This is a genomic window from Allopontixanthobacter sp. (genome assembly GCF_034376665.1).
Lineage (GTDB): Bacteria > Pseudomonadota > Alphaproteobacteria > Sphingomonadales > Sphingomonadaceae > Allopontixanthobacter.
Map to the genome: position 1 here is coordinate 1 of NZ_JAXMJI010000115.1, position 51,619 is coordinate 51,619.

Below are 51,619 nucleotides of genomic sequence, written 5' to 3' on the forward strand. Positions count from 1 at the left end.
ACATGCTTGATCGCAGGTTCGCCTTCGAAATACTTCAGTTCGATCCGAAGCGCCGGGTGCTTGCCCGTGGCGTCTTCGGAATAGCCACGGATGTAGCCTTCGCGCTGGAGAACTTCGAGTACGTTTGCACGCAGCTTGGAAGCGGGCGAAAGGACGGAATCCTTCTTCGCCTGCTGTCCGTTACGAATGCGGGTGAGCATATCACCCAGGGGATCGGTCATAGCCATCTGCTAATCCTTACCAGCTCGACTTGGTCACGCCGGGGATAAGCCCCTTGTTGGCGAGATTGCGCAGTTCAATGCGGTTGAGGCCGAACTTGCGGTAATAGCCGCGCGGGCGGCCGGTGGTGGTGCAACGGTTGCGCACACGCGTGGGATTCGCGTTGCGCGGGATTTCCGCCATCTGGAGACGGGCCATCAGACGCTCGCCCTCGTCGAGGGATTTGTCGTCGGCCACAGCCTTCAGCTTGGCGTATTTCGCCGCATACTTCTTGACGAGCTTCTTGCGACGCTCGTTCTTGTTGATGGAACTCAGTTTCGCCATTGGACTTAAGCTCTCTTCTTCTTACCGCTCATGCGGCCTGCTGTTCTTCGGCTTCTTCAGCCGGGTACGGGAAACCGAAAAGGCGGAGCAATTCCTTCGCCTCTTCGTCGGTTTTCGCCGTGGTGGTGACGATGATATCCATCCCGCGGACCTTTTCGATCTGATCGTAGGAGATCTCGGGAAAGATGATCTGCTCCTTCAGGCCCATGGCGTAATTGCCGCGGCCATCGAAGCTCTTCGGGTTCAGACCGCGAAAGTCGCGAATACGCGGCATCGCGATCGTCACCAGACGGTCGACGAATTCATACATGCGTTCGCGGCGCAGGGTTACCTTGCAGCCAATCGGCATGCCTTCGCGCAGTTTGAACTGGGCGATCGACTTCTTGGCCTTGGTGATGACCGGCTTCTGGCCGGCGATCAGCGCCATTTCTTCGGCAGCGGTCTGGACCTTCTTCTTGTCTTGGCTCGCTTCGCCCACGCCCATGTTGAGCGTGATCTTGTCGAGCCGCGGAACCTGAAGACGGTTCGTGTAACCGAATTTCTCGGTCATCGCCTTGACGATCACATCGTCATAGCGCTGCTTCATGCGGGGGGCAGTGGACTTAGCCATCGATTGTCTCTCCAGACTTGACCGCAACCCGGACCTTCTTCCCGTCACGCTCTTCAAAGCGGACGCGGGTCGGCTTGCCATCCTTGGGATCGGCCACGGCAACCTTGGACAGGTGCATCGGCGCTTCGAAACGATCGATGCCGCCCTGCGGGTTGGTCTGGCTCGGCTTGCGGTGACGCGCAGCGATGTTCACGCCCTGGACGACGACCTTGCCTTCTTTCGGCATGACCTTCTGGACGGTGCCGGTCTGGCCCTTGTCCTTGCCCGAGAGCACGACGACGCTGTCGCCCTTCTTGATCTTAGCGGCGGCCATTACAGCACCTCCGGCGCGAGACTGATGATCTTCATGAAACCGCGACCACGCAGTTCGCGGACCACGGGGCCGAAGATACGGGTGCCGATCGGCTCCTCGTTCTTGTTGACCAGAACCGCAGCGTTGCCGTCGAAACGGATCACGCTGACGTCGCTCCGGCGAACTTCCTTGCGGGTGCGAACGATCACCGCGCGGTGAACGTCGCCCTTTTTAACCTTGGCGCGCGGCTGCGCTTCCTTGATCGAAACGACGATCACGTCACCCACGCTGGCAGTCCGGCGCTTCGACCCGCCCAGCACCTTGATGCACTGGACGCGCTTCGCGCCGCTGTTGTCGGCGACCTCTAGATTTGATTGCATCTGAATCATCGATGCGGTTCCTTCTTACCCGGCTTACAGGATCTTGGGGGTAACCAGTCCTGCAGTTCCAAAAATCATTCAAAAATCAGGTCGTGCTGCCCGCGGCTGCCTCGACGTCGATATCGGCTTCGACGGCGACGCCCTTGCTGGCCTGCACCGTGTCGAGAACGCGCCATGTCTTGGTCTTGGAGATCGGCTTGGTCTCCTCGATCCGCACAGTTTCGCCCGTCTTGTGGACGTTGTTCTCGTCATGCGCGTGATACTTCTTCGAGCGCCGGATGATCTTCCCGTAAAGCGGGTGCTTCACCTTGCGTTCGACCAGAACGGTCACGGATTTGTCCATCTTGTCGGAGGTAATGGTTCCGACCAGGATACGTTTAGGCATCGCCCTGTCCTTACTTCGCTGTCGCTGAGGCCGACGCGCTCTGGCGTTCGGTTTGCAGCGTCTTGATCTGCGCGATCGCGCGGCGCACTTCCTTGATCCGGGCCGGCCGTTCGAGCTGGCTGGTAGCGGACTGGAAACGCAGGTTGAATTGTTCGCGCTTGAGTTCGGTCAGCTGGCTGTCCAACTGGTCGTCGCTCTTGGTGCGCAGGTCTTCGATCTTGCTCATCTTCAACCCTCCAGATGCGTGGTGTCACCCAGACGGGCAACAACCTTGGTCTTGATCGGCAGCTTCATGGCCGCGCGCTCGAAAGCGACGGCAGCCAATGGGCCGGGAACGCCGTCCAGCTCGAATATGATGCGGCCCGGCTTCACCCGTGCAGCCCAATATTCGACCGAACCCTTGCCCTTGCCCTGACGGACTTCAGCAGGCTTCTTCGACACCGGAACGTCCGGGAAGATGCGGATCCACAAACGTCCCTGACGCTTGATGTGACGGGTAATCGCGCGGCGGGCCGCTTCGATCTGGCGCGCGGTGATCCGCTCGGGCTCAAGCGCCTTCAGACCATAGGACCCGAAGTTCAGCGTGGTGCCGCCCTTCGCATCGCCCTTGATCCGACCCTTGAAGGTCTTGCGGAATTTCGGTTTCTTGGGTTGTAGCATTGCTCTTACCTAATCTCTACGCGCCGCCTTAGCGGGCGGGCCTTACGCCGGAGGTCTGGGCTTCCATCATCAACCGGTCCTGTGCCGTCGGATCATGCGCCAGGATTTCGCCTTTGAAGACCCAGACCTTGATGCCGATGATGCCATAGGCAGTCAGGGCTTCGGCTTCGGCGTAATCGACGTTGGCGCGCAGCGTGTGCAGCGGAACGCGGCCTTCGCGGTACTGTTCGACACGGGCGATTTCGGCGCCGCCGAGACGACCACCGCACTGGATCTTGATGCCTTCGGCACCCAGACGCATGGCGGACTGCATCGCGCGCTTCATCGCACGGCGGAACGCGATACGGCGGATCAGCTGATCGGCGATTCCCTGAGCGACGAGCTTGGCATCGACTTCCGGCTTGCGAATTTCGACGATGTTGAGCTTGACGTCGCTGTCCGTCATCGTCGCAAGCTTCGAGCGAAGCTTTTCGATGTCCGCGCCCTTCTTGCCGATGATGACACCGGGCCGCGCAGCATAAATCGATACGCGGCACAGCTTGGCCGGACGCTCGATCACCACCTTGGAAATCGCGGCCTGCGGCAACGTGTCCACGATGTACTTGCGGATTGCGATGTCTTCCTTGAGCAGCTGCGCATAGTTGCGCCCTTCGGCGTACCAGCGGCTGTCCCAGGTGCGGTTGATCTGCAGACGCAGGCCGATCGGATTGCTTTTATGACCCATGGCTTACGCTTCCTCTTCTTCGTGCTCGCGAACGACGATGCGCAGGCGGCTGAACGGTTTCAGGATCCGGGTCGACTTGCCGCGGCCACGGGTGTGGAACCGCTTCATCGTGATCGACTTGCCGACGCTTGCTTCCGCAACGACGAGCGAGTCCACATCGAGATCGTGGTTGTTTTCCGCATTGGCGATGGCGGAGGCCAGCACCTTGGATGCATCGCGCGCCATGGCCCGCTTGGAAAACGCCAGGATGTTCAGCGCTTCCTCGACCTTGCGGCCGCGGATCAGCGCAGCAACCAAATTGAGCTTCTGCGGCGAACCCTTGATCGTGTTGCCAACTGCCAGCGCCTCGTTATCGGCGACGCGGCGGGGGGATTTTGCCTTACCCATTAGCGTTTGCCCTTCTTGTCGGCAGCATGGCCCGGGAAGGTGCGCGTGGGCGCAAATTCACCAAGCTTGTGACCGACCATGTCCTCGTTGACGGACACCGGAATGAACTTGTGACCATTATAGACGCTGAACGTCAGGCCGACGAATTGCGGCAGGACGGTGGAGCGGCGTGACCAGGTCTTGATCGCGCCACGAGCACCGGAATCCTGCGCGGCTTCTGCTTTTTTCAGCAGGTGGAGGTCGACGAACGGACCTTTCCAGACGGAACGAGCCATCGGGGTTACCTCTTCTTCTTGGCGTGACGCGAACGGATGATCATCTTGTCCGTCTGCTTGTTGCTGCGGGTACGGGCACCCTTGGTCGGCTTGCCCCATGGAGTAACCGGATGACGGCCGCCCGAGGTCCGGCCTTCACCACCACCATGCGGGTGATCGACCGGGTTCTTGGCCACGCCGCGCGTAAGCGGGCGGCGACCCTTCCAGCGGGTGCGGCCAGCCTTGGCGAAATTCTGGTTCGAATTGTCAGGGTTCGAAACCGCGCCAACCGTACCCATGCAATCGCCCCGGACATACCGCTGTTCACCGGAGTTCAGACGGACGATCACCATACCGCGGTCACGGCCAACGAGCTGGACATAGGTCCCGGCGGAACGGGCGATCTGCCCGCCCTTGCCCGGCTTCATTTCCACATTGTGGCAGATCGTGCCGACCGGCATCTGCGCCAGCAACATCGCGTTGCCAGGCTTGGTATCGGTCTTCTCGCCGGCTACGATCACGTCGCCTTCGGCAAGCCGCTGCGGCGCGATGATGTAGTTCAGCTCGCCGTCCTCATACTTAACCAGCGCAATGAACGCGGTGCGGTTGGGATCGTATTCGATCCGCTCGACCGTAGCGGGCATATCCCACTTGCGGCGCTTGAAATCGATGAAGCGATACTTCTGCTTGTGACCACCGGCGATCCCGCGCGAGGTGACGTGACCCTTGTTGTTGCGGCCACCGGTCTTGCGCTTGCCTTCGGTAAGCGCCTTGACCGGCTTGCCCTTCCACAGGGCAGACTTGTCGACAAGGATCAGGCCGCGACGTGCGGGGCTGGTTGGTTTGTAATTTTTGAGTGCCATCAGTCCTGCCCTCAGATCGCGCCGGTGACGTCGATCGGGTCTTGCCCGTCAACCAGCGTCACAACCGCTTTTTTGAAATCGGAACGCTTGTAGGGACGACCCTTCCAGCGCTTCGTCTTGCCCTTCTGGACAACCGTGTTGACGCTTTTCACCTTTCGATCGAACAAAGCCTCTACGGCTTCCTTGATCTGCGGCTTGGTCGCGTCATTCGATACCTTGAAGACCACTGCGCCGAATTCGGAAAGCAGCGTCGACTTCTCGGTGATGTGGGGTGACAGGATGACGTCGTAATGACGTGCAGCCACTTCCTGCTTCTTAGCCATTGACGCGCGCCTCCAGCTTGGCGACAGCGTCCTTGGTCAGGATCAGCGTATCGTGTTTCAGGATGTCATAGACGTTGGCACCCATGGCCGGCATCACATTGACATTCGGGATGTTGCTCGCCGCCAGCCTGAACGTTTCGTTCACGCCTTCGCCGTCGATCACCAGCACTTTACCAGCATAACCGGCCTTGCCGAAGATTTCCGCGAGCAGCTTGGTCTTGTTGTCTTTTAGCTCGAGACTGTCGACAATAACCAGGCCGTCCCGGGCTTTGCTCGACAGGGCCATTTTCAGGCCGAGCGCGCGGATCTTCTTGTTCAGCGACGGGTTGAAATCGCGGACCCGCGGACCGTGAGCCTTGCCGCCACCGATGAAGATCGGGGCTGCGCGGTCACCGTGACGGGCAACGCCGCCACCCTTCTGCTTGCCGAATTTCTTGCCGGTACGCGCCACATCGGACCGCTCGCGCGCGCCGCGGGCAGTGCCGCGACGGTTCTCGAGCTGCCACGTGACCACGCGGTGGAGGATATCGGCGCGCGGCTCGACACCGAAGACGGTATCGTTGAGCTCGATGTCGCCGGATGCCCCGGTTACCTTGGCACCGTCGATTTTCTGGACCTTCACCTTCACGGATCAGCCCTCCTTGTTCGTGTCGGAATCCGGAGCCGCGGTTTCTGCGGTTTCGGTTTCGACTGCTACGGGAGTTTCCTGGGCGGCTTCGGCCTTGGGAGCCTTGGTGTCGATGATCGCGCCGGGGAACGGAACGCCCTCGGGCAGCTTCAGCTTCACCGAATCGCGAACGACCAGCCAGCCATTCTTCGAGCCAGGGACAGAACCCTTCACGAACAGCAGGCCGCGGTCGGCGTCGGTGCGCACGATTTCGAGGTTCTGCTGCGTGCGCTGGCGATCACCCATATGACCGGCCATCTTCTTGCCCTTGAACACGCGGCCCGGATCCTGGCGGTTACCCGTCGAACCGTGCGAGCGGTGGGACAGAGACACACCGTGAGTGGCCCGAAGACCCCCGAAGCCCCAACGCTTCATGGCGCCGGCAAAGCCTTTGCCCTGCGTGTGGCCGGTGATATCGACCTTCTGGCCGGCGATGAAGTGGTCTGCACTGATGGTCGAACCGATCGGCAGGAAACCTTCTTCACTTTCGAGCCGGAATTCGGCGACCTTGCGCTTCAGCCCGACTTCCGCCTTGGCGAAATGCTCACGCTGCGGCTTGGCGACGTTTTTTTGCTTGGCTTCGCCCGAACCGACCTGAAGCGCGAAATAGCCATCACGTTCGGCAGTGCGGTGCGATACGACCTGGCATTCCTCAAGCGCGAGGACGGTGACCGGCACATGGCGGCCATCCTCCTGGAAGAGGCGGGTCATCCCGACTTTTTTAGCGATCACGCCTGTGCGCATCACCAATCTCCTAAAACAGAGGCATCCGGACCATTCCGGATGCTTGCCAACCCAGATTGTAATGCGTCACCCCGTCCGGGCTGAGTGCCTTCCATTCGCCGCTGGGGCTCGGGAAGACGAGACGGGGGACGCTTGCCCGGCAATCGCCGGAGGTATCCCATTTGTCTTCATCCCGGCTTGCACCGGGATGTAAAAATCAAGCCAGCTTGATTTCCACGTTCACGCCAGCGGCGAGATCGAGCTTCATCAGCGCATCGACCGTCTGGGCGTTGGGCTGCACGATGTCGAGCAGCCGCTTGAAAGTCCGCACCTCGAACTGCTCGCGCGACTTCTTGTCGATGTGCGGGCCGCGGTTCACGGTGAACTTTTCAATATGCGTCGGCAGCGGAATGGGGCCACGAATGAGCGCGCCGGTGCGGCGTGCGGTATCCGCAATCTCGCCGGTTGCCTGGTCGAGCACGCGGTGATCGAACGCCTTCAGGCGAATGCGGATATTCTGAGCTTCCATTACCTACTACCGATGCGAAAGAGCCAAGAAACACCCCGTCAGGAGCACTTCATAAAACAAGAGACCGCCCCGCCTCGCCAAGCCTTCATGGAAGGTCATGGGAAGGGGCGGCCCCCAAAACTAATCAGCGAAAACTGACCAGCCGAATCGCCCGAATGAATCGGGTTCCCCGGCTGGTGCAGCGCCTATATTACTTCGTGATCTTGCTGACAACCCCTGAACCGACCGTACGGCCGCCTTCACGGATTGCGAAACGAAGACCTTCGTCCATCGCGATCGGAGCGATCAGCTTAACGCCGATCGTCACGTTGTCGCCCGGCATGACCATTTCGGTGCCCTCGGGGAGGATCACTTCACCGGTCACGTCGGTGGTGCGGAAGTAGAACTGCGGACGATAGTTCGCGAAGAACGGCGTGTGACGGCCGCCTTCGTCCTTCGACAGGACGTAAACTTCGGCGTTGAAGTCGGTGTGCGGGTTGACGGTACCGGGCTTCGCCAGAACCTGTCCACGCTCGACATCGTCACGGCCCACGCCGCGAACCAGGGCACCGATGTTGTCACCGGCTTCACCGCGATCGAGCAGCTTGCGGAACATTTCGACGCCGGTCACAACCGTCTTGCCGGTGTCCTTGATGCCGACGATTTCGACTTCGTCGCCAACATTGACGATACCGGTTTCGACACGGCCGGTCACAACCGTACCGCGACCCGAGATCGAGAACACGTCTTCGATCGGCATCAGGAACGGCTTGTCGATCGGACGATCGGGCTGCGGGATGGCTTGGTCGACGGCTTCCATCAGGGCAATGATCGAATCCTTGCCGATGGCGTCATCGCGGCCTTCGAGAGCGGCCAGAGCCGAACCCTTGACGATAGGAATGTTGTCGCCGTCGAAATCATACTTCGAAAGCAGTTCGCGAACTTCCATTTCGACGAGCTCGAGGATTTCCTCGTCATCGACCTGGTCGACCTTGTTCAGGTAAACGACCAGAGCCGGCACGCCGACCTGACGGGCAAGCAGGATGTGCTCGCGGGTCTGCGGCATCGGGCCGTCAGCAGCGTTCACCACCAGGATCGCGCCGTCCATCTGGGCAGCACCGGTGATCATGTTCTTCACATAGTCGGCGTGGCCCGGGCAATCGACGTGCGCATAGTGGCGCGCGGCGGTTTCGTATTCGACGTGTGCAGTCGAAATGGTGATGCCGCGCTCGCGCTCTTCGGGAGCCTTGTCGATGTTGGCGAAATCGACAGCGGAACCGCCGTGGATTTCAGCCATCACCTTGGTGATTGCTGCTGTCAGCGTGGTCTTGCCGTGGTCGACGTGACCGATGGTGCCGATGTTGCAATGCGGTTTTGTCCGCTCAAACTTAGCTTTCGCCATTGTCTCTAACCTCTACTCAAATGAACTGAATGATTGCGGGAAATGAACGGCACCCGCTGAATCAGGCGCCGCCACTAGACGGTAGCTTGCGGTTAGGCAAGCTTCTCCTTGACCTCTTGTGCGACACTCGCCGGCACTTCCTCATAGTGAGAGAACTGCATCGAGTAATTTGCCCGGCCCTGGCTGAACGAACGCAGCTCGTTCACGTAACCGAACATATTGGCCAGCGGCACCAAAGCTTCGACTGCCTGGGCATTACCGCGGGTGTCGGTGCCTTGAATTTGGCCACGACGGGAGTTGAGATCGCCGATAACGTCACCGAGATAATCTTCCGGTGTAACGACTTCAACCTTCATCACCGGCTCGAGCAGCTTGATACCGCCACGCTCCGCCGCTTCACGCATCGCACCGCGACCGCAGATTTCGAACGCCACCGTAGATGAGTCGACATCATGGTAGGCGCCGTCCGTCAGGCGGACAGTGAAGTCGATGATCGGGAAGCCGATCAGATAGCCGCTGGCTGCCTGTTCGCGCATGCCCTTTTCCAGCGACGGGATATATTCGCGGGGAATATTGCCGCCCTTGATGGAATCTTCGAACACAATGCCCTGGCCGCGTTCACCGGGAATGAACACTGCCTTGGCGCGGGCGAACTGGCCCGAACCACCGGACTGCTTCTTGTGCGTGTAATCGACTTCGATTTCGCGGCCCAGCGATTCGCGGTATGCCACCTGCGGCGCACCGACATTGGCTTCGACCTTGAACTCACGCTTCATCCGGTCAACCAGGATGTCGAGGTGAAGCTCGCCCATGCCCTTGATGATGGTCTGGCCGGATTCGTGATCGGTCGAAACGCGGAACGAAGGATCCTCTGCCGACAGACGATTGAGCGCGACGCCCATCTTTTCCTGGTCGGCCTTGGTCTTGGGTTCCACCGACAGTTCGATCACCGGCTCGGGGAATTCCATCCGCTCGAGAATGATCGGCTTGGCCGGATCGCACAGGGTATCGCCCGTGGTCGTGTCCTTGAGCCCGGCAATCGCGACGATATCGCCAGCGAACGCTTCATCGATATCTTCGCGGTTGTTGGAATGCATCAGCAGCATGCGGCCGATCTTTTCCTTCTTGTCCTTCACCGAATTCAGCACGCCGCCCTTGGTTAGATGGCCGGAGTAGATGCGGGTGAAGGTCAGCGAACCCACGAACGGATCGTTCATGATCTTGAACGCCAGCGCGGAAAATGGAGCTTCGTCGGACGACGCCCGGGTTTCTTCCTTGTCGCTGTCAGGCAGAACGCCCTTGATCGCAGGAACGTCCAGCGGGCTGGGCAGATAATCAACCACTGCGTCGAGCAGCGGCTGAACACCCTTGTTCTTGAACGCGGAACCACACACGATCGGCACGAACACCTGATCTAGCGTGCCCTTGCGGATCAACCGCTTCAGCGTCGCCGCGTCGGGGATGTTGCCTTCGAAATAGGCTTCCATCACTTCGTCATCGAGTTCGACCACGGTTTCGATCAACGCACTGCGATAATCCGCGGCCTTGTCGGCCATGTCTGCGGGAATATCGATATATTCGAATTCCGCGCCGAGGCTTTCATCCTTCCAGATGATCCCGCGGTTGTTGACCAGATCGACGAGACCCTTCAGCCCGCCTTCGATACCGATCGGAAGATACAGCACGAGCGGCTTCGCACCCAGGCGGTCGATGATCGACTGGACGCAGTAGTAAAAATCGGCGCCGGTGCGATCGAGTTTGTTGATGAAGCACATTCTTGGAACTTTGTATTTGTCCGCCTGGCGCCACACGGTTTCGGACTGCGGTTCCACGCCGGCCACGCCGTCGAACACGGCGACCGCACCGTCGAGCACGCGGAGCGAGCGTTCGACTTCGATGGTGAAGTCGACGTGCCCGGGGGTGTCGATGATGTTGATCCGGTGCTTTTCGCCCTTGCCGTCCTCGTTGGCCCAGAAGGTCGTGGTGGCGGCGGAGGTGATCGTGATCCCGCGCTCCTGCTCCTGCTCCATCCAGTCCATCGTCGCCGCGCCGTCATGCACTTCGCCGATCTTGTAGGATTTGCCGGTGTAATAGAGGATCCGCTCCGTCGTCGTGGTCTTCCCGGCGTCGATATGCGCCATGATGCCAATGTTGCGGTAGCGTTCCAGCGGGTATTCGCGGGCCATGGATAATTCCTGTGGTGCTATAGAGAGGGGACCGCCCGATGCGATCCCTCCCCCATATGGTTACTAATGCGACCGGTTGGCCCTCGACAGGCTCAGGCTGAGCGGAGTCGAAGGGGGTTCAACCGGTATATATTACCAGCGGCGTTGCCGGCGGACCACTGTTACCAGCGGTAGTGAGAAAATGCACGGTTGGCGTCGGCCATCCGGTGCGCGTCTTCCCGCTTCTTCACTGCGTTGCCGCGGTTGTTCGCCGCATCCATCAACTCGCCCGACAGACGCGCCGCCATGGTGGTTTCCGGACGGCCGCGCGCCGAGGAGATCAGCCAGCGGATCGCCAGCGCCTGGGCACGTTCGGGGCGAACCTCGACCGGCACCTGGTAGGTGGCACCGCCAACGCGGCGGCTGCGGACTTCCACCTGCGGCTTGATGTTGTTCAGCGCATCATGGAACATCTGGATCGGATCGGTCTTGGCCTTGGCCTCGACCGTGGCGAGCGCACCGTAAACAATGCTCTCGGCAGTGGATTTCTTGCCATCATACATGAGGTTGTTCATGAATTTCGACAGGATCTGATCCCCAAACTTGGGATCGGGCAGAATGACCCGCTTTTCGGGACGACGACGACGTGACATTTTTATCTCCAAAATGTCCGGAATGTCAGCGGAGGTCTTGAACCGTCATCCCAGCGAAAGCTGGGACCGTTCTCCACTTGGCACTCGGTTTCTATACTTCGAACTCGGGGTGTCCGCCTTCCCTGCGAGCGATCCCCGCGTTCGCCGGGATGAAGGGCAGTGGGTGGAGGCCGCTCCAGCCCTTACTTCGGACGCTTGGCGCCGTACTTCGAACGGCTCTTGCGGCGATCCTTGACACCCTGCGTATCGAGCACGCCGCGCAGCACGTGGTAACGCACACCGGGAAGGTCGCGCACACGGCCGCCACGGATCAGGACAACGCTGTGTTCCTGAAGATTGTGGCCCTCGCCGGGGATGTAGGAAATCACTTCGCGCTGGTTGGTCAGGCGGATCTTGGCCACCTTGCGCAGTGCGGAGTTCGGCTTCTTCGGCGTCGTGGTATAGACGCGGGTGCATACGCCGCGTTTCTGCGGGTTCTGTTCCATCGCAGGGACCTTGCTCTTGGCCTTCTGGGGAACGCGGCCCTTGCGGACCAGCTGGTTGATTGTCGGCATGAAGTACTCTTCACCTGTTACGTGGCGCGGATGACACAAAGGTGAAGTGGCAAGGGATCGCGCGGCCGCTTTCCTGCAAAGGCAGGAACCCAGCGAAACACGGAACGCCGCGAAAGCGACATTCCGTGTGCACGAGCCTGAAACACTCCACCTGATGCCAAGACACCGGGTTACTTTGACGGCTGCCCCGAGAGAGGGATGTTACCACCCCTTCCAACAGAGAAGGGCCCATTCGATTGCGCGAAAGGCCCCCGGAACATAACCGGCAATGTTCAGCTCTATCTGTCCTAGGCAGGCACTCGGTGAGGAGGTTCCCGCTTCGGATGGGGCGCCTTTATGTTGGATTCGGGTTGGGGTCAAGTGGGGGGTGGTGAAGCGGGGACGGTCAAATGTCGTACCAACCGTAATAGGGATAGCTCGACCAGGTCAGCCCGCCCCGGCCATAGACATCATTGCTGCACACCGCGGGGAGCGTAGCTGCCACGGCAAGTGCGAGCGCTGCTGCGATGGTTTTCATGGCGGGCCGCCTCCGGTTGTGGGGACCGGGGGGAGTTTGCGACTATGGGCGGCGGGGTGGAATCAGGGAATGTGCGTAGGTAAGGGGGTTAAGTAGTTGACTCGGAGCTATCCTGTGTAATGTCAAAATGGATGCTGCCGATCACCTGTGATCCAGAAGTTGATTCAAGCTCGACAGCTATTCGACCCGCTTGCTCAACCGGAAACGGAGCCGCTACCAAGTGGCTGAAAATTCCTGCGATTGGATTTCCCATACTCCTCGCATCATTGAGCGTCTTTTCGACCAAATCTTCTCTGATCGTGTTGATTAGGATGCGATCCCCATTTGGATAGTGGAGATATAATCTTAGCTCCTCCGCTGTGCAACTGATCGGGATGTTAATTCTGACGTAGATGACGAACTTTGGAATCGCACCGGGGAGGCTGGGCACACGCAAATTGTCACCGACAATTCCCATCAAGGAGTATGTGCCCTGCTTTTCCTCCCTGACATCTTCACAAAAGAGGGCAATTGCTGACATCTCATGCATCTGAAGGAACTCGTGTAATATTGTCTTCGTGATGCCGTTCAACTTGGAACGCATTAGAATACTGAGAGATCTGGGTGAATGGATTCGCACCCTTTTCGTCAGCTGGGGTATTACTGCCAAAGTCAGCAATTGATCGCTCTAACTCAAACCGGGGATCAAACCCCAAGGCCCAAGCCAACTCAGCGACACGGCTGAGTGTCATGTCTTTATGACCACGCAATTGGCGATTAATCACAGATCTGTGCACGCCCAGTGCATTCGCGATATCGGTTTGGCTGACGTCCGGCGAAGACGCATAAGCCCGTTGGAGCTTTCTACGCACGCTATTAACAAATCGGGACGCAGCTCTTCGGCTAGGGGAAACAGAAATTTGAAACGACGTCATTTGGATTATTCCCAGCAACAAATTTTGGTTCATCTAAATCAAGTGCGCTTCTGAGGCGCACAGCTTCATCTCTGTGGCCGTCATATAGATTCGACTTTTTTATATCCGAAGTAAGGCCCCCGTTCGTGCAGATGAAGCAATCTCTTGCAGCAAACCAACCAAACAGACGAGTATCCGCTGTTTTCAATTCCCACACTCCATGCCTAATGTGACGAATCGGACGAATTTGCCGCTCAAACATAAGCTCGTGACCTGAACAAAACTCGACGAAAAAGTCGTCCAACTGCTCACTTGGAGTTATTTCCAAATTCCAATCTGAAGCTAATCCTGGAAGACTTTCGGTAAGCCAGCGCACTGCTGTAGGAAAGGCATAAATCCGGCGCTCCTCCTGCTCTCGCCAGCTCAAGCATGCTTCAAGCTTTTGCAGCTCGCCTCGCTGAACTAGATCTAGTAGTGTTGCCATGTAAGTCAACAGCCTTGCGAAAAACATAACGTCATGTGAGGGTGCCTTGGCGACAAGGCACTGGGTCAAATTTTTAGAAATTATATTTTATATGAACGGGTTGGTGCCAAGAAATCTGCCAACATGCAAGCGTCAAGCATCTGGATTATGGTGTATGGTAATTCCGGCAGTAATTCCGGGGACAGTATACTTATCTCTAGTGGGGAATTCCGGGGACAGGGAATTCCGGGGACAGGAATTCCGGGAACAGGAATTCCGGGGACAGGATACTTATCTCTAGTGGCGTTCGCCTGCCGCCCCAAAAAGAGGGCGCGCCGTTGGCGGCATTCCAGGATCGGTTTTTTTGTTTAGCCCCTCAAGCGCCGGGCGCGAGCCATCCGGCTCGCTTGGCTTTCCTCGCATAAGCTCGGGCGGGCGGTCGCCCTTTGGCTGCCGCGACCAAGCTTCGGGTGGCTGCCGGACGGCTTCGGTTCTTGCTGCATGATTTGCGGGGTTGGCGCGTGTGGCACCGGCCCCTCCACCACCCTCCCCGCGCTTCGTGCAGGGAGGATCGAGAAAACATTTTCCTACTCGGGCGAATTTTGCAATCTGGGGTGGATTATGACCAAGCCCTCCCCGCCCTCCGCCGAAAACTCCGCCCCCGCGGCATCCCCCCTCGCCTGTTCCTCCGCGCGTCCGTCGCGGCGCACTTCGCGCGCGGCGTTTCGGGGGTTTCCGCCTGCGCCGGATGATCCTCTGCTTTCCTTCACCCCCGTTCCCCATTCCCGCCCCCGCTCCAATTCCATCACCGCCCCGCTCCAGCGCGCCTTTATCGCGCAACTGGCCGCCACCGGCATCGTCACCCAGGCCGCTCGCCACATCGGCAAATCGCTGGAGGCGCTGTACAAGCTGCGCCACCGGCCCGGGGCGGAGGAATTTGCGGCGGCGTGGGAAGCGGCGGTGGATCTGGGGGTGGCGCGGCTGGAGGATTGTGCGCTCGCCCGCGCGATCGAGGGCGAGGAGCGTCCGCTGGTTTCTCGCGGCGAGATCATCGGCACATGGCACAGGCATAACGAGGCGCTGGTGATGTTCCTGCCGCGCCAGCGGAGGCCGGGGCGCTATTCCGCGGGTGTGCGCGACGGGGGCAACCTCAAACCCGGCAATCCGATGTACGAAACGCTCAAAAAGGAAATCCTCGCCGAGGCCTACGGCGAATCGGTCGCCAACGAGGACGAGATCATCGGCTCCATCAACGCCAAGCTGGACGCGATGATCGCCCGCAAGAAAGCGGCGGAGGCGTTGCTGTCGGGCGAGGAGCCGGAGTAAACCGAAGCCCGGTCAGCTTGGCGCGGGCCATTCCCGTGCCAGCAGGCCCCAGATCAGGCTGTCGCGCACGCCGATATGGGTTTTCCACGCCTCGCGCAGGCGCCCCTCCAGCGTGAAGCCCAGCCCCTTGACCAGCGCATTGGACGCGGCATTGTCCGGATCGACATCGGCCCACACCCGGCGCATCGCTTCCTTCTGGAACAAATGCGATATCAGCGCGCCGACGCATTCGCGGGCGATGCCCTGCCCGTGCCGGCCGAGCACCGTGGCGTAACCGATTTCGGACACGCCCTCCATTCCCGGGCTGGCGATCACGCGGCATACCGGCTCGCCGCTGCTGCGTTCGATCGCGGCCCAGCTGCGCCCGTCCCAGTCGGTGGAAAGCAGCCATGCGGCAAGCTCTTCCCGGCTGGTGAACGCCTCCCGGCTCCACCAGCGCATATTGCCGGGATCGGAGAATGCGGGCCAGAATGCCGCGACATCGCCCGCGGTCAATTCCCGCAGGACGAAGCGTTCGCTCTCGATGGTCGGAACGGTCGCCATGGGCCGCTATCCCGCCGAAAGGAAGGCGACCAGCGCCTTGACCTTTTTCTGCCGCCACTGCGGTAGCGGGGCGACCAGCCAATAGGCGCGGCGCCCCTCGTCCGGCCCTTCCAGCGCGACCAGCCGTTTCTGGCCCAGCGCTTCCTCCACCAGCAGATAGGGCAGGATCGCCTTGCCCATCCCGGCCATGGCCGAACTCAACGCCTGTCCGGCATTGCCCGCCTGGATGCTCGCCTCCGCCCCTTCGGGCAAGGGCGCGCCGGGCCAGTCGATCCAGTCGTCCGGCGCATCGGGCGCGGCCACCACCACGCGCAACGCCGGGGCCAGCTCGACCCCCTCCAGATCGCCCGGGCCATCGACCAGTCGGACCGCGAAATCGAGGTTCGTCTCGGTGAAATCGGCATTCTCGTCCGCCACCAGCTGGAACCTAACGCCGGGGTTGCTGCGGCGGAAGGCGGCGAGCCGGGGGGCGAGCCACTGGGCGTAGAATTCGCGCGGAGCGGCAATCGCATAGCGGTCGCTCGCCTGCCCGGCCTGCATCGCCTGCACGCTTTCCTCGAACCGCAGGAAGCCTTCGCGCAGCGAATCGAGCCCGGCGCAGCCTTCGTCGGTCAGTTCCAGCCCCTTGCTGGTGCGGCGGAACAGCACCGTGCCCAGATGATCCTCCAGCGCGCGGATCTGCTGGCCCACGGCGGCCGGCGTCACCGCCAGCTCGTCCGCCGCGCGGGTGAACGACAGATGCCGCGCGGCGGCATCGAACACGCGCAGGGCGTTGAGGGGCAAGTGAGTCCGCTTCATTCGCCCGCATCTAGGGCGCTCGGCCCCGCGCCGCAACTGCGCTATTGCCGCGGGGCCGGGCGCAGTTTGTTATGCGGAGACGGGCTCGGCCATCTGGGTGGTCAGCCCGCCGAGCGCTTCGCGCAGGCTTCGCGCCAGTTCCGGATCGGTCAGCACCCCGGCCTGCGCATCGAACGCAGTCCCGAAATTGGCGACGCCGAGGCTGCCGCGAATCTCCGATCCGAAATAGGGCGCGGAGGTCTTCGCGGCGGCGAGCACACTGGCGGCACCGCCCGGCCCCGGCGAGGCCGACAGCGCGACCATCGGCTTGCCGGCATAGACCTTGCCTTCGAGCCGGGACGCCCAGTCGAAGATGTTCTTGTACGCCGCGGTGTAATGCCCGTTATGCTCGGCAAAGGAAATCAGCAGCGCATCCGCCTGCGCGATCCGGGCGCGGAATTGCCGGGCGAGTTCGGGAATTCCGTCCGCCACTTCGCGGTCCATCGAATAGATCGGCATTTCGTAATCGCTCAGGTCGAGCGTTTCGATCTCAGCCTCGGGCATCAGTTCGGACCGCAGGACATCGGCGGCATGATGGACCAGCATCCGGTTGATCGACTGGCTGGAATTGCTGGCGGAAAAGGCGAGAATTTTCATGGGTGCGGCTCCTGAAGGACTGTTTCACCGGTTGCTATGCCATGTTGCATCAATAAGGTATAGAGACGGGAATGCGCATCCAATGCGCGTTTTTACAGCAACAAGGTGCGCGCGATGCAGCATTGGAACGAGGTCAGGACCGCCGCCACCGTCGCCCGGCTCGGCACTGTCAGCGCCGCGGCAGACGCGCTGAATGTCCACCGCGCCACTGTCACCCGGCATATCGACACGCTGGAAGGCGCGCTCGGGGGCAAGCTGTTCCAGCGCAACCGGCGGGGCTTCCTGCCCACCGATCTCGGGCGGCGGCTGCTCCAGATCGCCGAAGCCTGCGAGGAGCAGTTCGACCAGCTGTTCCTGCACGCGAAAAGCCAGGCGGAGGTCATCGAGGGCGACCTCGTGATCACCTCGATCGCCCAGATGGCCGAGCATCTGTTTCCGGTGCTCGCGGAGTTCGGGCGGCGGCACCCCTCGGTCAAGACCCGCTTCCTCGCCAGTCAGGACCTCGCGAAACTGGAATACGGGGAGGCGCATATCGCGCTGCGCGTGGGCGCCAAGCCGCAGGACCCGGACAATGTCGTGCGCAGCGCCGGAACCATGCACATCGGGCTGTACGCCCACCGGTCCTACGCCGCGGAGCACGGCGTTCCGCGCGGCGAGGCGGATCTGGCCGGCCACCGCTTCATCGGCAGCGACGCGGCAAATCCCCGCGCGCCGTTCCTCAAATGGATGGCGCAGCACATCGCGCCGCGGGACGTGGTGCTGATCAGCAACGATATTCCCAGCCACACTTCCGCGGTGCTGGCGGGGGTCGGGATCGGCTTCCTGCCCGAATATCATGTCGCCGATCATCCCGAGCTGGTGGAAATGCTGCCCCCCCGCGCCGAATGGGCGGTGACGCTGTGGCTGGTGACCCATGTTGATCTGAACCGCACCCCGAAGGTGCGCGCGTTCCTCGACCTGATGGGCGATCCGGCGGCTGGCTGGCGGTTCGGCTGATCAGTCGGCCGTGGCGGGTGCGGCCAGCGGAAAATAGGGGATCGCCACTTCGAACGGAGTGCCATCGGACCGGGTGAAGGTAAAATAACCCTCCATCGAACCCTGCGGCGTGGTCAGCGGACAGCCGGATACGTAATCGTGAGTCTGGCCCGGTTGCAGCACCGGGGTTTCCCCCACCACCCCCTCGCCATCGACATGGCTGATCAATCCGCGTCCGTCGGTGATTCTCCAATGGCGCATCTTCAGCTGCACCCGCTCTTCCGAGCCGTTCTCCAACCGGATATGATAGACCCAGAACCATTTTCCGGCATCGGGCTGCGATTGTTCGGGCAAGAAGCTTACCGCCACCCGGACGGTGATATCGTGCGTTATCGCGGCGTGCTGGAAAAGCTCTTTCATGTCACCCGCAAGGGTAACCCGGCTTGCGTTCCGCCACAAGGGAGCTTGCGAAAGGCTACGCCGCAACGCGCAGCAGGTTTCGACCTTCGCGTTTGGCGGAATAGAGCGCGAGATCCGCCGCGAGCATCAGCGCGCGGTCGTCTAGTCCACTGGAATGCCCCGCGACACCAATGCTGACGGTCACTTTTTCGAGACCGGCTTCGGGCCAGGCGAGTTCCGCAATGTCTGCGCGCAGCCGTTCCGCAAGCGGCGTTGCGGCAGCGGCAGTCGTCCCCGGCAGGATGAGCACGAACTCCTCGCCGCCGATCCGCCCGACCCGGTCGGAACCGCGCAGGCTGCGCGTGAATATCCGTCCCAGGCGCGTCAGCACCTCGTCGCCGGCAGCGTGACCCAGCGTGTCGTTGATAGCCTTGAAATGATCGACATCGAGCACAGCAATGGTCAGCGGTTCGCCAAAGGCTTCGGCCCGCGCGATTTCGCTGCGCAGATCATTGAGAATTTTCCGCCGGTTTGCGAGACCGGTCAGCTGGTCGGTCTCGGCCAGAATTGCCGCGTTGCGCGCCTCCGTCTCGGCAGCTTTGCGGGCCTGTTCGAGCTGGCCGAGAGCTTCGACCCGGTCGGTCACGTCCATGAACATTCCGACCACCGCCGCCGGATGGCCGTTCAGCGGATTGCGTTCCAGTTCGCCGCTGCTGATGACGTGGCGGATGGATCCATCCGCAAGCCGCAGCCGCGCTTCGAACTTGAACGGTGCACCGGTTTTCACGGTGTCCTTCAGGCTGTCTATCACCCGTTTACGGTCGGCGGGGTGATACGCCCCGATTGCCGCTTCGATCGTGACGTCCAGACCGGGATCATAATTGTGGATTCGGTACACTTCGGCCGACCAGATCATGATATTGGTCAGAAGGTCGACCCGCCAGTGCCCGACATGCGCGGCCCGCTCTGCCATTTCCAGCATCCGGTTGCTGTGTTCCAGATCCGCCAGGGTGTAGGCGCGCTGTGCCAGCAACGCTGCGAGCGGGAAGGACGACAGCAGGGCAACGCCGAGGAAAAACTGGAAGAACAGCACATTCAGATGGCGGTCACCCTCCAGCGCCGGGATCGGGCCCAGCCCGTTTGTCGTCGCGAGCGAACCGATGATCCCGATCACGAACACGCTGGCCGCAGCGCCCGGCGGACCGAACAGATAGGTGACCATGATCACCGCAGCCAGCGGCAGGAACAACAGCGGAAAGGTCGCCTGGGTAAACGCCAGCAAGGTAACCGAGGTCACCATGCATAGCGCGAACATTGCGCAGAGGACTTGCCGACGGCTCAGCGGGGTTCTTTTGCTGCCCAGAAACTGCGCCATGGTGACGATGATCGGGGTGACGATCAGCATTCCCAGGATAACGGTCGTCGCCCAGGAAACGAACACGTAGCCCGACCACCCGCCAACGAGGAAGGTGGCGATCGACGCACTGACCAATCCGCCAGCTATGACCGAAAGAGCAAAACGGATTATACTGTGCGGTTCGCCAAAGGTGCCGAACCGGCGCGATTCCTTGCCCATCAGACGAATGACCAGCAGGCTCTCGACCATGTTAGCGAGTGAGAAACCGGTCGCGAGCAGGATGTCGGAGCTGGCCATATAATTGGCGGCGACGCTGCCTGCAGTGCAGGCCAGGATTATGCCCGGCCAGCGGTCCCGGCGGGTCAGCAGCAGAATCGCCAGCAGCAATCCGCTGGGCGGCCACATGGTCGCCAATTCGCTGAACCCCGTCGAGGCACGGAGGGAAAAATGGGCGAGCAGGAAATAGATCGCACCTGTGACCAATGGCCGGAGCAGATCCGTTAATGTGCCTTTGTCACGTCCCATAGTTCGCCGACGTAGCGGAAACGGGGTTTACACTTTGCTAAAGAAGTCAGGTTTTTGACCCGCATGGGGACGCAAAATTAACCATGCGGTGCAGCATCTTAGGGCTTACAAGCCGGCGGCCTCCAGGGCCCGGTCCATATCCTCCATCAGATCATCGATGTCCTCCAGCCCGACATTGATCCGCAGCATCCCTTCGGACACGCCCATCTGGGCGCGCGCCTCGTCCCCCATGGCTGCGTGGGTAGTGCTGGCGGGATGGCACATCAGGCTGCGCGAATCGCCGATGTTGTTCGAAATATCAATCAATTCCAATGCATCCAGCACCGCGTGGGCCTGCGCCCGTCCGCCGTCCACCACCAGGCTGAAAATCGGCCCGCAGGCGTCCATCTGGCGCATCGCAAGGTCGTGGCGCGGGTGGCTGGGCAAACCGGGATGAAGCATGATCGGCACGCGGCTTTCCATGAACCTGCCCAGCGCCAGCGCATTCTCGCTCTGGCGGTGCGCGCGCAGCGACAGGGTTTCGAGGCCTTTAAGTACAACCCACGCGTTGAAGGGTGCGAGGTTGGGGCCCGTGTTGCGCTGGAACGGGAGCAGTTTCTCGTTGATGAATTCTTCCGTTCCGCACACCGCGCCCGCCAGGACCCGGCCCTGCCCGTCCATCAGTTTGGTGGCGGAATAGGCTACCACATCGGCGCCGAACTCCATCGGCCGCTGCAGCGCGGGGCTGCAGAATGCATTGTCCACCACGCTGACGATCCCGTGCGCCCGGGCGAGGCCGCAGACATGCGCGATGTCGACGATATCCAGCGTCGGGTTGGCGGGAGTTTCGAAGAAGAACACTTTGGTGTTGGGGCGTATGGCCGCTTCCCATGCGGCGCCGTCGGCGCTGTCGATCACGGTGGTTTCGATGCCGAAACGCGGCAGCAGATGATCGACGAGCCAGCGGCACGAACCGAATGCCGCGCGGGCCGCCACGCAGTGGTCGCCTGCCGACAATTGGCACAGCAGCGCCGCCGTCATGGCCGCCATCCCGCTGGCCTGCGCGCGGCACGCCTCGGCCCCTTCCATCAGGGCGATGCGTTCCTCGAGCATCGCCACGGTCGGGTTCTGGAGGCGCGAATAGGTCATGCCGGGATCCTCGCCCGCAAAGCGCGCGGCGACAGTGGCGGCATCGTCGTAAGTATAGCCCGAGGTGAGGAACAAGGCCTCGCTGGTTTCGCCGTGCTCGCTGCGCCAGGTGCCTCCGCGGACCGCCTGCGTCGCGGGGCGCCATGCGCGGGTGACCTGGCGGTCCATTCCGGTCGTCTTCTTCATGATGCGGGCTGCTTAACCGGCAGCGATGGCGCGGGCAAGCGCCGCGTCGGCAATATCGCTGCACCCCACCGCGTCGAGCATTTGGGCCCCCTCCACCAGGGTCAGCACCTGCTGCGCGGCGCCGGTCCGGTCCGTCTCGCCGAGGGGCATGAAATCCTCCACCCAGCCGAGCAATTTGCGCATGATCGCTCGCGCACTGTCCCGGTAAACCGCGTTCCCGCGCGAGGCCTCCGCCACGATCTGCCACCATAGCGCAAGGTAAGGCGCGAATTGCGGCGCGCGGGTGGCGGCCGCAATTGCATCGAGACAGTCCCCGCGGCTGTCCGCGCGCCCGGTCGGCAGCGCTTCGTCCAGCGCATCGGAATAGGCGTTCGCCAGATAGGTGAGCAATTCGCCGATCAGCGCTTCCTTGTTGCCGAAATGGTAGATCAGCATCCGGTCGCTGGTCCCCGCCGCTTTCGCCAGCGGCCGCAGGCTGGCACCCGAAAGCCCATGCTCGAGCACATGAGCGGCCATCGCCCCGAGCATCGCCTGCCGATCAAGCGGAACGCGGCCTGCGGGAGTGGGTGCGCCGGAAGAATTTTTCATAAGGGCTTGTAGCAATCGCTACAACCGTGCACAAGTGTAGCGAGTGCTACGTATTCCGCTACAAGGATCCTTGCCATGAACCCCACCGAAATTCTTTTTCTCGCCGGCGTTGCGGCCGCTGCTGCGGTTATGCTTTACCTTGCCCTGTCGCGCGATTTGCGCGGATCCGCCACCGCAGCCGCGCTGCTGGGCGGCGGGTTTCTCGGCTTTACCGCCGTCACCGTGTGGGCCGAAGGGCCGATCGGCTTTTTCACCAACCACACCGCCAATCTGTGGGGCGTGCAGGTGTGGTACGATCTGATCTTCGCCGTCGCGATCGCGCTGTTCCTGCTGATCCCGCGGGCGCGGGCGGTGGGGATGCGCGTCTGGCCGTGGATCGTCGGCGCCGCCCTGACCGCGTCCATCGCGCTGCTGCCGATGCTGGCGCGGGTCCTGTGGCTCGAACGGCGCAAGGCTGCCGGGCATCTGCGAGATCCTGCTCCGCAGTGAACCCACTTGTCGGCCCGGGCGGGCCTGCCTAGACGGAGCGCGATGAGCCCGCCGCATTCCCCCCACTCGCCGCGCGATCCAATTGGGCTGACCGCTTTGCTGGCGCTGGCTTTCGCGGGTCTGTGCAGTATCCGCCTGACCATCCCGTCCGCGCCCTATTTCGACGAAGTGCATTACCTGCCCGCAGCGCGCGCCCTGCTCGACCAATCGGGCTGGCTGAACCGGGAACACCCGCTGCTGGGCAAGGAGATCATGGCCGCCGGAATCGCCCTGTTTGGCGATAATCCGCTTGGCTGGCGGATTTTCTCCGTGGTCGCCGGTGCGACCGCCCTGTTCGCCTTCTGCCGCGCGCTGTGGTTTGCGAGCTATTCTCGGTTTGCATCCCTAGCCTACGGCGTGATGCTGGCGAGCGGGTTTGCCCTCTTCGTGCATTCGCGGATCGCCATGCTGGACATTTTCATGGCGTGCTTCTTTGCGATTGCGCTGTGGCAGCTGGCCGCCGCGATGCGCGAGCCGGAGACCGGGCGGCGCAGGCTGGCGATCGCGGGCATCGCGCTGGGCCTGGCGATGGCCTCGAAATGGAACGCCGCGGCGCTGGCGGTGATCCCCGGCGCGGGTTTCCTGGTGCTGCGCGCGTTTGCCGGGCGAAGGCGGCTGCTGATGAGCCGGCGCGGAATGCCGCTGCCAGGCATGACGCTGCTGGAGGCCGGGCTATGGCTCGGCGCGTTGCCTCTGGCGGTCTATTGGCTGACTTTCCTGCCTGCGTATTTCTTCGCCGAGGGTGCGCTGCAGCCGGGCGGGTTCGTCGCGCTGCACCGCGAGATCATTGCGCTCCAGTCCAGCGTGATCCAGCCGCATCCTTACCAGAGCAACTGGCCCGACTGGCTGCTCAATCTGCGGGCAATCTGGTATCTCTACGAAGCGGCGGACGGGGCGCAGCGCGGTATTCTGCTGATCGGCAATCCGCTGACGATGCTGCTCGGCCTTCCCGCGATGGCGTGGTGCCTGTGGGCCGGGATCGCGCGCAAACGATGGGACGCGCTGGCGGTGTTCGTCTTCTTTGCCGCCAGCGTGCTGTTCTGGGCGGCGGTGAACAAGCCGGTCCAGTTCTATTACCATTATTTCCTGCCGAGCTGCTTCCTGCTGGCGGGGCTGGCGCTGGCGCTCAATGCCCTGTGGCAGCGCGGCAGGCGCCGGGTCGCGGGCGGAATTCTCGCTGGCAGCGTAGCGATATTCGCGTGGTTCTACCCCATTCTCAGCGCCGCGCCGCTGGCGGGGCCGCAGAGTTTCAACCACTGGATGTGGCTGGACAGCTGGCGTTAGCCGAACCGGCCCCACACGAACCGGCTCGACAGCGCGTAATTCCACACCGAGCCGAGCAGGATTCCGGCCGCCACCGCCAGCGCCCAGTGAATTCCGCTCGCTTGCAGATAGGTTGCCGCGGCGATGTTGGCGAAGGCCCCGACGGCGCAGGTGGCGCAAAATCCCGCCCAGCCGCGCAGCAGATTCAGCGCCCCGCGCAGCCGCCGGTCGCGGTAGGTCAGGAAATTGTTGAGCCAGAAGTTGAAGGTCATCGCGGTCAGGGTCGCGGCGGTTTGGGACAGGGCAAAACCGCTGCCGAGCAATTGGAACAGCAGCGCCACCACCGCGAAATGGACCACCACCCCCGCCCCGCCGACGGTGCCGAACAGGGCGAAACGCACCGGGATGAGCCGACCGAAGCTGCGTTCATACAGTCCGACCAGAAATTCGAACGCGACCGCCCGGTCCAGCTTGCTTGCACCCGCGCGGCGCGGTGCCAGTTGCAGCGGAAATTCGCGGACGCGCAGCGGCGGTTTCGAGGCGGCAAGAATGTCGAGCAGCAGCTTGAACCCGATGCCCGCCAGCCGCGGAGCGAGCGCGCGCAAGCGGGCCGTATCGATCAGGAAGAACCCGCTCATCGGGTCGGTAAGTTCCACCCCGGTCATCCTGCGCGCCAGCCGGTTGGCAAGGTTCGATCCCGCCTCCCGCCGATCGCTCGACAGCCCCTGCGCGTTCCCGCCCTCCACGAAGCGGGAAGCCACGGCGACATCGCAGACCCCCCTTTGCACCGCCTCCAGCATGGCCGGCAGCAGCGCGGGATCGTGCTGGTGATCGGCATCCATTACCGCCACAAAGGGCGCGGCGGTGGCGCACATCCCCTCGATCGCGGCAGAGGCCAGCCCGCGCCGCCCGATCCGCTGGATCACCCGTACGCGGTGATCGGCCTGCGCCAGACGGCGTGCCTCCTCCGCGGTGCCATCGGCGCTGTTATCATCCACAAATATCGCTTCCCAGCCGATACCCGCAAGCGCCGCGTCGATGCGTTCGACCAGCGTGGCAATATTTTCGCGTTCGTTGAGGGTCGGGAGGATTATGGCGAGCTGGAGCATCAAATCCTCCCCGGCACGGGGAGGGGAACCATCCGCAGGATGGTGGAGGGGCACGCGGTATTGCTCATGATCTCAGCCGTCGGGACAAGCCAAGCCTGCCCCTCCACCCCTGCCTTCGGCAGCGGTCCCCCTCCCCGTGCCGGGGAGGATTTCACAGTCGCTCCAGCACGGCGTCCCCGATCGCCGCCGTTCCCAGATTGCCGCCGAGATCGCCGCCACGGATACCGTCCGCCAGCGCGCGGGCCACCGCCGCCTCAACCCGCGCCGCCTCCGCCTCGCGCCCGAAACTGTGGCGCAGCATCATCGCGGCGGACAGGATTGTCGCTATCGGGTTGGCAATGCCCTGCCCCGCGATATCCGGCGCGCTGCCGTGGATCGGTTCATACAGGCCGAATGTGCCGAATTCGGTCATGCGTTCGCCCAGAGATGCGCTGGCCAGCAGTCCAATGGAACCGACGCACATGCTGGCCTGATCGGACAAGATGTCGCCGAACAGATTGCCGGTGACCACGACGTCGAACTGCCCCGGCGCACGGACCATCTGCATCGCGGCATTATCGACATAGAGATGATCGAGCGTGACGTCGGGATAGTCTGCCGAAACCTCGATCACCACGTCGCGCCACAACTGGCTGGTTTCCAGCACATTGGCCTTGTCCACGCTGGTCAGGCGGCCATTCCGGCCCTGCGCGGCGCGGAAAGCCACATGGGCGATCCGGCGAACCTCGCTCTCGCAATAGGACATCATGTCCCACCCTTCGCGCTCACCATCGGCTGTTGTCCGCATCCCCTTGTCGCCGAAATAGACGTCGCCGTTGAGTTCGCGCACGATCAGCAGGTCGATCTGCCGGGCGATTTCGGGTTTGAGCGCGGACATATTCTCCAGCCCGGTAAAGGTCTTCGCCGGCCGCAGATTGGCGAACAATCCCAGCTCGGCGCGCAGCCCCAGTACTGCCTGTTCGGGCCGCAGATGCCGCTCCAGCGCGTCACACGCGGGATCCCCGACCGCACCGAACAGGATGGCATCGCAGGCCTTCGCCATGGCGAGCGTTTCGGGGGGTAGTGGATGGCCGTGGCGGCGGTATGCCGCTGCACCGACATCGCCTTCGAACAGCGTCAAACCGGGCAAGCCGAGCGCTTCGAGCACCCGCACGGCCTGGGCGGTAACTTCCACGCCGATCCCGTCACCGGGGAAAATTGCGATCTTCATAGGCCCAAAGTCACCTTCATCAGCGGGTTCGTCCTTGCGAGCAGCGAAGCTGCGCGGCAATCCAGGGCAGGGATGTCGCGCCCTGGATGGCTTCGCTTCGCTCGCCATGACGAAGATTGCGGTACCCCATCACGCCATTCTCGCGAGCCGTGCGCCCAGCAATGTGCGGGCCGCCATAACATCGCCTTTGCGGTCGGCAAGCAGGTAGTGTTCGATCGGCTGCGCCAGCGCCTCGAAGGCGGCCATCACTGCGGCAAAGTCCGCGCTGTCCGGCCGCGTGCCGCCGCCATAGCCCAATTCCCGCAGCAGCAGCATTTCGTAGGCGACCAGCGCGCCCGCCCACCCCCGCGCGGAGGGCGCGTTGCAGATTGCGTCGAGCAGCCCTGACAAGGCGGAATATAGGCCGGGATAGGGATTCCTTTCCGGCATCACCGTGGCGCTTAGCGCGCAGACCCAGGAAATCGCGGCAGCCGGCAGCGGTTCGGACAGCCACGGACCGCGGCTCCGGACCAGTTCAAGGCTGGCGAAGGGCAGTTGGGTGTCCGATCTGGAGCGGATGTCCGCCGCAACCAGATTGCCCGGGATCACCACCGGGCGCAGCACGCGCCCCCGCCCTCCGGCAATATAGGCCGCGACCATCCCTTCCGCTTCGGTCAGCATCCGGGCGATGACCGCGGTTTCGCCGTGGGGACGGGCGGACAGAAGGATGGCGGGGGCGCGCAGCTGCATGGCCCTGCGCTAGCCGATTTGGGGAGTTGTGCGAAGGGGGAGGATCAGCCGAGCTTGGCTTCCAGCGCGGCGAGCCGCTCGCTGAGCTTCTCGTTTTCGTCCCGTGCCTTGGCAGCCATATCTTTCACCGCGTCGAATTCCTCGCGGCTGACGAAATCGAGGCCGCCCATAGCTTCCTTCAGCCGTTCCCGCGTGCTCTGGCGCGCCTCGCGGGTCATGCCCGCGAAGGTGCCCGCCGCACTGTTGGCGAGTTTGACGAAATCGGCGATCAGGGGTTTCTGGCTTTGCATGGTGCCTATTTGGGATGATGCGGCGCCTTCGGCAAGATCAAATCTCCATCCGCTGCACCGCGCCGCTGACCCTGGCCCCGTCCGCGTCGGGATTGAGCCGCAGGAATTCGTAGTTGAGCACGGTCGCGAACAGGATCCACGCCAGATAGGGCAGCATCAGCACTGCGGCGAATTTGCGCACCCGCCAGAACAGGACGATGGTTGCGATCACCAGCACATCCAGCACGGCGATGAGGATCAATCCGCCGGTAATCTGGTGCTGACCGAAGAAGACGGGCGACCATGCCATATTGGCAACGAACTGAATCGTAAAAACAATGATCGCGGCGTTACGCCCCCGAGCCCCCCAGGCCGAACATACAAGCGCCAACGCAAATCCGATAATTAGAAAGATAGTTGTCCAAACGATCCCGAACCACATCGGAGGAGGGAAAATGTCAGGCTTTATTAAATTGGCAAACCAGACAGAATCCGCCGTCCAAACTCTTCCGGGAAGCAGACCGAGCAGCAGCACGGCGGGAACCGTTACCAGAGCCCAGCGCAGCAGACTCGAGCGCAGCTGGCCGGGGGATGCGATTGCATTCATGAAGCTATCCTCAACAACGCGGGCCTAGATAATACTGGCTTAGACGATTCGCGTCGCAGCGATAGTGGGGATGGCCCGGCAGGCGCAACCTGCCCTTGAGGCGTTTTGCCGAAATGGCACCTGGCCGCCATTACGCCCCGCGCCGTGCATGGATCAGGAACTCCACATTGCCTTCGGGGCCGGTGATCGGACTGGGAACGATCCCGTCAACCGCCCAGCCAATACCGGTCAGCCACGCGCTCACTTCATCGCAGACGCGGGCGTGCAGGCGCTCGTCGCGGACCACACCGCCCTTCCCCACTTCTTCACGGCCGACCTCGAACTGGGGTTTGATCAGGGCCACCAGATTGCAATCGGGAGCGGCAAGATTTAGGGGCACTTCCAGCACCTTGCGCAGCGAAATGAACGACGCATCGCACACCACCCAATTGCATGGGCGGTCGATTTGGGCGGGGGTCAGGATGCGGGCGCTGGTCTGTTCCAGCACGGTTACGCGCGGGTCCTGCCGGATTTTCCACGCCAGCTGGTTGGTGCCGGAATCGACCGCGAACACATGGCTCGCTCCCCTCGACAGCAGCACGTCGGTAAATCCGCCGGTGGAACTGCCGATGTCCATCGCCGTGCCGCCAGCCGGATCGAGCGCGAAATAGTCCAGCGCATGGGCCAGCTTGATCCCGCCGCGGCTGACCCAGGGATGATCGCGGCCTCGAACCTCCAGCGGCGCATCCTCGGGCATTTGCTGGCCCGATTTCTGCAGTTTCGTCTCGCCCGAATACACCAGCCCCGCCATCACCAGCGCCTGCGCACGGGTGCGGCTTTCGGCCAGCCCCCGGTCGGCCAGCAATTGATCGAGACGTCGCTTCCCAGTCATTGTTTAGCAGTCACCAATCATCTTCTCCATGGACCCAAAAGCCGTTAGCGCGCATTGTTGCCAAGAGAAACCGTGATCCATCCGGAGTGCCCGTGAAAAACCCGCCCGTGAAAGACCCCGCTGTGAAGAATCTGCGCGCCCTGACAATTCTGCCGGTCTTGGCAGCGGCCAGCCTGACCGCCGCCGGCTGTGTTCCCAGACCGCCGCAGCGCTTGCCGCCGCCGATGTCGCAGCCCGCTCCTGCTCCGGCTGCCGCTGCGGTGCCGATGCCGCCGATTGCGCCTGCGCCGCAGAACTGGATGGATGCCCCCGCGACGCCGGGAGACTGGGTCTATCGCGCAACGCCGGGCGGCTCGCAGGCATTGTTCGGGGCGGAAGAAACGGAGGCGGAATTCATGCTCCAATGCACCCGCGCATCCGGTCAGATTGCGCTGGTGCGGGTCGATGAAGCGCCAGGGCCGGTGCCGATGCGTATTCTGACCGAAACGCAGGACTGGACCCTCACCGCCACGCCCGCCGGGAGTCACCTTCCCACTGTGTTCGCGCAATTGCCCGCGCGCGATCCCCTGCTCGATGCGATGGCGCTCAGCAAGGGGCGCTTCGCGGTCGAGACCACCGGAATGCAGACGCTGTATCTGCCGTCCTGGCCGGAAATTTCGCGGGTAATCGAGGATTGCCGCTAGCGCGCTTTCGGGCTGTTTGGCGAGCGCGTTATTCTGACGTGGAAAAAGATAATTACAAGGCTTGCGTTGCGGGCGAAAAGGAATCACATTGCATTCAAGATCAGCGGCGAACGCGGTCTTGGGCTACCCGATGACCGGGCGGTTCTGGCTATACAGCGCGAAAGGAGGTGATCCGATGTCTCATGGTTCAGCAAGGGGGTCGGTAAGTTTCCGCACGGAGCATTATTGCCGCTGACTCGGCAATAGAGGCTAACCGTGGGCGGCACTTCCGGCCGCTGACCATGCGAAGGGCGGTTCCCGGCTGAGGCCAGGGCCGCCCTTCTCATTTGTTTGCTCCGGGGGCAGGTTCCCGGCTGAGGCCAGGGCCGCCCTTCTCATTTTTCAGCTCGGGGGGCAGGTTCCCGGCAGATGCCAGGGCCGCCCTTCTCATTTTTCAGCTCGAGGCGTAGGTTCGCCATTCATTGCCGAATAAGCACCTTCCGCTTGCCTGATGGTACAGACGCTTTTAGGCGCGCCATAGACACCTGAGGACCTAGCAATGGCCGACGCTCCGGCAAATCTGTTTACGAAGATACCCCACCCCTCGCCAACGCCCGCGGACGTGCGGAATGCGGCGATTGCCGATCCGGGGTTCGGCAAGGTTTTTTCCGATCACATGGTCTCGATCGACTACGCCGAAGGCAAAGGCTGGCATAACGCCAATGTCGGCCCGCGTGTTCCGATCAGCCTCGATCCAGCCGCATCGGTGCTGCATTACGCGCAGGAAATCTTCGAAGGGATGAAGGCGTACCGGCAGGCGGACGGCAACCTGTCGCTGTTCCGCCCCGAAGCAAACGCCGCGCGGTTCAACGCCTCCGCCACCCGCATGGCGATGCCGCATTTGCCGGAGGAATTGTTTGTCGAGGCCGTGCGCCAGCAGGTCCGGATCGACCGCGACTGGTTCCCCGCCGTCGAGGGCGGATCGCTTTACCTGCGCCCCTTCATGTTCGCGACCGAGGCGTTTCTCGGGGTTCGCCCCGCGCTGGAATACAAATTCCTGGTGATCGCCAGCCCGGCGGGCAATTACTTCAAGTCCGGATCGCCCGCGGTGTCGATCTGGATCAGCGATTATTCACGCGCCGCGCCCGGCGGCACCGGCGCGGCCAAAACCGGCGGCAATTACGCCGCCAGCCTGGTCCCCACAGCCGAGGCATTCTCGCGCGGGCACGACCAGGTGCTGTTCCTCGACGCGGTGGAGCACAAATGGGTCGAGGAACTCGGCGGCATGAATCTGTTCTTCGTGTTCGACGACGGCAGCATGGTGACCCCGCCGCTGACCGGCACGATCCTGCCCGGCATCACCCGCGACAGCCTGCTGCAACTCGCGCGGGAGGAAGGGCTGACCGTGCGCGAAGAAGCCTACAGCATCGACCAGTGGCGCGCCGATGCGGCGAGCGGGAAGCTGGTCGAAACCCTGGCCTGCGGCACCGCCGCGGTGGTCACGGCGGTCGGCCATGTCGCCGGACCAGACGGCGAGTTCACGATCGGTTCGGGCGGCCCCGGCCAACTGACCACGCGGCTGCGCGAAAAACTCGTCGGTCTTCAGCGCGGCACGATTGCTGACACGCATGGCTGGGTGATGCAGGTAGATTGAGGGGGATGGAGAGCAGACCGCGGCAATACCCCTGAGCTTGGCGAAGGACCTCGCCGCCCAGAACTGGGCTATCGTTCGGCAGCCAGTTTTCGCAGGACTTGAGCGACAATATCGAGCGCCTGCAGCTTTGTTCCAAAACGCACCACGATCCCGTCATCATCGGACAGGTCGTCCGCAAGCTTGGAGATCGCGTCCGCCAGGGACAGCAATTCGTTCGAGCTCACCGATACAGACGGCTCCGGCACGGCTGTAATAACGTTAAGCGCGGCTTCCTTCCTGATCGTTTCAACAACGTGATCAATGCTGTTCTGGTGCTCACGGCCACCCGGCATCCAGGCTGACACGTCAACCCGGCTGTCCATTCTCAGACCCGCTTTGCCATTCGAAGACCAGACAACTATCCCGGAAGCCGACGATTCACCCCGGCGCAAAGTCACCTTCGTGCCTGTGGCAGGCAATCCCGCACCTTCGATGAGAGCGCCTGTCGAGGATAGATTCCGAATCTTGACCGGACCAGCAAACGTGCCGCCAGAAAGCGCTGCCAGAACAAACATGTTTGTCCGCGGCGCTTCTCGCGCACAAGCTGTCCCTGCAACCACTTATCCATACCTCCAGGTAAGTTCCTTGCATGAATGATGGTTAAGGCGGCGGTCTGGGTAGCCTACGTGTTTGAACTTAGCCGGGCGCTGCCGCTATTGTTCAGGTGATCTCGAGCCTGTAATTCTGGTCTCCACTATCCACCACGTGAGGGTCATTAAAACCCCCGCCTCCCCTTGTTTCCCAACCCCTTGCGAAGGAAACGACGGTAGAAGAATTTCGAGAATTCTGCTATTGGGCCGAGTCGAAAGCGAGGTGGGTGCCAAATGGACACTGCACCGATCATTCTTGCCCATGAGAAGCCGTTTCGTATCGGCGGGGCCACTTTTATGCCCGCCAGTCGCGAAGTCCAGCTGAACGGCAAGCGCTCCGTCGTTGAGCCTCGAGTAATGCAATTGCTGGTGGCGCTTCATCGAGCCAGCGGCAGCGTTGTCACCAAGGACGAGTTGCTGCAGCAATGCTGGAGCGGCCGGATCGTCGGCGAAGACGCGATCAACCGCGTCGTATCGCGTCTGCGGTCAGTATCCGAGAAACAAGCCGGAAAGCAGTTCCGGGTCGAAACCATCACGAAGGTGGGATACCGGCTCGTCGCTGCGAAAAACTTCGCCGCATCACTTATCCGACCCGGCGAGGGGTCTGGATTGCCCGGGTTGCTTGGTCGCCGAGAGGTAATGATCGGGGGCGCAGCTCTGAGCGCGGCAGCGGTCACGAGCATTGGCTGGACCATACAGCGCCGAAACCGCATGCCGGACGAGGCACGAGTCCTCATCGACGACGCCCGCAACTCGCTTTACCAGTTCACGCCGGATCAGATAGAAAATGCAATTGGAAAGCTTCGCAGAGCGACACAGCTCGCCCCGGACAGTGGGGAAGCGTGGGGCCTGCTTGCTCTGGCATACGCGAACTCGTCTTTATGTGTACCCACGGATCAGCGGGCGCACCGTTTTGCGCGGAGCGAAGGCTCAAGGCAGCGCGCCTTTGCCATCGAAGCCTACCAGGCCGATGCTTTGGCCGCAGAACTTGGGACTCGGCCCGTATTTCGAAACTGGTACGGCCATGAACAAAGGTGTCGGTCTGCACTGAAACGCCATCCTGACCATCCTGTACTTCATGTCGCTCTGGGCCATTTGTTGCTTGAGGTGGGTCGTTTTGACGAGGCGCTGCCGATGTTCGAAGCGTCGCTCCGGAAAACGCCTCTGTGTGTCACTTCCCTGATCTGCCGGATCAACCTACTTTCCGGTCTCGGCCGTTTCGAGGAGGCCGACGCCGCTGTAGCTCAGGTATTTGAAATGATGCCCCGCCATCCTGCGATCTGGCTGAACAGAGCCCATTACCTCAGTTATGCTGGAAGCGCCGCCGAAGCTGTCGCTATGATAGCAGATGTTGGCAACCGTCCGGTGGGCATTCCGGCCTGGCACTTCGACCTTGTCGCCATGCAAGCCAATGCAATAGCCAGTGAAGATCAGGGCCTGATCCGTAAAACGCTTGAACATTATGCCGAGGCGGCCAGGCGCGGCATGATCTTCGCCGAAAGTGCCGCCATGTTCGCCGCGTTCGTCGGCCGGCATGATGAAGCCTTCCGGATCCTGAATGGGCTGTATCTAGATCCGGATTTCAGCATACCGGACGCGTATTCCACGACCGAGCAAGGCATGTACTCTCTCGGCGATCGACGTACCGACATCCTCTTTCGTAAGCCGCTTGCGGTCATACGCCAGGATCCGCGCTTTGCGCGACTCACCAAGGCGATCGGTCTCAACGCATATTGGGAGCGCGGCAGGTCATGGTCGAAAATAGTCGGCTAAGTGACGTTATCGGCGTTTCGTCCGGGTTTCGACCGGACTTCGTCTCCTCCTAATCCTTTGCGGCGAGGTCTCTTTGCGCGAGCTTCTTGAGAGCGGTGCTTCCGGCGCCGCCTTCAAAGGAGAGTGACATGAACCAGCGAAAGTTTTTTGTGATCATCACCGGTGCTGCCCTGCTCGGTCTCGCCTCGCCCGTCTCTGCTCAGCAGCAGATGACCGTCACGGCGAACCCCTCGTTCGCCAACTGGGTTGAAAGCACTTCGCGCACAATCGATTCATCCCTCAAAAAGGTCAATATCTCCCGTAGTGAGGCCGGGGTAACATACGTGCGATTCAACTGCGGGGAAGATGGCAAGCCACGAAATATCGCCACCGTGCACTCGGGCGCATTCAAGCCCGAACTCGCGCGCATCGGCCGGAGAGTTGTGTCGCGCATCAACTCGCTGCACCCGCTGTTCGAGGGTGCTCAACCCAACCAGCTGTATGAGGCGGCAATCATCATTGCCCGCGACGAGGAAGAACTTGAAAGCCTTAGCAAGAAGGTGAACGAGCGCGTCCAGCGTGAGAATGCTCGATGGGCGGCGCGTGGCGCTCCAAATCCAGTGGTTTCGCTGGCCATCGTGAGCGGTTTCTAGATGAAGGGGTGGGGGAGCCTGATCGCTCCCCACCTTCCTTCGCCACCGCCCCCACTCATGCCCCGATCCTGCTCGCGCGCATCGCCAAGTTCGTCAGCCACGGCGCGAGACCTGCCAGCTTGACCAGCGGCGGGCCGAGGCGGTTGCTTTCGGCGGTTTCCCAGATCAGCTTCGCCACGCCCACCGGGCGGCGCGCGGCGCTGGCCAGCGCGCGCTGGTAATGTTCTGCCGCGCTGCTGCCACCCTCCAGCCAGAATTTTGCCGCCATCGCGCCGCTGGTGAGCGCGATGGACATGCCCTCCCCCGCCAGCGACGGGATCACTGCCGCCTGATCGCCCAGCCGAAACAACCCCGGCTCGGTGCGCTGCGCGATCCAGCCATACGGCACCGCGCCGATGCTATCGATGGGCAGGTCAGGCACCGCGAACGCCATGCGCCGCCCGAAATGGGGGTGCTCATCAGCCAGCCGGTCCAGCAACATACGCGGATCGCCGCCAGCACCCGCCAACATGCTTTTGCGCAGCGCGAGGCAGATATTCGCGCTGCCATCGTCCTGGCACACGATGCCCGCATAGCCGCCGGGGAACAGGTGCAATTCGATCTTGCCCGCGAGTAGTTCCCCAAGACCCGCCTGCGCCGGAATCCGGATCCGCAGCCCCAGCGCGGGATCGTCCGACTGCCTTGGCCGGGAATATCCGCGCACATCGTGCTTGCCCGCGGCGAGGAAGATACTGTCCGAACGCCAGTCCTGCCGCTCCCCCTCCGCCGCGCCCGGCGATAAGCTGCGTATGCGGTCGATCTGCAATTCCGCGCCGCTCGCCACGGCAAGCGCCCGCATCGCGGTGTCGAGACCGCGGCGCGACAGGCCGTAGCCGGTCTCGGGCAAATTGGCCTGCGCCTCCGCCGCGCCTGCGTATAGCGCCAGCCGGTTAACTGGATGCGCACCGATGTCCGGCAGGTTCAGGCCGATGCCCCGCAGCCGCTCCGCGCTGCGCCAGCTGAGAAACCCGCCGCACAGCGCGTCGCCGACTTTCGCATCACGGTCGATCAGGATGGGCGAGGCACCCGCGCGGGCGAGCGTGATTGCAGCCATGGATCCAGCCGGTCCTGCGCCCAGGATCAGCGGAGGGTCGCTCACCGCAGCGCTTCGACACACAAGCGGGAGGGAAATGCACGGTACACCCTCGCGCCGCGAACCCCTGCCGCCTCCAGCAATTCGGGCCATTCCTGCGGGCGATAGCTGCGCGCAATCGACAGGTGGCCGTCATGCCGCACGATCCGATGCCAGCGCATCAGCCGCGCCAGCAGCGGCCAGCCCATATAGGCGAACCAGTGGCGGTGGAGATCGTTGACCAGCCAGCCCGCCGCCGCCTCGCGGTCCATGAAGTGAAGGAAATCGAGCAATTGCCCCCGCGTCATGTGATGCGCGACGAGGCTGGAGACGATGCAGTCGAACCCCTCGCCCGCATAATCCGCATAATCGCCCGCCCGGTATGTGATCGGCAGGCCATGCGGCGTCGCCTCCCTAGCAGCGGCGACGCTGTTTGCGTTGAGATCGACTCCGACCAACTCCGCAGCAATTCCGCGCTTCTCTGCCCAGCGGGCGATCTGGCGCAGCATATCGCCATCGCCGAACCCGACATCCAGCAGGCGGAAGCTTTTGCGGCCACCGACCGTGCGCTCAAGAAACGCCAAGGTGGGGCGGTGCGCCATCGTCACCCGGTTGACCTTCGCCAGATCGTGCAGGACCTGCGTATAGATCGCCGGGTCCAGCGCCGGATCGTCCATCAATTCGTCTTCGATGCGGCGGGTTTCAAGCATGGTGCATTATGCCTCCTTCCACCCGAAATGCAGCCCCTCCATCGCCAGTCCCGGCCCGAAGGCCAGCGCGACCCCGCGCGCCGGTTTCTGGGCCATGATCCGTTCCAGCACGAACATCAGGGTGGAGGAGGACATATTGCCGCAGCTGCGCAAAACCTCGCGGCTATCCTCCAGCGATCCGCGCGCCAGGTCCAGCCCGCTTTCCACCGCATCCAGGATCGACCGGCCCCCGGCGTGGACCGCCCAGGCGTCGATCTCCGCCACCGGAGTGCCGCCGGTGATCCGCTGGCGGACTTCGGGACGGGCGATGGCGGCAGCAATCCGGTTCGGCACTTCGCCCGACAGGCGCATCTTGAAGCCCGTATCGACGATATCCCAGGTGATCAGCTCCTCGCTGTCGTCCAGCGCCGCCGATATCCCGCCGCGCAGTTCCAGCCCCGCGCCGGACGCGGTGACGATCGCCGCCGCCGCCCCGTCGCCGAATTGCGCGCCCGCCAATAGCGGCTCGATATCGAAATCCTGCTGGTGATGCAGGCTGCTGAGCTCGACCGTGACGACCAGCACCCGCGCATCCATTTCGGAGCGGACGATGTGGCGCGCAGTGCGCAGCGCGGTGACTGCCGCGTAACAGCCCATGAAGCCGATCAGCACCCGCTCCACATCATCGGGCAGGCCGAGACGGCGGGCGATGATCTGGTCCACCCCCGGCGCAACGAAACCGGTGCAGCTCGCCACCACGATATGCGTGATCGTGCCGAGCGGGGGCAGTTTCTCGATGGCCTTGAGCGCCAGTTCGGGCGCGGCGCGGGCATAGATTTCCATCCGCTGCGCCGTACCGGGTTGGGCCGGGCCGCCATACAGCCCGCGCCCCTGGTCCAGCTTGGCGTCTTCCTCCGACAGCACCGACCAGCGATGTTCGATGCCCGAACGCCCGGCCATGCGTTCATACAGCTTCGCCTCGCGCGTCTTGCCCAGCTGCGCCATGGCCCAGCGGCGGTAATCCGGTTCGAAGTCCAGATCGGGAATTGCGGTCGCAATTGCGGCGATGCGGGCCATGGATGCTTTCTGTTGCAGGGTTTCGATCGAAAACCGACTATAGGCGAGTTTTGTCCCGAACGCCGCAAGTTTCTCGTTGCCGCCCAACCCACTGGCGCAGTCCAGCGTCAATTGTGGACCGGAACCACCCCGTTTCAGCCCGCCCGTTCGACAGGCATCACATTATATTCCCGGGCTTCTTCCTGGCTCAGGCAATAGCGCTGGCCCTGGTTATTCTCGCCGCCGGTTGCTGCCTGCTGGTACATTATCTCCGTCAACAGCCGCCGGCTGACGCCCATGCGGATCAGGAAATCATTGTCCTCGCTGGCAAGCAATGCGCTCAATTGCTCGATTTCACCGATCAGCTGCGCGGTGCCGTCGCTACCGTCCTTTACTGCGCTGTCGATGACATCGCGCTGGCCGGTGTAGGTGAACATATGGACCATGAAGATCCCGCCCGGCTCCACGAACCGCCGATCCCCGCCCATGAACACGAAATTGCATGAGGAAAAGCAGGTCCAGCCCGCGGGTATTCGCGTGACCATGCCGGGATAGGACCGGATGATCCGACCCGCCGCATTGCCGGAACGGGCATCGCCGCCGCGCGATCGCAGCCAGATTTCCTCGATCCGCTCGTCTGCAGAAATGGCCGCAGCCAGGCGGGCAGGCAGCGTGGTATCGACCAGTCCGTCCGCGATCAGCACGCGCTTGCCGCGCTTGTCAGCCGGGGTCAGCGTCATCGCGGTGGCCGGTCCCCAATCGGGCTTTACGGGACAGGTTGGATTGACCGGATCCATCCCCTTCGCCCCGCCGAGCAGGGCGAGCGCGGCCAGCAATCCCGCGATGCGCGACGCCGTCATGCCGCGAGCGAATAGCGCGCCGATCCGGGCGGGCGGCACATGCGTTTGTTGGCGGTGGTTTCCTCGCCCCTGACGATAATCACATCGGTCACGGTGATGCATTCAAGGCTGGCCGCCTCGTCATCATTGCGGCCCACCACGGTGGAACTGCCGGAAACATCTTCGCGCGTGTTCGATTTCCAACTTGCACTGGAGCCGACTTGCGCGCCCGTGCCGTCTTCGGCCGCGCGGGTCGCGGCCAGGGTGGCTTCGGCGGCCTGCACCTGCTCCTCCGGATCGAGGCGGCAAGCGATGGCATTGGTCAACTGGTCCGAAACTTGCGCCATCGGCAGCCAGCGCGATACGCCCGCGCGGTAGGCGGCATCGCCCGCAGCCTTGCCAACCACACTGCCAAGCAGCGACGAGCCGAAGCCCTTCTTCTTGCCTTTGGGGCAGCCATCGGGCGAAGTTTCAGCAGTCGGCGCCGTAGGAGACGGCAGCTTCAACCCGCTGAATTGTGCCTGTACGGGCGCGGACGCCAGCGAAAGCGCAGCAACAATGGCTGCATTTCTGGCCGCGATCTGGATCGGTCCGCTGGTCATTTGTTACACCCCGCAAGGACTGTTCAATACAGCAGCCGGGGCCAAACGACAAATTGTCGATCAGCCGCCGGGCACATTGTCCCGCAATTCCTTCAGCCACACATCGGCCACCGCATCGCTGGGCGCGCGCCAGTCGCCGCGCGGGCTCAGCGCGCCGCCGCTGCTGACCTTGGGGCCATTGGGCATGGCGCTGCGCTTGAACTGGCTGAAACCGAAAAACCGCTGGAGGAATTTTTCCAGCCAGAACCGGATGGTCGCCAGATCGTATTCGTTCTTTTTCATTTCCGGAAACTCCGCCGGCCACAGCCCCGCGCCCGCATCGCGCCAGGCGTGCCACGCCATGAACGCCACCTTGGAGGGTCGCTGTCCGAAGCGGATGATGTGGTGCAGGAAGAAGTCGTTGAGTTCATACGGCCCCACGGTTTCCTCGGTACTCTGCACTTTGCCCTCTGCGCCGCCGGGCACCAGTTCGGGCGAAATTTCTGTGTCGAGGATCGCCTCGAGCACCGCATCGGTGGCGGGATCGAACTGGTTGGTCCGTTCAGCCCAGCGGATCAGATACTGGATCAGCGTCTTGGGCACGCCTGAATTGACGCCGTAATGGCTCATCTGGTCGCCCACCCCATAGGTGCACCAGCCCAGCGCGAGTTCGGACAGATCGCCCGTCCCCAACACGAAGCCGCCATGCTGCCCCGCCAGCCGGAACAGATAGTCGGTGCGCAGGCCCGCCTGCACATTCTCGAAAGTGGTGTCATACACCGGGTGGCCATCGGCGAAGGCGTGGCCGATATCTTGCAGCATCCGGTTCGCGGCGGGCTTGATGTCGATTTCTTGCCCCGTGATCCCCACCGCCTCCATCAGCTTCCAGGCGTTCGACTTCGTACCCTCGCTGGTGCCGAAACCGGGCATGGTGTACCCGCGGATGAAGCTGCGCGGCAGACCCATCCGGTCGCAGGTCCTTGCCGCCACGATCAATGCGTGAGTGCTGTCGAGCCCGCCGGAAATCCCGATCACCAGCGATTTCGCATGGGTCGCCTCGATCCGGCGCATCAGCCCGTCGACCTGGATATTGAACGCCTCGTAACAATCCTCATGCAGCTTGTGCAGCCGGTTCGGCACGAAGGGGAACCGGCGCACGGGGCGGATCAACCCGATGTCGCTGCTGACCGGGCGATGCTCGAAGCTGATCGTGCGGAAGCGGTCCTCCGGCCGTCCGGCGAATTCGGCGGCGTCGTTGAAGGTCTGCATCCGCATCCGGTCACCCAGGATGCGGTCTATGTCCACGTCGGCAATGCACAATTCGGGGTTCAGGCCGAAACGTTCGCTTTCCGCCAGCAGATCGCCCAGTTCATAGGTCATGCCCTGCCCGTCCCACGCCAGATCGGTGGTGCTTTCGCCGTGACCGCTGGCTGAATAGACATAGGCCGCCGCGGCGCGGGAGGATTGCGCGCGGGCGAGCAGGTGCCGCTCGTCCGATTTGCCGATGGTGACGTTGGAGGCGGAAAGGTTGGTCAGGATCGTCGCCCCCGCCAGCGCGCCGTAAGTCGAGGGCGGAATGGGTGCCCAGAAATCCTCGCATATTTCCATGTGAAAGATGAAGCCCGTAAGGTTGCTGGCGGCAAACAGCAGATCGGTGCCGAACGGGACCTTCGCGCCGCCAATCGCAATTTCCTGCCCCTGAATCCGGCGACCGTCGGCGAACCAGCGCTTTTCGTAATATTCGCGGTAATTGGGCAGGAAGCTCTTGGGCACCGCCCCCAGAATGCGCCCGCCCGCAACCGCCAGCGCGCAATTATAGACCCTGCCGTTGCGCCGCAGCGGGGCACCAACCAGTAGCACCGGGGTGATAGCTGCCGTCGCCGCCGCAATTTCCCCCAGCGCATCCTCCACCGCGTCGAGCAGCGCGGATTGCAGATGCAGATCGTCCAGCGCGTAGGACGACACGCAAAGCTCCGGATAGACCACCAGGTCGACATGGGAATCATGCGCGGTCCGCGCCTGTTCCAGCACGGCGGCGGTGTTGAACGCGACATCGGCGGTCCGCACCCGCGGCGTGCTGGTGGCGACCCGGACGAACCCGTGGCGGTGGATCGAATGGAAGGGAAATTCGCTGGTCTTCATGCTGTGTACGTCCACCTTTGCTGGGGGTTCGTGGGTCCCGTCCTGGTCTTCCAGCCAGTCCGGCGGGTCGCAGATGCCCAGTTCCGCCAGCCGTTTCTGCACTGCGGGGCGCGGGATCTTGCCCTTGGTTTCCCAGCCATAGACCGTCCGGCTGGGCCAAGGTTCCGGCATTCCGAACCGCGCACCGAATTCCTCGGCGGACAGCGGCGGGGACTGCGCTTCGCGCCATTCGCGGATCTTTCGGCCTGCCCGGTGCATCCGCCACTAGTATCCCGAAAGGATACCGGCTGGCAAGAACGTGTTTCAAGCGCCAAACCAACGCTTCCTTTGGCTTGTAACCCGGCCATCCCACGTTACGAACACCGAACACGATTCTCGAAAGGAACGATCCTTGGCCGATACCGCCTATACTCCGCCCGCCGTATGGACATTCGACAGCGAAAGCGGGGGGCGGTTCGCGAATATCAACCGGCCCACCGCCGGCGCGCAGACGGAAAAGGACCTGCCGGTCGGCGAACATCCCTTCCAGCTCTATTCGCTGGCGACCCCGAACGGGGTCAAGGCCAACATCATCCTCGAAGAATTGCTGGAAGCGGGCCATGCCGGCGCTGAATACGACGCATGGCTGATCAACATCGGCGAAGGCGACCAGTTCACCAGCGGCTTCGTCGGCATCAACCCCAATTCGAAAATCCCCGCGCTGCTCGACCGCAGCGGACCGAAGCCCGTCCGGGTGTTCGAATCCGGCGCGATCCTGATGCATCTGGCCGAGAAATTCGGCGCGTTCCTGCCCGCCGATTCTGCGCCGCGAGCGGAAGTGCTCAGCTGGCTGTTCTGGCAGATCGGCAGCGCCCCCTTCATCGGCGGCGGCTTTGGCCATTTCTACGCCTATGCGCCGGAGAAATACGAATATCCGATCAACCGCTATGCCATGGAAACCAAGCGGTTGTTCGATGTCGCCAACAACCGGCTGAAGGAAAGCCGGTTCCTCGGCGGCGAGGATTACACCATCGCCGACATGGCCGCATACCCGTGGTTCGCGCCCTTCGTGGAAGGCATCATCTACAACGAAGCGCGCGATTTCCTGTCGATCCACGAATACGAAGCCGTCGCGCGCTGGGCGCAGGAAATCTCCGCCCGCCCCGCAGTCAAGCGCGCGCGGATGGTCAATCGCACCTGGGGCGAGGAAAACGAACAGGTCCCCGAACGCCATTCCGCCGCCGATTTCACAGGCAAGGCGCTCTAGGCCCGAAAGGGTCCAAAAAAGGCGTTCAGCCCCCTTCCCTTACGCAGCGCGGACGCTATAGAAGCGACCGCGCTGCACTGCGGCGCTGCTGGGGTGTGGCCAAGTGGTAAGGCACCGGTTTTTGGTATCGGCATTCGCAGGTTCGATCCCTGCCACCCCAGCCATCTTTGCTTCAGGAAACGTAGTTTACGGTTGTTGGCACGATTTATAATCGGGCTCGAAGAAGTGATCCGCGCTCTGTTCGCTGGTGAGGGTGAAGCTTTCGCCGGGCGGATGGCGGCGTGGCCGCCGGACATTCAGGACCATGCGCTGGCACTCTCCCAGCCCAGCCCGAGCGAGGAACGATCATGACGAGCGTGGACCAGCGTAAGCTCCTTCTTACCACTTTTATCCGGCAGATTTGGGACGATGGGGAGGCGGACGCGGCTGACGGCTACATCGCAGAAACGTACACGATCCATCACGATCCTGGTGATCCCTGGGAGGGCAGAACGCTTGATCGTTCCGGTTTCAAGGATCGGGTTCGAGAGTCGAGAGCCGCTTTTCCCGACCAACGGTTCGACATTCAAGGCTTGTTCGCTGAGGGCGACAGTGTCGTGATGACTTGGCTTTGGAACGGTACGCATCGAGGCGACTTAGCGGGTTTTCCGGCGACCGGACGATTGATCCACATGTCGGGGGCGACGGTTTACATGTTCGATAGCGAAGATCGGCTGACAGGCCATTGGCAGATCACGGATCGGCTCGGGGTGCTTCAGCAGTTACAGCGACCACTGCCCTATGTTCACCTCCGATCGCCTGGAGTGCGCGACTGATCGTGTTGGTTTTTCGGCGACCGGGCCGCGCGGCGTGATCTAGGTCACTCGCCTATCTCGCCGCAACGCTAATTGGCGAAGCGGAGGTAAAATTATGAGCTTCGAAGTTCCGATCGCGCAGGATATCTGGTCCGCGAAATACCGCTTTAGTGGCAATGAGACCAATCCTGGGGATGCGGACTTCACCGATACCGCACGCCGAGTGGCGAAGGCGGTCGCCCAAGCTGAGCCCGAGCTCGACCGTTCGGTCTGGGAAGGGCGGTTTTACGAAGCAATCGAATCTCTGCGGTTCATACCCGCAGGCCGAATACTGGCGGGCGCCGGAACCGGACGCGCGGTTACGCTTTTCAACTGCTTCGTCATGGGGACGATCCCCGACAGCCTCGAGGGGATCTTCGAACATTTAAAGCAGGCGGCGCTTACCATGCAGCAGGGTGGCGGCGTGGGAATGGATTTCTCGACCATCCGGCCGCGCGGCGCGGAGGTCAAGGGCGTCGGATCCGATGCTTCGGGACCCCTCTCCTTTATGGATTGCTGGGATGCGATGTGCAGGACGGTCCATTCGGCAGGCGCGCGCCGTGGAGCGATGATGGGCTGTTTGCGCATCGATCATCCTGAAATCGAGGACTTCATCGACGTCAAACGGCAGCCCGAGCGGATGCGAAACTTCAATCTTTCGGTGCTGGTCACCGATCCTTTCATGGATGCTCTCGAAAACGACGAGAACTGGTCGCTCGTTTTCGGCGGCAAGACATATCGCACTTTGAAGGCGCGTGACTTGTGGGAGCGGCTGATGCGCGCGACCTACGACGTCGCCGAGCCGGGCGTGATCTTCGTGGATCGGGTTAACGCGCTCAATAATCTCGCGCATTGCGAGACAATCAGCGCCTCCAATCCATGTGGGGAACAGATGCTCCCGCCCTACGGCGCGTGCCTGCTCGGTTCAATCAACCTCGCCGCGCTGGTCGAACGGCCATTCGAAGACGATGCACGGCTGGATCTTGGTGCGCTCGCCGAGCTCACCACCACGGCAATCCGCCTGCTGGACAACGTCATCGACATCAGCCGCTACCCTCTTCCCGAGCAAGAAGCCGAAGCGAAAGCCAAGCGCCGGATTGGTCTCGGAATAACGGGGCTCGCCGATGCTCTGCTCTACTGCGGCGCGGCCTACGGCTCCGACGACGCAGTGGCTTTGCTCGAGGAGTGGCTGGGAACGATCCGGACCGCCGCTTATCGCGCATCGGCGGAACTGGCACGCGAGAAAGGCGCCTTCCCGCTTTACGACCCTTCCATGCTCGAACGCCCCAATATCGAGGCACTGGAAGAGGAAACCCGGACTCTGATTTCGGAACATGGGCTGCGAAACGGTTGTCTCACATCGATCGCACCGACCGGCACTACATCGCTACTGGCAGGCAATGTTTCTTCCGGGATCGAGCCAGTCTTTGCCTACAGCTATCAACGCAGGATACTCAATCCCGACGGATCGGCCAGACATGAAGCGGTCGAAGACGATGCGCTGCGCCAATGGCGCGCCTTGCGCGGTGACGAAGAACCCCCGGCGGAACTGTTCGTCAGCGCGCAGTCGCTCTCTCCCGCGGATCACGTAGCGATGCAAGCATGCGCACAGTCATTGATCGACAGCTCGATATCGAAGACCGTCAACGTACCGGAAGATATCCCGTTCGCCGATTTCCAGGAAGTCTATCGCGACGGCTATGCTCGCGGGTGCAAGGGATTGACCACCTATCGTCCCAATGCGGTGACCGGCTCGGTGCTGACCGTCGAAGAACCAGCAGTCGGCAAAAAGAATGGCCTTGCAGACCCGATTCATTCGGAACCGCCAAAACGAGAGGAGATGCTCGATGGCACCACCTACAAGCTCAAGTGGCCGGACAGCGCACATGCCCTTTACGTGACCATCAACAACATCGACGATGGCTCTCACAAACGTCCCTTCGAGATATTCATCAATTCCAAGAACATGGACCACTATGCGTGGACGTTGGCTCTGACCCGAATGATCTCCGCCGTCTTCAGGCGCGGAGGCGATGTCTCGTTCGTCGCGGAGGAACTCAAGGCGGTGTTCGATCCTCGCGGAGGGGCATGGGTCACCGGGCGGTTCGTTCCCTCGCTCCTCGCCGCGATCGGCGAAATCATCGAGCGTCACATGGCACAATTTGCGCCGGCCCAGCTGGATCTCCCCATCGAGCCGACTTCTGAAGCTGCAACCTCCTTTACGGCAGCACCGATGGGTCCTTGCTGCCCCCAATGCGGGGTTCCCGGCATGATCAGAGAAGAAGGGTGCAACAAATGTCTTTCCTGCGGCTATTCCAAATGCGGTTGATAACCCCCTAGTCATTGTCTGATGGACGGAACGAAACGCCTGGCCCTGCGACGCGAACGTGAAGCGAAAGCACCGATCTTGCTGCAGGCCGGATTTCGGCCCTTTTTCCTAGCAAGCGCAGCGTGGTTCCCGATGGCAATGGCCCTCTGGCTGGTGATTTTGTCAGGAAGAATCGAGCTTCAATCGCATTTGGATCCCGTGACCTGGCACGGTCACGAGATGATCTTCGGCGGCGTTGGCGCGGCGATGACGGGTTATCTGCTTACGGCGACCCCAAACTGGAGCGGTCGTCTGCCGGCAATCGGCGGCCCCCTGCTTGCACTGCTGGGTTGGTGGGTCCTGGCACGAGTGATCAACGCCACCGCCGGCTGGGCTGGCCCGTGGCCTGCAGCGCTAATTGACACGGGTTACTATAACTTTCTGGCCGCCGTTATTGGCAGGGAGAGCTGGCATGGAAAAGGCCGAGGCGCCTCATTAGCAGTGCTGACAGCCGTATTCGCGATTGCGTGTGGCGCGCATCATCTTACTGCTGCAGCCGGAGGTTTGGATCAGGGCATTTCCACTCGAGCAGGCATTGCAATCCTCGTTCTTCTGATTTCGCTTGTCGGCGGAAAGCTACTTCCGTCCTTTACCCGCAATGCCCTTCCACGAGATGTTCGCACGACGGTCACTGCTCAGAAAACGCAGTTCGACGCCATGGTGAACTGGGTCACAGCTCTGGCTTCGCTGACCTGGGTCGTGGATTCGAACGGAATCGCGCGGACCATGTTGGCTCTCGCGGGCCTGTTGCACCTGGCTCGCGCGATCCGCTGGCAGCCGTGGCGCATCACACATGAGCCTTCGGTCGTCTCCCTCCATCTTGCTTATCTACTTCTCCCCCTTGGATTACTTGGCCTTTCTTGCGCCGGGGAAGGCCGTCAACCAGATATATTGCACCTGCTTACAGCGGGAGCGATCTCCAGCATGATACTGGCCGTCATGGCCCGTCTGAGCATTACCCAGACCGGTCGTTACCCGCGTTGGCGGCTGGCTCCTTTAGCGGCAGTTCTGTTCGCCTCCCTCGGTGCCATAGTCCGCGTCCTCTCCGGGACCGCTTTGATCTCCTTGCAGGAAAGATGGTTCATCGCCGGCCTGCTTTGGATGCTTGGGTTCGGCATTTTTCTTGTCTTTTTCGCGCCGATGCTTGTTCTTCCTCGGCTGCGTCAGCGATCGCGCTAGATCAATGTTCCCTCCAGGCACACAAGCGTTCTCCATGGCCTTGAAATTCCTGTGGCGCGATCGCGAGCGGAAATGATCTGCCGCAAATCGATCGGTCAGCGGACAAGCTAAGTATTCGGTTATTCCTCACTGGGACAGGTCCGATGCCACGCTTCGCCATTGCTCTTTTCGGCTGCGCCGCTCTCGCGCTCTCTCACCAGGCAGCGTTCGCGCAAGCGGCGGAAACCATTGCTGCACCCCCGGCGCCCGAAGTTCCGGACCAGGATGACAGCTGGATCGATCCGGTCGTCGATGTGCGGTATCGCTACGAGTTTGTCGATCAGGAAGATTTCGCGCTCGATGCCTACGCATCGACGTTGCGCGTGCGTCTGGGGGTGCTGGCCGAACCGGTGGAGATGTTCAGCCTATACGCGGAAGGCGAGGCCATCCTTCATGTGGGGCCGGACAAGTTCAACGACACTGCCAATGGTGTGGTTAACCGCCCCGTGGTCGGCGACCCGGAAGATATACTGCTCAACCAGATTTACGCCCGATTTCGTCCCCACCCAGGCGCGTCGATCACCGCGGGGCGTCAGACCGTCAATTACGATAATCAGCGCTGGATCGGCTCGGTCGGCTGGCGGCAAAACGACCAGACGCTCGACGCCGTGACTGCAAGTATCGAGAATATTCCCGGCACGGGAATTTTCGCCAGCTACGGCCATGCCTGGCGTGTGAACCGCGTCTTTGGACCGGACTCGCCGCAAGGTGTGTGGCGAGACAACGATATTCATCTGGTCCGGATCGGGAGCGAAGTTGGCGCGGTGGGCAGGGTCACCGCCTACGGCTACTGGCTTGATCTTCCCGCGGTGCCCGCGCTTTCGAGCCGTACGTTCGGTGTTCGGCTGGCAGGACGTCAGACGCTGGGAAGAAGTCCGGCAAGCGCGACCTATGCGCTCGAATTTGCACGGCAAACCGGCGCAGGCTTCAATCCCGGCGATGCAAGTCACTCTTATTGGCTCGTGGAATCTGGCATTGCTTTCGGTCCGGCGAATATGAAATTGGGGTATGAGCGGCTGGAGGGTGATGGCCGGACGGCGCTGCAGACCCCGCTCGCCACGCTTCATGCTTTCAACGGGTGGGCAGATAAGTTTCTCGTCACGCCCCAGGCTGGCCTGCGTGACCTCTATGTCGATGCGGGATATGCCGTGCCAGCAGACAAGGGGTTTCTATCGGGAACGGTATTCCGGTTCGTCTTCCACGATTTCCGCTCGACGGAGGGCAATATCCATTATGGCCGCGAATGGGATGCGATGCTCAGTCGCAAGCTTTACGGGCCGGTGTCGGTAACCCTTAAGCTGGCACACTATGACGCAATTGCTTTTGCTTCGAAAACGACGAAGGGCTGGATCCAGCTGGAAGCGCGGTTCTGATCCGGACGCTCGCCTTTATGCATCGTCTCCGTCGGCCAGGGCTTTGAGCGCGTGCCGATCGAGCACCTGAATGCAGGTCAATGTTTCGAGGCGCATGATCCGGCTGTTTCGCAATTGACCGAACACGCGGCTGACCGTTTCCTTGGTCAGACCAAGATAATCAGCGATATCTGCCCGGCTCATCGGCAGGATGACACGGTCCATTGGATGCCCCGTGAGCCTCTCGAACCGCGCAAGCAGATAGAGAATGAAAGATGCGACGCGCTCCATCGCCGTTTTTCGACCGAGCACGATGAATTGCAGCTGCGCCGCCGCAATCTCTTGCCGCGCTAGCACCAGCAGTGAATCTTTCAGTAATGGGTTCTCTTCAACAAAATCATCAAACCGTGAGCGAGGGAAGCTCCAGATCCGACTCGGCTCCAGCGCCTCAGCAGTCACTTCATGAGATTCGTCGATGGAAATCCCGAGAAATTCCCCCGGAAGCGCGAACCCCGTGATCTGTCTGCGACCGTCGAAGAGAATACGGTACAGCCGAAGGCTGCCAGTGGCCACCGTATAGACGTAGTTGACCTCGTCTCCCTGGTGGAACAGGGGTTCCTCAGCTTTCAGTTCGCGCACCGATCCGAACGCGCGTAACTGTGACAGATCACTGCAGCGTAACGCGTAGAACAGTGATATCCGCCGCACCTCGCAAGAATAGCAGGGGTGCTCCGGAGGCAAGACCGGCGGCGCGTGGCTGGGGTGCTGTCCGGATGAAGCCTTAAGCAATATGAACTCCAAAGTTCACCTGCTCATGGCGATTTAAACGGAGAGAGTCGAGGGCGCTGACTTATCCGAAGAGAAAAACAAGCGCGACGATAACAGATACAATAACGGTCACGAGCCATACAATCGGCCAAATTCCGAAGTCCCGGCCCTTGACCGAAATGGAAGAAAGCGGGGGCACGGGACTGCTTTGAGTGCGGGCGTCTCCGTGGGCCTGAAGCAGCCGTGGGTTGAGTGGCGCGTTGTCCGCTGCACGCGTCTGTTCCGCGGAAGTTGGGTTACGACGGGTCATTTCACGCCTCCTCGATAGTGTTTCGATGCGGATGCTTCCGCGCCGGATGCGCGCTGCAGGGCTTCTGCGAAAGACGCCAGTCGATGATGGCGCCGAGGCAGGCAAGCGCAGGGTCAGCCGCGTTACGAATATGACTTATCAGCGTTGCCCAATCTTCTTCGCTAGCGAAACGGCTGAAGTCTGCGACAGCCATGCGCGCGGCTCGAGCAGGAGAGACGTTCTCACTCGCTGCCAACTTTTCAAGTGCTCGAGCCTGAACGGGGCCTGCTCCGGCGAGCCAGCCCTGGATGTCAGCTCCGGCCTTTTTCGCGAGTGCAAGGTAGTCCCCTAGCATCATGCGGCGAGCGTCCCTCGGCGCTGGTCTTCTTCGACCGGTGGGGCATCGAGAACCACGCCCTCGATCTCGGCTTTTTCGGCGAGCGATTGCACCATTTGCATGGCGGATACGGTCCAGGAGCGCGCCTCGAGAAGGTCAGCGATTTTGTCCTTCGCGACTTCGAACGGCAATTCTTGCCCTTTGATGATTCGATCCAGGCGAATGGCGTGCCAGCCGTGCTTGGACCGCACCGGTTCGGAATTGACCGTGCCGGGCTTAGTGGCTTCGATGTGCGCCTGAACCTGTTGCACCAGTTCGCCGCGGCGGATCTGACCGAGCGAGCCGTTTTGCTGGCGCGAAGGGCAGCCAGAAAACTCGCGCGCCGCCTCGGCGAACGCTTTCTCATCATTCCCAATCGCAGTGATAATTGTGCGAGCTTGCGCTTCGGCAGCTTTCCAACCGTCGTCGCCCGCTCCCTCTTCGGGCTCGATAAGAATATGCGAGGCTTCGTAAAGTGATGGTGTGCGGAAGCGATGTCGGTTCGCGCGGTAATAACGCTCACACTCTTCTTCCGTCGGCACCGCATTGCTCACGACCTCGTCAAGTAATGCTTTTACCAGACCTTCATGCTTGGTAGCGCGCCTCCCTCCTTCCGTTTCCTCCCTCGAGGACAGTCCTCTGCGTATTGCTTCGCGCACCAACAGATGCCTAACGACCAGAGCCTGTGCCGCAGCGCGCCATGCCTCTTCGCCCGAAGGAGCCGGATGATGCGGCATTTCCTCGGCGATCTGCTCTTCGGTTATCTCGTGTCCATCGACCGTGACGATTCCAAAAGCGGGCAGCGGCTGTAGTTGCTCATCCGCCCCGCCGCACCCATGTGTTTCGCACGCCGACGGCATGGCCGGGTCCTCTCGCGCATCGGGTGCGCCGATATTTATGACATCAAGCTTGCGCTCCATCACTGCACCTCTTCGGTGAATGCACGGCCGGTTGCGGGATCGGGCGAATAGGCGGGCGCTCCCCCAAACGGCTGGGGTGCCCGAGCCGGCGCACCCTTGCGCCGCCGGGTCCGCACGATCTGATAGCCGGGCCGGAGGAGATACCATATCGGGACGCTGAACACGTGCACCAGCCGTGTAAACGGCGTCAGCAGGAACAGGGTCAGGCCTAGAACGATGTGTAGCTTGTAGACGATGTGTGTCTGAACAATGTAGTCGGAAGAACCAGGCTGGAGAGTCAGGAGACCGTTGGCCCATGCCATGAAATTGACCATCTCGCGTCCCTCGATATGCTGCAGGGTCCAGTAGGTCGTTGACAGCCCCAGCAGGATCTGGAGCCAGATCAGGGCCAATACGACGATGTCGAGCGTCGCCGAGCTGCGCCTGATCCGTGGATCGAACAATCTCCGGTGCAGCAGCAAGGTGCAGCCGATGAAGGCCGCGACACCTGCGATGCCGCCCGCCACAAGCGCGAGAACCTGCTTCCACTGGTGCTGCACTCCGAAATAGTCGAACAGCTCGATTGGGGTCAGCAAGCCGACCAGATGTCCGCCCAACAGCACGAGAATGCCGAGGTGAAACATATTTGAACCGAGCATCATCTGCTTGCGCCGAAGGAACTGGCTCGATTGAGAGCGCCAGCTATATTGGTTCGTGTCGAAGCGCAGGATGCTGCCGATGACCATCACAGTCACGGCGAGATACGGATACCAGCCGAACAGCAGGTAATGGATGAACTCATTCATGCCGCGCTCCTTCCTTTGCTTTCTGCGCCCGATTGGATGCGCGGATACGGGCGATGACACCGGTTGGGCCGCCATTGTCGAAAGCTGCGGTGCCGAAACTGACCGGGGCTTCCTCCCATAGTTCGTCGACGCTCTTGGTTTCATCCTCGGCGAATGCCTTGCCGATTTCCTCCACCCGCTCGGCATCCGGCCGAGCGTCCGCTAGTTCGATCGCGGCACTCAACACCGCTGCCCAGGGCGCTTCGCGCTCGGTCAGACGTTCGGCCAGGACAGTGAAGACCTCGATTGGCTGGCGCAGCCAGTCACGCGCTTCCTGGGGCGGGATCTCCGCAGTGAACTCCAGGAACAAGGGGATGTAGTCGGGCAGTTCGTTGCTGGTCATTTCCAGACCATGCCGAATATATTCAAGGCCAAGATCGCTCATCGCCTGGCCTCGATCCTTGCCGTCTCCATGCACGTGTTCGAACAAGTGCAGCGAGAGCCGGCGTGTGCTATCGAACAGCTCGCTGTAAGCAGCCTGAAGATCGAACAATTCTCGTGTTGAAAGATCATCCATCAGCGGTTCAAGCGCAGCGATGGCTTGAGTGGACAAGGCTGCTTCACTGACAAGCGCCGAGCGCAGTTCGGGAACTGCTTCCCGGAGCTCCGTGCTAGGATACCCGAGCAGCGCTGCAAGGGTGCGC

The 51,619-nt window shown here is 61.9% G+C and carries 62 protein-coding genes and 1 tRNA gene; 15 read left to right on the forward strand and 48 right to left on the reverse strand.

The genetic code is table 11. From position 1 onward, the window contains the following. The 23 genes from rpsH to U0988_RS12940 all read right to left on the reverse strand — a co-directional run. A partial coding sequence (rpsH, locus tag U0988_RS12830; RefSeq protein WP_322293022.1) for a 30S ribosomal protein S8 occupies positions 1-227 on the reverse strand: 227 nt, incomplete at its 3' end. Between the two features lie 10 nt (positions 228-237). Continuing rightward, complete coding sequence (gene rpsN, locus U0988_RS12835; protein ID WP_322293023.1) at positions 238-543, reverse strand: 30S ribosomal protein S14; 306 nt, start codon at positions 541-543, stop codon at positions 238-240. A 28-nt stretch (positions 544-571) separates the two neighbouring features. Next, a complete protein-coding gene (gene rplE, locus U0988_RS12840) occupies positions 572-1,153 on the reverse strand; it encodes a 50S ribosomal protein L5 (RefSeq protein ID WP_322293024.1) in 582 nt (193 codons plus the stop codon). Next, positions 1,146-1,466 carry a 50S ribosomal protein L24 gene (rplX, locus tag U0988_RS12845; RefSeq protein ID WP_322293025.1) on the reverse strand — a complete coding sequence of 107 codons (321 nt, stop codon included), beginning with the start codon at positions 1,464-1,466 and terminating at the stop codon, positions 1,146-1,148. Before rplX ends, rplE begins: the two co-directional genes overlap by 8 nt. Continuing rightward, positions 1,466-1,834: a 50S ribosomal protein L14 gene (gene rplN / locus U0988_RS12850; RefSeq protein ID WP_322293026.1), complete on the reverse strand. Its 369-nt coding sequence runs from the start codon at positions 1,832-1,834 to the stop codon at positions 1,466-1,468. Before rplN ends, rplX begins: the two co-directional genes overlap by 1 nt. A gap of 76 nt (positions 1,835-1,910) precedes the next feature. Next, positions 1,911-2,210: a 30S ribosomal protein S17 gene (rpsQ, locus tag U0988_RS12855; RefSeq protein ID WP_322293027.1), complete on the reverse strand. Its 300-nt coding sequence runs from the start codon at positions 2,208-2,210 to the stop codon at positions 1,911-1,913. Between the two features lie 10 nt (positions 2,211-2,220). Continuing rightward, the gene (rpmC, locus tag U0988_RS12860; RefSeq protein WP_160754908.1) at positions 2,221-2,436 is read right to left on the reverse strand and encodes a 50S ribosomal protein L29; all 216 of its coding nucleotides are present in this window, start codon (positions 2,434-2,436) and stop codon (positions 2,221-2,223) included. 2 nt (positions 2,437-2,438) lie between these two features. Beyond that, positions 2,439-2,870, reverse strand: coding sequence for a 50S ribosomal protein L16 (gene rplP, locus U0988_RS12865; RefSeq protein ID WP_160754907.1), 432 nt, complete (start codon positions 2,868-2,870; stop codon positions 2,439-2,441). A 28-nt stretch (positions 2,871-2,898) separates the two neighbouring features. Then, positions 2,899-3,594 carry a 30S ribosomal protein S3 gene (rpsC, locus tag U0988_RS12870; RefSeq protein WP_322293028.1) on the reverse strand — a complete coding sequence of 232 codons (696 nt, stop codon included), beginning with the start codon at positions 3,592-3,594 and terminating at the stop codon, positions 2,899-2,901. A 3-nt stretch (positions 3,595-3,597) separates the two neighbouring features. Further along, the gene (gene rplV / locus U0988_RS12875; RefSeq protein WP_160754905.1) at positions 3,598-3,981 is read right to left on the reverse strand and encodes a 50S ribosomal protein L22; all 384 of its coding nucleotides are present in this window, start codon (positions 3,979-3,981) and stop codon (positions 3,598-3,600) included. Continuing rightward, entirely contained in the window at positions 3,981-4,256 is a 276-nt protein-coding gene (rpsS, locus tag U0988_RS12880; RefSeq protein ID WP_160754904.1) for a 30S ribosomal protein S19, read from the reverse strand. The genes rplV and rpsS overlap by 1 nt, the downstream gene beginning before the upstream one ends. A gap of 5 nt (positions 4,257-4,261) precedes the next feature. Continuing rightward, positions 4,262-5,098, reverse strand: a complete 837-nt coding sequence (gene rplB, locus U0988_RS12885; RefSeq protein WP_322293029.1) for a 50S ribosomal protein L2 — start codon at positions 5,096-5,098, stop codon at positions 4,262-4,264. 11 nt (positions 5,099-5,109) lie between these two features. Beyond that, the gene (locus tag U0988_RS12890; protein WP_160754902.1) at positions 5,110-5,421 is read right to left on the reverse strand and encodes a 50S ribosomal protein L23; all 312 of its coding nucleotides are present in this window, start codon (positions 5,419-5,421) and stop codon (positions 5,110-5,112) included. Next, the gene (gene rplD / locus U0988_RS12895; RefSeq protein WP_322293030.1) at positions 5,414-6,049 is read right to left on the reverse strand and encodes a 50S ribosomal protein L4; all 636 of its coding nucleotides are present in this window, start codon (positions 6,047-6,049) and stop codon (positions 5,414-5,416) included. Before rplD ends, U0988_RS12890 begins: the two co-directional genes overlap by 8 nt. Positions 6,050-6,052: 3 nt before the next feature. Further along, the gene (rplC, locus tag U0988_RS12900; RefSeq protein WP_322293076.1) at positions 6,053-6,832 is read right to left on the reverse strand and encodes a 50S ribosomal protein L3; all 780 of its coding nucleotides are present in this window, start codon (positions 6,830-6,832) and stop codon (positions 6,053-6,055) included. A 196-nt stretch (positions 6,833-7,028) separates the two neighbouring features. Then, positions 7,029-7,340 carry a 30S ribosomal protein S10 gene (rpsJ, locus tag U0988_RS12905; RefSeq protein WP_160754899.1) on the reverse strand — a complete coding sequence of 104 codons (312 nt, stop codon included), beginning with the start codon at positions 7,338-7,340 and terminating at the stop codon, positions 7,029-7,031. A gap of 190 nt (positions 7,341-7,530) precedes the next feature. Further along, complete coding sequence (tuf, locus tag U0988_RS12910) at positions 7,531-8,721, reverse strand: elongation factor Tu (RefSeq protein WP_322293031.1); 1,191 nt, start codon at positions 8,719-8,721, stop codon at positions 7,531-7,533. Between the two features lie 92 nt (positions 8,722-8,813). Beyond that, positions 8,814-10,907, reverse strand: a complete 2,094-nt coding sequence (gene fusA / locus U0988_RS12915) for an elongation factor G (protein ID WP_322293032.1) — start codon at positions 10,905-10,907, stop codon at positions 8,814-8,816. Between the two features lie 161 nt (positions 10,908-11,068). After that, on the reverse strand, positions 11,069-11,539 hold the full coding sequence (rpsG, locus tag U0988_RS12920) for a 30S ribosomal protein S7 (protein WP_322293033.1): 471 nt from the start codon (positions 11,537-11,539) through the stop codon (positions 11,069-11,071). Positions 11,540-11,721: 182 nt separating this feature from the next. Further along, positions 11,722-12,093, reverse strand: a complete 372-nt coding sequence (gene rpsL, locus U0988_RS12925) for a 30S ribosomal protein S12 (RefSeq protein ID WP_322293034.1) — start codon at positions 12,091-12,093, stop codon at positions 11,722-11,724. Between the two features lie 385 nt (positions 12,094-12,478). Next, positions 12,479-12,610: a hypothetical protein gene (locus tag U0988_RS12930; protein ID WP_322293035.1), complete on the reverse strand. Its 132-nt coding sequence runs from the start codon at positions 12,608-12,610 to the stop codon at positions 12,479-12,481. An 88-nt stretch (positions 12,611-12,698) separates the two neighbouring features. After that, on the reverse strand, positions 12,699-13,181 hold the full coding sequence (locus tag U0988_RS12935) for a DUF6941 family protein (protein WP_322293036.1): 483 nt from the start codon (positions 13,179-13,181) through the stop codon (positions 12,699-12,701). Between the two features lie 311 nt (positions 13,182-13,492). Then, positions 13,493-13,987 carry a hypothetical protein gene (locus tag U0988_RS12940; protein ID WP_322293037.1) on the reverse strand — a complete coding sequence of 165 codons (495 nt, stop codon included), beginning with the start codon at positions 13,985-13,987 and terminating at the stop codon, positions 13,493-13,495. A gap of 600 nt (positions 13,988-14,587) precedes the next feature. Here U0988_RS12940 and U0988_RS12945 point away from each other — a divergent pair. Continuing rightward, positions 14,588-15,292, forward strand: a complete 705-nt coding sequence (locus U0988_RS12945) for a hypothetical protein (RefSeq protein WP_322293038.1) — start codon at positions 14,588-14,590, stop codon at positions 15,290-15,292. A 12-nt stretch (positions 15,293-15,304) separates the two neighbouring features. Here U0988_RS12945 and U0988_RS12950 read toward each other — a convergent pair whose 3' ends face one another. The 3 genes from U0988_RS12950 to U0988_RS12960 all read right to left on the reverse strand — a co-directional run bounded on the left by U0988_RS12950 (position 15,305) and on the right by U0988_RS12960 (position 17,269). After that, positions 15,305-15,835 (reverse strand): GNAT family protein, encoded by a 531-nt coding sequence (locus tag U0988_RS12950; protein ID WP_322293039.1) that lies wholly within the window; start codon positions 15,833-15,835, stop codon positions 15,305-15,307. 6 nt (positions 15,836-15,841) lie between these two features. Then, positions 15,842-16,633, reverse strand: a complete 792-nt coding sequence (locus U0988_RS12955; RefSeq protein ID WP_322293040.1) for a LysR family transcriptional regulator — start codon at positions 16,631-16,633, stop codon at positions 15,842-15,844. Between the two features lie 69 nt (positions 16,634-16,702). Then, positions 16,703-17,269, reverse strand: coding sequence for an NAD(P)H-dependent oxidoreductase (locus U0988_RS12960; RefSeq protein ID WP_322293041.1), 567 nt, complete (start codon positions 17,267-17,269; stop codon positions 16,703-16,705). Positions 17,270-17,383: 114 nt separating this feature from the next. Here U0988_RS12960 and U0988_RS12965 point away from each other — a divergent pair, with 114 nt between their 5' ends. After that, entirely contained in the window at positions 17,384-18,265 is an 882-nt protein-coding gene (locus U0988_RS12965; protein WP_322293042.1) for a LysR family transcriptional regulator, read from the forward strand. Here the strand turns inward: U0988_RS12965 and apaG are convergent, their stop codons facing one another. The 4 genes from apaG to U0988_RS12985 all read right to left on the reverse strand — a co-directional run bounded on the left by apaG (position 18,266) and on the right by U0988_RS12985 (position 22,427). After that, positions 18,266-18,664 (reverse strand): Co2+/Mg2+ efflux protein ApaG, encoded by a 399-nt coding sequence (apaG, locus tag U0988_RS12970; RefSeq protein WP_322293043.1) that lies wholly within the window; start codon positions 18,662-18,664, stop codon positions 18,266-18,268. A 55-nt stretch (positions 18,665-18,719) separates the two neighbouring features. Next, complete coding sequence (locus tag U0988_RS12975; RefSeq protein WP_322293044.1) at positions 18,720-20,525, reverse strand: diguanylate cyclase; 1,806 nt, start codon at positions 20,523-20,525, stop codon at positions 18,720-18,722. 105 nt (positions 20,526-20,630) lie between these two features. Further along, the gene (locus U0988_RS12980) at positions 20,631-21,839 is read right to left on the reverse strand and encodes a trans-sulfuration enzyme family protein (protein WP_322293045.1); all 1,209 of its coding nucleotides are present in this window, start codon (positions 21,837-21,839) and stop codon (positions 20,631-20,633) included. A 12-nt stretch (positions 21,840-21,851) separates the two neighbouring features. Continuing rightward, positions 21,852-22,427 carry a TetR/AcrR family transcriptional regulator gene (locus U0988_RS12985; RefSeq protein WP_322293046.1) on the reverse strand — a complete coding sequence of 192 codons (576 nt, stop codon included), beginning with the start codon at positions 22,425-22,427 and terminating at the stop codon, positions 21,852-21,854. Positions 22,428-22,502: 75 nt separating this feature from the next. Between U0988_RS12985 and U0988_RS12990 the strand changes: the two genes are divergently transcribed. Further along, on the forward strand, positions 22,503-22,916 hold the full coding sequence (locus tag U0988_RS12990; RefSeq protein WP_322293047.1) for a hypothetical protein: 414 nt from the start codon (positions 22,503-22,505) through the stop codon (positions 22,914-22,916). A 42-nt stretch (positions 22,917-22,958) separates the two neighbouring features. Further along, positions 22,959-24,239: a phospholipid carrier-dependent glycosyltransferase gene (locus U0988_RS12995; RefSeq protein WP_322293048.1), complete on the forward strand. Its 1,281-nt coding sequence runs from the start codon at positions 22,959-22,961 to the stop codon at positions 24,237-24,239. Here the strand turns inward: U0988_RS12995 and U0988_RS13000 are convergent. The 6 genes from U0988_RS13000 to U0988_RS13025 form a co-directional block, all read right to left on the reverse strand. Next, positions 24,236-25,327: a glycosyltransferase family 2 protein gene (locus U0988_RS13000; RefSeq protein ID WP_322293049.1), complete on the reverse strand. Its 1,092-nt coding sequence runs from the start codon at positions 25,325-25,327 to the stop codon at positions 24,236-24,238. The genes U0988_RS12995 and U0988_RS13000 overlap by 4 nt on opposite strands. Positions 25,328-25,478: 151 nt before the next feature. Beyond that, positions 25,479-26,537 carry a 3-isopropylmalate dehydrogenase gene (gene leuB / locus U0988_RS13005; protein ID WP_322293050.1) on the reverse strand — a complete coding sequence of 353 codons (1,059 nt, stop codon included), beginning with the start codon at positions 26,535-26,537 and terminating at the stop codon, positions 25,479-25,481. 129 nt (positions 26,538-26,666) lie between these two features. Next, the gene (gene recO, locus U0988_RS13010; protein WP_322293051.1) at positions 26,667-27,266 is read right to left on the reverse strand and encodes a DNA repair protein RecO; all 600 of its coding nucleotides are present in this window, start codon (positions 27,264-27,266) and stop codon (positions 26,667-26,669) included. A 44-nt stretch (positions 27,267-27,310) separates the two neighbouring features. Beyond that, complete coding sequence (locus U0988_RS13015) at positions 27,311-27,556, reverse strand: accessory factor UbiK family protein (RefSeq protein ID WP_322293052.1); 246 nt, start codon at positions 27,554-27,556, stop codon at positions 27,311-27,313. A gap of 37 nt (positions 27,557-27,593) precedes the next feature. After that, positions 27,594-28,142: a TspO/MBR family protein gene (locus U0988_RS13020; protein WP_322293053.1), complete on the reverse strand. Its 549-nt coding sequence runs from the start codon at positions 28,140-28,142 to the stop codon at positions 27,594-27,596. A 130-nt stretch (positions 28,143-28,272) separates the two neighbouring features. Next, complete coding sequence (locus U0988_RS13025; protein ID WP_322293054.1) at positions 28,273-29,013, reverse strand: TlyA family RNA methyltransferase; 741 nt, start codon at positions 29,011-29,013, stop codon at positions 28,273-28,275. Positions 29,014-29,105: 92 nt separating this feature from the next. Between U0988_RS13025 and U0988_RS13030 the strand changes: the two genes are divergently transcribed. Both U0988_RS13030 and U0988_RS13035 read left to right on the forward strand, forming a co-directional pair. Continuing rightward, positions 29,106-29,696, forward strand: a complete 591-nt coding sequence (locus U0988_RS13030) for a hypothetical protein (RefSeq protein ID WP_322293055.1) — start codon at positions 29,106-29,108, stop codon at positions 29,694-29,696. A 538-nt stretch (positions 29,697-30,234) separates the two neighbouring features. Further along, positions 30,235-31,329, forward strand: a complete 1,095-nt coding sequence (locus tag U0988_RS13035) for a branched-chain amino acid aminotransferase (RefSeq protein ID WP_322293056.1) — start codon at positions 30,235-30,237, stop codon at positions 31,327-31,329. A 68-nt stretch (positions 31,330-31,397) separates the two neighbouring features. Here U0988_RS13035 and U0988_RS13040 read toward each other — a convergent pair whose 3' ends face one another. After that, on the reverse strand, positions 31,398-31,883 hold the full coding sequence (locus tag U0988_RS13040; RefSeq protein ID WP_322293057.1) for a hypothetical protein: 486 nt from the start codon (positions 31,881-31,883) through the stop codon (positions 31,398-31,400). A 309-nt stretch (positions 31,884-32,192) separates the two neighbouring features. Between U0988_RS13040 and U0988_RS13045 the strand changes: the two genes are divergently transcribed. Both U0988_RS13045 and U0988_RS13050 read left to right on the forward strand, forming a co-directional pair. Continuing rightward, positions 32,193-33,731, forward strand: a complete 1,539-nt coding sequence (locus tag U0988_RS13045) for a winged helix-turn-helix domain-containing protein (protein ID WP_322293058.1) — start codon at positions 32,193-32,195, stop codon at positions 33,729-33,731. A gap of 128 nt (positions 33,732-33,859) precedes the next feature. After that, entirely contained in the window at positions 33,860-34,363 is a 504-nt protein-coding gene (locus tag U0988_RS13050; protein ID WP_322293059.1) for a hypothetical protein, read from the forward strand. A 55-nt stretch (positions 34,364-34,418) separates the two neighbouring features. On the opposite strand, the gene U0988_RS13055 is transcribed toward U0988_RS13050, so the two are convergent. The 6 genes from U0988_RS13055 to U0988_RS13080 all read right to left on the reverse strand — a co-directional run bounded on the left by U0988_RS13055 (position 34,419) and on the right by U0988_RS13080 (position 41,039). Continuing rightward, entirely contained in the window at positions 34,419-35,519 is a 1,101-nt protein-coding gene (locus U0988_RS13055; RefSeq protein ID WP_416172397.1) for an NAD(P)/FAD-dependent oxidoreductase, read from the reverse strand. After that, the gene (locus U0988_RS13060; RefSeq protein ID WP_322293061.1) at positions 35,498-36,184 is read right to left on the reverse strand and encodes a methyltransferase domain-containing protein; all 687 of its coding nucleotides are present in this window, start codon (positions 36,182-36,184) and stop codon (positions 35,498-35,500) included. Before U0988_RS13060 ends, U0988_RS13055 begins: the two co-directional genes overlap by 22 nt. A gap of 6 nt (positions 36,185-36,190) precedes the next feature. Next, positions 36,191-37,240 carry a type III polyketide synthase gene (locus U0988_RS13065; protein ID WP_322293062.1) on the reverse strand — a complete coding sequence of 350 codons (1,050 nt, stop codon included), beginning with the start codon at positions 37,238-37,240 and terminating at the stop codon, positions 36,191-36,193. Positions 37,241-37,374: 134 nt separating this feature from the next. Continuing rightward, positions 37,375-38,079, reverse strand: coding sequence for a hypothetical protein (locus tag U0988_RS13070; RefSeq protein WP_322293063.1), 705 nt, complete (start codon positions 38,077-38,079; stop codon positions 37,375-37,377). Then, complete coding sequence (locus U0988_RS13075; RefSeq protein ID WP_322293064.1) at positions 38,076-38,660, reverse strand: hypothetical protein; 585 nt, start codon at positions 38,658-38,660, stop codon at positions 38,076-38,078. Before U0988_RS13075 ends, U0988_RS13070 begins: the two co-directional genes overlap by 4 nt. A 60-nt stretch (positions 38,661-38,720) precedes the next feature. After that, on the reverse strand, positions 38,721-41,039 hold the full coding sequence (locus tag U0988_RS13080) for an NAD(+) synthase (RefSeq protein WP_416172398.1): 2,319 nt from the start codon (positions 41,037-41,039) through the stop codon (positions 38,721-38,723). Between the two features lie 133 nt (positions 41,040-41,172). On the opposite strand from U0988_RS13080, the gene yghU reads away from it, so the two are divergent. The 7 genes from yghU (at position 41,173) to U0988_RS13115 (ending at position 47,819) form a co-directional block, all read left to right on the forward strand. Then, positions 41,173-42,027, forward strand: coding sequence for a glutathione-dependent disulfide-bond oxidoreductase (yghU, locus tag U0988_RS13085; RefSeq protein ID WP_322293065.1), 855 nt, complete (start codon positions 41,173-41,175; stop codon positions 42,025-42,027). An 89-nt stretch (positions 42,028-42,116) separates the two neighbouring features. Next, positions 42,117-42,191 (forward strand) — tRNA-Gln (locus tag U0988_RS13090). A gap of 31 nt (positions 42,192-42,222) precedes the next feature. Then, a complete protein-coding gene (locus tag U0988_RS13095) occupies positions 42,223-42,378 on the forward strand; it encodes a DUF2239 family protein (protein WP_322293066.1) in 156 nt (51 codons plus the stop codon). Then, positions 42,375-42,842, forward strand: coding sequence for an ester cyclase (locus U0988_RS13100; protein WP_322293067.1), 468 nt, complete (start codon positions 42,375-42,377; stop codon positions 42,840-42,842). The genes U0988_RS13095 and U0988_RS13100 overlap by 4 nt, the downstream gene beginning before the upstream one ends. 94 nt (positions 42,843-42,936) lie before the next feature. Beyond that, a complete protein-coding gene (locus U0988_RS13105) occupies positions 42,937-45,189 on the forward strand; it encodes an adenosylcobalamin-dependent ribonucleoside-diphosphate reductase (protein WP_322293068.1) in 2,253 nt (750 codons plus the stop codon). A gap of 21 nt (positions 45,190-45,210) precedes the next feature. After that, positions 45,211-46,407 (forward strand): NnrS family protein, encoded by a 1,197-nt coding sequence (locus U0988_RS13110; protein WP_322293069.1) that lies wholly within the window; start codon positions 45,211-45,213, stop codon positions 46,405-46,407. A 143-nt stretch (positions 46,408-46,550) separates the two neighbouring features. Beyond that, positions 46,551-47,819, forward strand: a complete 1,269-nt coding sequence (locus U0988_RS13115) for an alginate export family protein (RefSeq protein WP_322293070.1) — start codon at positions 46,551-46,553, stop codon at positions 47,817-47,819. Positions 47,820-47,834: 15 nt separating this feature from the next. Here U0988_RS13115 and U0988_RS13120 read toward each other — a convergent pair whose 3' ends face one another. The 5 genes from U0988_RS13120 to narJ all read right to left on the reverse strand — a co-directional run. Next, a complete protein-coding gene (locus U0988_RS13120; RefSeq protein WP_322293071.1) occupies positions 47,835-48,437 on the reverse strand; it encodes a cyclic nucleotide-binding domain-containing protein in 603 nt (200 codons plus the stop codon). Positions 48,438-48,877: 440 nt separating this feature from the next. Continuing rightward, complete coding sequence (locus U0988_RS13125) at positions 48,878-49,213, reverse strand: hypothetical protein (RefSeq protein ID WP_322293072.1); 336 nt, start codon at positions 49,211-49,213, stop codon at positions 48,878-48,880. Continuing rightward, positions 49,210-50,151 (reverse strand): peptidylprolyl isomerase, encoded by a 942-nt coding sequence (locus U0988_RS13130; protein WP_322293073.1) that lies wholly within the window; start codon positions 50,149-50,151, stop codon positions 49,210-49,212. Before U0988_RS13130 ends, U0988_RS13125 begins: the two co-directional genes overlap by 4 nt. After that, entirely contained in the window at positions 50,151-50,936 is a 786-nt protein-coding gene (gene narI, locus U0988_RS13135; RefSeq protein WP_322293074.1) for a respiratory nitrate reductase subunit gamma, read from the reverse strand. The genes U0988_RS13130 and narI overlap by 1 nt, the downstream gene beginning before the upstream one ends. Beyond that, the coding region (narJ, locus tag U0988_RS13140; protein ID WP_322293075.1) for a nitrate reductase molybdenum cofactor assembly chaperone at positions 50,929-51,619 on the reverse strand (691 nt) is incomplete at its 5' end. The genes narJ and narI, both read right to left, overlap by 8 nt.

Coding starts and splice junctions, on each gene's coding strand:
- rpsN (WP_322293023.1), bottom strand. CDS start 543: ATGGCGAAACTGAGTTCCATCAACAAGAACGAGCGTCGCAAGAAGCTC.
- rplE (WP_322293024.1), bottom strand. CDS start 1,153: ATGGCTAAGTCCACTGCCCCCCGCATGAAGCAGCGCTATGACGATGTG.
- rplX (WP_322293025.1), bottom strand. CDS start 1,466: ATGGCCGCCGCTAAGATCAAGAAGGGCGACAGCGTCGTCGTGCTCTCG.
- rplN (WP_322293026.1), bottom strand. CDS start 1,834: ATGATTCAGATGCAATCAAATCTAGAGGTCGCCGACAACAGCGGCGCG.
- rpsQ (WP_322293027.1), bottom strand. CDS start 2,210: ATGCCTAAACGTATCCTGGTCGGAACCATTACCTCCGACAAGATGGAC.
- rpmC (WP_160754908.1), bottom strand. CDS start 2,436: ATGAGCAAGATCGAAGACCTGCGCACCAAGAGCGACGACCAGTTGGAC.
- rplP (WP_160754907.1), bottom strand. CDS start 2,870: ATGCTACAACCCAAGAAACCGAAATTCCGCAAGACCTTCAAGGGTCGG.
- rpsC (WP_322293028.1), bottom strand. CDS start 3,594: ATGGGTCATAAAAGCAATCCGATCGGCCTGCGTCTGCAGATCAACCGC.
- rplV (WP_160754905.1), bottom strand. CDS start 3,981: ATGGGTAAGGCAAAATCCCCCCGCCGCGTCGCCGATAACGAGGCGCTG.
- rpsS (WP_160754904.1), bottom strand. CDS start 4,256: ATGGCTCGTTCCGTCTGGAAAGGTCCGTTCGTCGACCTCCACCTGCTG.
- rplB (WP_322293029.1), bottom strand. CDS start 5,098: ATGGCACTCAAAAATTACAAACCAACCAGCCCCGCACGTCGCGGCCTG.
- U0988_RS12890 (WP_160754902.1), bottom strand. CDS start 5,421: ATGGCTAAGAAGCAGGAAGTGGCTGCACGTCATTACGACGTCATCCTG.
- rplC (WP_322293076.1), bottom strand. CDS start 6,832: ATGCGCACAGGCGTGATCGCTAAAAAAGTCGGGATGACCCGCCTCTTC.
- rpsJ (WP_160754899.1), bottom strand. CDS start 7,340: ATGGAAGCTCAGAATATCCGCATTCGCCTGAAGGCGTTCGATCACCGC.
- tuf (WP_322293031.1), bottom strand. CDS start 8,721: ATGGCGAAAGCTAAGTTTGAGCGGACAAAACCGCATTGCAACATCGGC.
- fusA (WP_322293032.1), bottom strand. CDS start 10,907: ATGGCCCGCGAATACCCGCTGGAACGCTACCGCAACATTGGCATCATG.
- rpsG (WP_322293033.1), bottom strand. CDS start 11,539: ATGTCACGTCGTCGTCGTCCCGAAAAGCGGGTCATTCTGCCCGATCCC.
- rpsL (WP_322293034.1), bottom strand. CDS start 12,093: ATGCCGACAATCAACCAGCTGGTCCGCAAGGGCCGCGTTCCCCAGAAG.
- U0988_RS12930 (WP_322293035.1), bottom strand. CDS start 12,610: ATGAAAACCATCGCAGCAGCGCTCGCACTTGCCGTGGCAGCTACGCTC.
- U0988_RS12940 (WP_322293037.1), bottom strand. CDS start 13,987: ATGGCAACACTACTAGATCTAGTTCAGCGAGGCGAGCTGCAAAAGCTT.
- U0988_RS12945 (WP_322293038.1), top strand. CDS start 14,588: ATGACCAAGCCCTCCCCGCCCTCCGCCGAAAACTCCGCCCCCGCGGCA.
- U0988_RS12950 (WP_322293039.1), bottom strand. CDS start 15,835: ATGGCGACCGTTCCGACCATCGAGAGCGAACGCTTCGTCCTGCGGGAA.
- U0988_RS12955 (WP_322293040.1), bottom strand. CDS start 16,633: ATGAAGCGGACTCACTTGCCCCTCAACGCCCTGCGCGTGTTCGATGCC.
- U0988_RS12960 (WP_322293041.1), bottom strand. CDS start 17,269: ATGAAAATTCTCGCCTTTTCCGCCAGCAATTCCAGCCAGTCGATCAAC.
- U0988_RS12965 (WP_322293042.1), top strand. CDS start 17,384: ATGCAGCATTGGAACGAGGTCAGGACCGCCGCCACCGTCGCCCGGCTC.
- apaG (WP_322293043.1), bottom strand. CDS start 18,664: ATGAAAGAGCTTTTCCAGCACGCCGCGATAACGCACGATATCACCGTC.
- U0988_RS12975 (WP_322293044.1), bottom strand. CDS start 20,525: ATGGGACGTGACAAAGGCACATTAACGGATCTGCTCCGGCCATTGGTC.
- U0988_RS12980 (WP_322293045.1), bottom strand. CDS start 21,839: ATGAAGAAGACGACCGGAATGGACCGCCAGGTCACCCGCGCATGGCGC.
- U0988_RS12985 (WP_322293046.1), bottom strand. CDS start 22,427: ATGAAAAATTCTTCCGGCGCACCCACTCCCGCAGGCCGCGTTCCGCTT.
- U0988_RS12990 (WP_322293047.1), top strand. CDS start 22,503: ATGAACCCCACCGAAATTCTTTTTCTCGCCGGCGTTGCGGCCGCTGCT.
- U0988_RS12995 (WP_322293048.1), top strand. CDS start 22,959: ATGAGCCCGCCGCATTCCCCCCACTCGCCGCGCGATCCAATTGGGCTG.
- U0988_RS13000 (WP_322293049.1), bottom strand. CDS start 25,327: ATGCTCCAGCTCGCCATAATCCTCCCGACCCTCAACGAACGCGAAAAT.
- leuB (WP_322293050.1), bottom strand. CDS start 26,537: ATGAAGATCGCAATTTTCCCCGGTGACGGGATCGGCGTGGAAGTTACC.
- recO (WP_322293051.1), bottom strand. CDS start 27,266: ATGCAGCTGCGCGCCCCCGCCATCCTTCTGTCCGCCCGTCCCCACGGC.
- U0988_RS13015 (WP_322293052.1), bottom strand. CDS start 27,556: ATGCAAAGCCAGAAACCCCTGATCGCCGATTTCGTCAAACTCGCCAAC.
- U0988_RS13020 (WP_322293053.1), bottom strand. CDS start 28,142: ATGAATGCAATCGCATCCCCCGGCCAGCTGCGCTCGAGTCTGCTGCGC.
- U0988_RS13025 (WP_322293054.1), bottom strand. CDS start 29,013: ATGACTGGGAAGCGACGTCTCGATCAATTGCTGGCCGACCGGGGGCTG.
- U0988_RS13035 (WP_322293056.1), top strand. CDS start 30,235: ATGGCCGACGCTCCGGCAAATCTGTTTACGAAGATACCCCACCCCTCG.
- U0988_RS13040 (WP_322293057.1), bottom strand. CDS start 31,883: ATGTTTGTTCTGGCAGCGCTTTCTGGCGGCACGTTTGCTGGTCCGGTC.
- U0988_RS13045 (WP_322293058.1), top strand. CDS start 32,193: ATGGACACTGCACCGATCATTCTTGCCCATGAGAAGCCGTTTCGTATC.
- U0988_RS13050 (WP_322293059.1), top strand. CDS start 33,860: ATGAACCAGCGAAAGTTTTTTGTGATCATCACCGGTGCTGCCCTGCTC.
- U0988_RS13060 (WP_322293061.1), bottom strand. CDS start 36,184: ATGCTTGAAACCCGCCGCATCGAAGACGAATTGATGGACGATCCGGCG.
- U0988_RS13065 (WP_322293062.1), bottom strand. CDS start 37,240: ATGGCCCGCATCGCCGCAATTGCGACCGCAATTCCCGATCTGGACTTC.
- U0988_RS13070 (WP_322293063.1), bottom strand. CDS start 38,079: ATGACGGCGTCGCGCATCGCGGGATTGCTGGCCGCGCTCGCCCTGCTC.
- U0988_RS13075 (WP_322293064.1), bottom strand. CDS start 38,660: ATGACCAGCGGACCGATCCAGATCGCGGCCAGAAATGCAGCCATTGTT.
- U0988_RS13080 (WP_416172398.1), bottom strand. CDS start 41,039: ATGCACCGGGCAGGCCGAAAGATCCGCGAATGGCGCGAAGCGCAGTCC.
- U0988_RS13100 (WP_322293067.1), top strand. CDS start 42,375: ATGACGAGCGTGGACCAGCGTAAGCTCCTTCTTACCACTTTTATCCGG.
- U0988_RS13105 (WP_322293068.1), top strand. CDS start 42,937: ATGAGCTTCGAAGTTCCGATCGCGCAGGATATCTGGTCCGCGAAATAC.
- U0988_RS13110 (WP_322293069.1), top strand. CDS start 45,211: ATGGACGGAACGAAACGCCTGGCCCTGCGACGCGAACGTGAAGCGAAA.
- U0988_RS13115 (WP_322293070.1), top strand. CDS start 46,551: ATGCCACGCTTCGCCATTGCTCTTTTCGGCTGCGCCGCTCTCGCGCTC.
- U0988_RS13125 (WP_322293072.1), bottom strand. CDS start 49,213: ATGATGCTAGGGGACTACCTTGCACTCGCGAAAAAGGCCGGAGCTGAC.
- U0988_RS13130 (WP_322293073.1), bottom strand. CDS start 50,151: ATGGAGCGCAAGCTTGATGTCATAAATATCGGCGCACCCGATGCGCGA.
- narI (WP_322293074.1), bottom strand. CDS start 50,936: ATGAATGAGTTCATCCATTACCTGCTGTTCGGCTGGTATCCGTATCTC.